Source organism: Pseudomonadales bacterium (assembly GCA_041395665.1).
Taxonomy (GTDB): Bacteria; Pseudomonadota; Gammaproteobacteria; order Pseudomonadales; family UBA7239; genus UBA7239.
In genome coordinates this window covers 1-57,671 of the sequence record JAWLAB010000007.1, presented here as the reverse complement: position 1 = coordinate 57,671, position 57,671 = coordinate 1, and the positions used below count along the sequence as shown (strand labels likewise).

Genomic DNA, 57,671 nt, shown 5'->3' with positions numbered 1-57,671 from the left:
GCAGCATACGCGGAATCTGATTTGATTTAAGCTCGTTCTGCTGGCGATACAAATTAATCTGTTCGTTCAGCCCCTGTACTTTTATTCCCTCCTTTTCAGAAATTCCACCAATCAACTCTTGATACGCATCAATTCCGGATTGGGTAAACAAGCTCATAAAAAAAGACGGCTTAAATACTTCCGAAACATCCCGAATACCGAGCTTTAAAAGAATTGAGTCATCTACTGAAAATCTAAGAGACTGATATTTTTCACTAATTTCACCAAATACCATGCAGTTAGAAAAATGTTTAGACAGGTTTTCATTCATCAATCTGTATGAAATTGCTGTACTCTGATCCTCAGCTGAGTACATATTTTTTCTATTTTCATAGAACCCCTTAAAATATGTTGTAAACCGCGAAAATGAACCTATGGCATCAAGTTGCTCCTGCTTTATTTTTTCATCGACTACAGTTTGCTCAACAAACTTCGGCAGCCTTTGAGTAATCATCTCTTTTTCAAAAAGCTCATTGCTATCAACAAAGCATCTAACCAAACATTTTCGTAAGCCCGTCTGGATATCTATCCATTCTTTTTTGGATTTTTTATCTTTAGAATCAGCACGGACTGCCTTATATGCCTCATAAGCTTTATTTAGTTTATCGTCGTCAACATATAGCTCGCCTTTTTCATTACACGGATTACCAAGGCAGTCATCAATATACTTTTTATGGTATTTATCCATAACATCCTTGACGATTTTGTAATCCTCAGCCCGCTTCTGATCTCTATCCACTACATCTCGTAAATAGGTAGATTTGAAACCCTCAAGGTAATCCGCCGTTTCACCGACTGGCTTTAACTCAAAGCGCAGTGTTTTTGATAGTGAGTATTGGCGGGTAAATTGATTTAGCATATTTATATCTCCGTTTATACAAATCTTTGAGCAGTCTACGGCAATAAAAGCTCACCAGATGAGCCTAATAGCCCTGATCTACCTTGGCGGCAGATAATTGCCTTTGCTGATAACTTTTCTTCCTGTTTTATCCTCAAGCTCTTGGCGAGCATTGCGCGCAACACCACCGCCGGCTTTTGCTGCCTGCGTGTTGTCTTGCAGGCCTTCGGCTTGCGTGCTTTCTGCAATTTGTCGGGTAGATAGCTCGGCCAATGCTGTAAAAATCAATTCTGCTTCACTCATGTGATCGCGCAAATTTTGATCTTTCAACCCCTTCATCTGCTTGTGCGCTTTTACTCCAACACCAGCCCATTCCTGATGGATGATGTTGGTCAGGATGGCAAACTCTTCGCCTGGCTTAATGCCGTGCTCTGCCCAGTAATCCGTCAACTTGTGGCGGGTTTCTTGACCCGTCATCCGCTGCTGAATCCACTTTTCACTGCGGCCATGCTTCTGCCATGTTTCACGCGCACGAGCCAGCGACAAAGCTGGATCTGCCATTTCTTGCATGCGCTCGTAGCCCACCTTGGCCAACCAGAGCTTGATGGGTTCTGCGCGAGGGCTGGGTACCGACTGCACCAACCTCAGCAGAGTCTCGGCTGTGGCCACATCGGTCTGCCGCTGCTTGCCATCTGGAGCCTCCATTTTCAACTGGTTACAATTTGTAACCAGTTCACTTCCCTCTGATTTCAAACGATTTTTTAACACTTTCCAGTAATTTCGAGCTGTCTGGTAATCCGGCTGTTGCGTCAGTACCTGCACGATGTCCACTACTGAGAACCACCAGGCCTCAGTGTCCTCGTCGTACACGCGCCGGATATCCGAGCCTTCAAACGCTGATATTTCTGTTTTCATGTTGCTTCCTCCCTGTTAGTGATGCTTCCAAATAGTGCTTTCATATAACTGGTGTGGCACTTCAAAACCCCGCCCGCAACTGCTCCATCACCGCTTTTGTCTCCGGTCTTACGCCACGCCAGAGGTAAAAACTCTCGGCGGCCTGTTCTACCAACATTCCCAAGCCGTCGGCAACTTGCGCTCCATTGCGTTCTGCCCACTGCAAAAACACGGTGAGTTGCGCGCCGTACATCATGTCGTAACAACAGGCGTTGGGGTTAAGGATGGCGGGGTCGAGATCGGGCATTTCGCCGCCCAAGCTGGCGGAAGTACCGTTGATAACAATATCGAAAGGGCGCGCGTGAATTTGTAAACTGCTAGCGCGCAATAGTTTAGCCTCTTGCGCGGATTTTTCTGCGGTGAAATCTTTTACCAACTCTTCTGCTTTTGCCAGTGTGCGATTGACGATGACGATGCGCGAAGGTTGTTCTGCCAACAATGGCGCGATTACACCACGCACTGCGCCGCCCGCGCCGAGCAATAACACGCGTTTGTTGCGTATCGTCCAACCAAGATTTTGTGTGATGTCGCGCAGCAGTCCTGCACCATCGGTGTTGTCGCCAAAAATAGTTCCATCCGGCATTTTTTTCAGCGTATTGACTGCACCCGCTGCCTGCGCGCGCTCACTCAAAGTATCCGCCAATTCATACGCTTCTAATTTAAACGGCACGGTGATATTGAGGCCGCTACCGCCTTCCGCAAAAAACTGTTTGGCAGTGGCGACAAACTGATTCGTTTCCACCAATTGACGATCGTACGCGATATCTTGCTGCGTCTGTTGCGCAAACGCCGCATGAATAAAAGGCGATTTACTGTGTGCGATAGGATTGCCAAATACCGCGTAACGATCAGTCATTATTTTTCCTTTTTTACACCCAGTCGCGACGCACGATGTAATCGCTATAGAGCTTGGCTTCTGGCGATCCCGCTTCCGGCTGCCAGTTGTAATGCCAGCTAACCAGCGGCGGCAGCGACATCAAAATGGATTCAGTGCGACCTCCGGTTTGCAAGCCGAACAGCGTGCCGCGATCGTACACCAAGTTGTATTCCACATAACGGCCGCGACGATACAACTGAAAATCGCGCTCGCGTTCGCCGTACGCCATGTTTTTGCAGCGCGCGACGATTGGGCGATAAGCTTCGATGTAACTGTCGCCCACGGCGCGCAAAAAGGCGAAGGATTTTTCAAAGCCCCATGCATTCAAATCATCAAAAAATAAACCACCCACGCCGCGCTGCTCGTTGCGATGTTTGAGGAAGAAATATTCATCGCACCAGCGTTTGTAATCCGCGTAAACATTATCGCCAAACGGTTCGCACGCCGCTTTTGCGGTGCGATGCCAATGCACGCAATCTTCATCAAAACCGTAATAGGGCGTGAGGTCATAACCGCCGCCAAACCACCACACATCGGGCTCACCGTCTTTGCGCGCAATAAAGAAACGCACATTAGCGTGCGATGTTGGCACGAGTGGATTTTTAGGATGAATCACCAGCGACACACCCATCGCTTCAAACGCGCGACCTGCTAATTCAGGGCGATGCGCGGTAGCAGAAGCAGGCATAGAATCGCCTTGCACATGCGAAAAATTGACGCCGCCTTTTTCAAACACTGCGCCATCGGTAATCACGCGTGTGATGCCGCCACCGCCACCACCTTCACGCTGCCACGCATCTTCGACAAAATGCGCATGACCATCTTCCTGCTCCAAGCCTGCACAAATACGATTTTGCACATCGAGCAAATAATTTTTTACCGCAGCTACATCAACAGTCATCTCATATTCTCCGATTCATTAAGCCATGCGGCAGATTTCGCCTGTCATCACATCGCGAATCTGCGTGGGTTTTTGCAAACCGCCGAGTGCACCAGGCAACACGGCGTTCAATGTGTCACCAAAAGCACAGCGCACATCAAACACGCTGCGCGCCGGTTTTTTTCCCGCACGGTTTGCTGATGTAGAAACCAACGCACCACCAAACTGTTTGCACAGCGCAGCAACCAAAGGATGCGCGCTAACACGCACAGCCAGCGTACCGCGACCGCCGGTAATCCAATCCGGTGCAGCGCCATTATTCGGCACTAACCAAGTATTGGGTCCGGGCCAACTCGCACGCAGTGTTGCCATTTTTTCTTCTGGCAAACCGCGCAAGTAAGGCGACAGTTGTTCTACATCGGCTGCAATAAGTATCACGCCTTTGCGCCAGTCACGTTGTTTTAGCGCAAGCAATTGCGTGACAGCCGCTTCATTGTGTGGATCACAACCCAAACCCCACACTGCTTCGGTGGGATACGCAATCACACCGCCACAGCGCAACACATGGACGGCGCGCTGCAAGTGGAAATGATTGCTGATATTTTTTTGCTCAGGCACCAAAGGCATTTTGTATCCACTCAAATTGCAGCGTAACGTTCTCTGCCGGTCGTGCGGCGACAATATCAAAGCGGCACGGTGCGTTGCGCCACTGAGGGTGCGCCAATAAAAACAATTGCGCGGTTTGCAATAGTTTACGTTGCTTACTCGCTGTGACGCTTTCTATTGGCGAACCAAAGTTATCCGTTTTGCGAAAACGCACTTCGACAAACACTAGCGTTGTGCCCTCGCGCATAATCAAATCAATTTCACCACTGCGACACTGAAAATTCTGAGTGATGGATTGCAAACCCTGCTGCTGTAAAAAAGTTTCTGCTGCGCGCTCGACCACTTCGCCTCGTGCACGCGGAGCCGCTGCACCGCGCGGCATCAAAAACGCCCATCCGCAGTGGCGGGTTGCGGCACCGGCACGCCGTCTTGCATGAGCGCCCACACCAAACTGCGTGTGACGCGGCGATCACTGTTCATACCGAGATAGCCTGTGTTGCCGCTAACGCGCAGCGCCGTATTGCCTGCCAACTGCGGTAGTTGCGTGTAGAGCATTTCGGCGTCTGCACCCATCGCAAATAAACGGCCGTTGGCATCGGTTGGCACGGGGATCTTGGCATCTTGCAGCGGGCCGACATTCACCAACCATGGAGAAAGGCAAACACGCAGACCGTTGGCGCGCGCATCGATTCTGCCGTCCAGCACTTCTGCCGTGGCGTACACCGGAATATCTTTGCCACCGTTGCGCTGCAGCGCGTCCATCACCGCCGAGGCATCACTGCCACTGCCGCTGAAATACACCATGTCGGGCAGCGTTTTGCCCGCACGCATCTGGCCGCTCGCCAAATCAATACCGAGCGCATCTGCAATCGCTGCGCTGTAATTGCCGGTACCTGCTGCGTAGCGCACTGACACCACGCTGCCACCTGTCTGCTGCCACGGCTGCGCGAACGCCTGTAGCAAACGCGCTCCGCGTTCACCTTGTGGGGCAATCACTAAGGCTCGGCGCTTTTGGTTGGCGAACGCCGCTGCCGCCACCTGTGCCACATCGTCATCTGGGTTCAAGCTGAACTGATACAGCTGCTGCGGTGCAGCCTGTGCCGCATGGTTCAATGCCAGCGTCGGCACGGGCAGAGTCGTTTGGTTCGCCAGCGTTTGTACCTGCTCTCTTTGCAGCGGCCCAATAATCAACTGTGCGCCTTGTGTCACCGCCTGCTGGTAAATATTCAAAATATCTGGCGAAGCACTGGTATCCAGCAAATCCACTTGCACGCTGGCACCACCACCGCTCATTTTTTGGTAGTGCATGCTCATAAAACCATCACGGAACGCCTGACCCGCCGCTGCCCATTTACCCGTCAATGGCAACAACAGGGCGATGTGTTGTGACGGGTTGCCCGCAGCCGCTGGAGACAACTCAGTGGGCATATGGCGATTGGCGGGGTGATCGGCATAACTACTGCGCCAACGCTGAATATCGGTTGCGAGGCGGTCGGGGCTACCAGCATCCTCTCGCTGAATGTGGGCAAGCGCTAACCAGCCTGTGAGCAGCTTGTCTTGCTTGGGATTGCTGCTATCAGCACTCTCTAAAAACTGGAGGTCTTCCATCGACATCGATTTCAGCAGCGACCAGATTTGCGCCGACAGATCCGCCTGCCCCGCTTCTGGCGTAAAGAGGCTTTGAGCGATGCGCTCATTCAGTGCATCCAAATTTTTCCCCTGCCGCCCGTACAAACGCGCGCGCAGACCGTGCAGCGTGGCAGCTTGCATACCACTTAAACCTTGGTTGAGCGCGGGGTCGAGCAGCACGCGACTCGCTCCCTCCCAATTGCGCTGATTCATCGCCCAATCACCGTATTGCAAGCTGTATTCCACACGCTGTTCTGGCGTCAATGACTCAGGCTTCAACTCATTGAAGACGCGCGCCATGCGCAAGTAATCACCCTGTTGTTGATAGTAGGCAGAGGCTTGCAGCAGCAGCGTTTCGCGCTCAGGCGACTGTGCCGTTTCCGCGCGTTTAAGCAACTCGTAGACAAAATTGGTGTTGATCGCCGGTGCAGAGCCTTCGGTAAAAGCAGCTTGTGAAGACTGATCTGTGGCTACTGGTATATCGCTTTGCGGGGCAGCACAGCTCGCCAAGCCGAGCACGGCTAACAGCATCAACACAACCGCGCCACGCGCGCGCAAACGACAAGGTAGAATGAAAGACATCGTTGAATTCCGGTTTATGGCATGTCCACAGCAACCCTGTATTTGGTCGCAACGCCTATAGGCAATCTGGCTGACATAGTACCCCGCGCCCTTAGCGTTCTCCAATCGGTGGATGCAATTGCGGTGGAAGATTCGCGCCACAGCGGCAAGCTGTTACAGCAATTCAACATCAGCAAGCCGCTGATTCCCTATCACGATCACAACGAGCGCGAAGCCGCCGAGCGCCTGCTGCATTTACTGCAACAGCAAAAATCCGTTGCGTTAATTTCTGATGCTGGCACACCTGCCATCGCCGATCCTGGCTATCGCTTGGTGCGCTTGGCGCATCAACACGGCATTCGCGTGGAAAGTGTACCGGGGCCTTGTGCGGCAATTACGGCACTCGCCGGTTCTGGTCTGCCATCGGATCGTTTTTTGTTTTGTGGTTTTCTTCCTGCGAAACAGCAAGCGCGTTGCACAGCACTGCAAGAATTGGTGCAAGAAACCAGCACGCTGATTTTTTACGAAGCGCCGCACCGTTTAGCCGACACCGTGCAAGATTTGTTGACAATATTTGGCGGTGGGCGCGAAATTTGTTTGGCGCGTGAGTTATCGAAACAATATGAAACACTGTGGTTGACGACGCTGGCAGAACTCACGCAGGCGATTGCCGAAAAACGCGTCGAGGAGCGCGGCGAAATTGTGTTGGTAGTTGCAGGCAACACGCAGAAAAAATCTGACAGCGGCGAAGACGAGCGCATCTTAAAAATTCTGTTAGCAGAACTGCCTACCAAGCAAGCCAGTGCGTTAACTTCCGCCATCACTGGCACGGCTAAACGCGAGTTGTACCAAAAAGCGCTAGCACTAAAAGAAGATGACGATAGCAATGCGTAAATTGTGGCTGTTAATTTTTTTATTACTTGCTGTACCACTGCAAGCAGAAAATACCAAACCCAATGTGTTACTAATTTTGCTGGATGATGCCGGCTACAGCGATATCGCCGGTTTTGGTCGCAACGATGCACCCACACCCAACATTCGACAAATAGCCAACGAAGGCGTGCGCTTTACGCGCCACTACGCCGACAGCACCTGCAAGCCCGCGCGCTTGGCATTGATGACAGGGCGAGAATCCGCACGCGTGGCGCAGAGCCCCGATTTTCGCGGTATGTCATCCGATATCGTCACACTAGCTGATGCATTAAAAACAGCGGGCTATCGCACTGCACACATCGGCAAATGGCATTTGGGCGATGCGGTGCGCGATTCGTGGCCCGACAAACAAGGTTTTGATGAGTGGTTTGGTTTTCTCAATCAATTTCAATTAAAAGGCCCCGACGCTGAGGGCAACTTCACCAAACGCCCCACTTACATTGATCCTTGGCTGCAGAGCAATCACACACCCCTGCAACAATACAAAGGCAATCTGGAAAATATTTTGTCTGAACGCGTTGTTGCAGCTATCAAAGAATCACAAATTAAAAACAGGCAAAAAAACACGCCGTGGTTTATTAACTATTGGCTATTTGCGCCGCATCACCCCAGCACTGCCTCGGATGATTTTTTGAAGAAATTTCCCAACACACCAGAAGGAAAATATCGCGCTTTGTTGGCGCAAGCCGATGCAGAAATCGGCAAGGCCATTCAAGCCCTGCGCGACACCAAGCAACTGGATAACACTTTGATTGTAATTGCTTCCGACAACGGCGGCACCAATCACATGACGAATAATAATTTTCCTTATGCGGGTGTAAAAGGCGAGTTTTTAGAGGGCAGTTTGCGCACACCGTTGATTATTCGTTGGCCCGATAAACGCAGTGCAGGTAAAGCGATCGACGACATTGTTGCCATCCAAGATATTTATCCCACTGTGCTAGCTGCCGTCGGTATTACGCCAACAACAAAGCTGGATGGAGAAAACTTACAGCCGCTACTCGACAACAAACAGTTAGCACCGCGCACACTGGTGTTTGAAATCGGCAGCCTCGGTTTATTCAACCACAGCGTTCTTACACCTAATGGCGTTCTTGGCGCACAGGAAAATATTTATGCGCAGTGGCGCAAGAAAAAGACGGAATTGCCTGTGCAATACCATGTACTTACAAAAAATGGACAGGCGCGTATTGCAGGCGATGACTTACGCCGCGCACCTGGCTATGGCGCCTTTAGTTTTGTAATCGGCGCAAACTTTCCATCTGCTGTACCCAAAGATTTTTCCTATCTGGCGTGGCAAGCCGGTCTCTGGTCTCTGGCTTACAACAGTGACAATACTTTTTCTATGCAAATTGGCAATGAAACAATGCGCAGCAAGCCATGGAAAAGCAGTGACACAAAATCCTGCACAGCAATCAGCCTCGTCACTTTTTATACGCGCTCACGCCTGAATCCAACACGCAATAGCGCCCATGTATCGCTCTATGTCAATGGAGAAAATATTATGGCGTGGCAACAAAATAATCCTGCAGAAATTAGCGGTAATTTTTCTACGGACACATGGATAGGGCGTGACGATCAAGAGCAACACACATGGACAGGCTATCTCTCAAAGCCACTATTCTTTAATGCTGCACTGGTCGATGATGTTCAAGCTTCTTTTGATCGTCGTGTTGATGCCGAAAAACTTGTCTGTGCTACCACTGAGCAATAAAACACTGTGCCCCTTATCATCCCGCAAAAGTTTCGCCGCAACTCGCACATGGTAAAAAATGCGGGCTATGACGAATCCGCAAAAGAAATCATCGAGTTGATGGCGCAGCGTTTAGGGCTGAGTGATTTTGGCAACAGCCATATTCTCGATGTCGGTTGCGGTACGCGCTTTTCTGCTTACATGATCAACCATGGTGTACCAGTTAAAAGTTATACCGGCGTTGATGTCAACGCAGAAATTATTGATTTTCTTCAAACGGAAGCAACACCGCTTGATTCAAGATTTCGCTACACACATTGGCCGGTGCAGAACGCGCTTTACAACCCAGATGGCGCACCGCTGGCTCTGCAAGACACTCTTCCTGTTGCAGAATTCTTTGATGTGATCTGGCTGTTTTCAGTTTTTACGCATCTCAACCCAGAAGATGCGTCCAACATGCTGCGTATTCTGCGCAAACACATCACAGACAATGGCAAGCTTATTTTTACTTGTCGCATCAACAATGCCGTTGATGGCTTTGTCGATCGCATTCCTGAGCAGCCGTTGCTACGCGCTGTTTTTTCTCAATCCCTTATGGAAAAAATGATTATAGAAAATGGTTGGCATATCGAGCATTTTTACCAAAATGACCCGCGTGATTTTATACGCAACTACTACATCTGCTCGCCGGCTTTCTAGGTCTTCAAGGCAGATCATCTTCCTCTAACGGCTCCTCATTTTCTTCTGACAGAGTCACAATTGGCTCCGCTGGTATATGTTCAACACCCAGCGAAAGACCGATATAGTCTTGTACGCCACTTTCGGCCTCGGCCTGCGTGTTAAACGGCCCCACATCAACACGTTCACGCGTCATGAAGTACCACCCATCACCACTGAAGAAAGTGCGAGAACGACGCTCCGGTGGCACGCCACTCTCTCCTTTGCGTCGTTGACTTCTGTGTCTCTTATCACTCATCGGCCTTTGCCTCACTGCTTCTCATTGTGTTCATCCTGAAGATGGTTGCCATATACACCCAAAGATTGCCTAGCACAATGCCCCCACCTACAATGCTGCCTCTATCAAATATATAAGTAGAGCCGCACTGTGCTATTTAATTCCTACGAATTTATTCTGCTCTTTCTTCCGATCACGCTCAGCATCTATTACTTAACCAGCCGCATACTGGGGCAGCGCACCGCAATCGCATGGCTAGCTCTATGCTCAATATTTTTCTACGGTTGGTGGAATCCGGCTTATGTTGGATTGATGGCTGCATCCATTCTGTGTAACTACGGCTTTGGCTTGGTGCTGGCTGGACGCCATCGCTCTCGCTTTGTTTTATCACTCAGCGTCGCACTGAACTTACTGCTGCTTTGCTATTACAAGTACACCGATTTTTTTATTACCAATATCAATGAGCTAGCCGGTGTCGATTGGGCGTTACACCACATTATTCTTCCACTCGGCATTTCTTTTTTTACTTTTACGCAGATCGCTTATTTGGTGGATGTCTATCGCGGCGAAGTAAAGGAATATCGCATTGTCGATTATTTTCTATTCGTCACTTATTTTCCGCATTTAATTGCGGGTCCCATCATTCACCACAAAGAAATGATGCCGCAGTTTATGCGTCCAGCAACGGAACAAATTAATGCACGCAACATCACAGCGGGTTTAGTTTTATTCACCATTGGATTGGCGAAAAAAATCCTCATCGCTGATCGCGTCATGGTTTATGTCGGGCCGGTATTTTTAGCGGCAGAGCAAGGCGCAACCCTCACCTTTTTTGAGGCATGGAGTGGCGCACTGGCTTACACCATCCAGCTGTATTTTGATTTCAGCGGCTATGTCGATATGGCGCTGGGTATCTCTCTACTCTTTGGTATTCGCCTACCGCTCAACTTTGACTCACCATATAAAGCCACCAACATCATCGATTTTTGGCGGCGCTGGCATATGACACTGTCGCGTTTTCTGCGCGACTACCTCTACATTGGTTTAGGCGGCAACCGCAAAGGCAAAGCTCGCCGTTACATCAACTTAATGCTCACGATGTTGCTGGGTGGTCTTTGGCACGGCGCGGGATGGGGCTTCGTTATTTGGGGTGGTCTACACGGTCTTTATCTCTGTATAAACCATGCTTGGCGAGCCATTTGGGGGCAGCGGGCAGCGATACTACCAAAACCATTAGGCACTCTTTTCTCAGGAACGATTACCTTTTTGGCAGTTGTTGTCGCTTGGGTATTTTTCCGTGCAGAAACCGAGCATGGAGCGCTGCGCATACTAGAAGGCATGGCGGGCATGAACGGTGCCACCTTACCGTTGAAATATGCCGATGATTGGGGCGCGCTGAGCGTTTGGCTGACACAACAAGGCATTGTGTTCGATGACAGCTTATTTAAGGGCGGCAAGCAATTGTGGCAACTGATATGGCCTCTGCTCATTATTTGGTTCTTGCCCAATTCTCAAACTTTTTTACGCAACTACGATGTTTGCACCAATCCTTCAGATCAAACATCGCGCATTGCGTTCAAACCGAGCTGGCTATCACTGTCTATTGTGCTGATTGTGTTGATTTACAGTTTCCTGCGTTTATCACAGGTGAGCGAATTCCTTTACTTTAGATTCTAACTACCTCTCTATTAACGCTGTGTCGAGTTTTTTATGTTGAGTTTTGCCATTAAAGAAAAAACCTTCAACTTTTTTGTTGCTGGTGTGTTTATTTTTACTGTGCTGGGTGTTGCGCTGTTTAACTATAGTGTTAATGCCTACGGCGCATTTGAAATGAAAGTTATCCCTGGCTACAACGATGCTCGCTTTATTCAAAACACAAGAATCTATAAAACTTTTTTGATTCGACAGAGACACGCTGATGGCTTAATGCTTGGCAGCTCTCGTATAGAAGGCGGCATTCAACCACTTCCCGCTGCGTGGCAATCCTTAGAAGCTTATAACATGGGAATGTCTGGCGCTTCACTCCATGAAATGCTTCGCAACCTACAGCATGCCAATACGATCACACCTTTAAAACAAGTACTGATTGGCTTGGATTTTTTTATGTTCTCTGCTTTTAAAGAACCGATCGGTGACTTTTCAGAAAACTATTTTGTTGTCGATAAAGACGGGCAACCACAATCAAAACTCCATGTAGTACGAACTTATACCAATCTTTTGTTATCTGCTGATGCGTTAAAGAAAAGTAGAAGCACAGTCAAAGATAGCAAAAAACATTCTGTATCTTCGCACGAGGAAAATGGTGTAACGGCAATTCCAGCACGTGTTGCTGCCGTCCATGACAATGCCTTGCTGTACAGAGTGTTTGACTCCTTCGGAAGAAATTACTTTCGCAAAAATGGCTTTTGGCTCAATGGTCCCGATGCAACGTTTGTTTCTGTTGATGGTAATGGCCACTCTCCGTATGACGACTATCGAGAACTACTGGATTACATTTACCGCAATCACATTAAAACCAGTTTTATGATTCCACCTGTCCATGAATATTTGCTGTTTGGGTTGGATGGCATTGGCTTATGGCCGGCTTACACACATTGGAAAAAAGAAATCACCATCATCAATGAACAAATGGCTGCGCAATACAATCAACCGCCCTTACCTTTATGGGATTTTGCTCTCGTCAATGACATTACACGCGAATGGCTGCCAGAAGACCCTCGACTAACCGCACCCAAAAAAGGTATGCATTGGTTTTGGGACCCTGCGCACGCCACGACAACATTCGGCGATGAAATGCAAAAGCGTATATTTATTAGCGGCGAAGAAGATATTGGGAAAAAACTCGTCAGTGCTACAGTCGACCAGCATTTACAACAGCAAACGGCTGCATTGCATCAAGCACAAAAAGAGGATGCTGCGGTTTGGGAAACCATCAAGAAAAAACTACAATCACTCAATGTGTGGCAACACATTCCCGCACAAGATCACTGACCGCGCATAAACCATTTATCAAGTTCAGCCAAACTCACCTGCACCCAAGTGGGACGGCCGTGATTGCACTGGCCACTGCGCTCGGTGATTTCCATATCGCGCAATAGCGCGTTCATTTCTGGCAGTGTCATGCGGCGATTGGCGCGCACCGATCCGTGACAGGCCATGGTCGACAACACTTCATTCACCGATTCACGAATGCGCGTTGTGCTGCCGTACTGTAAAAAATCCGACAAAATATCGCGCAGCAATTGCTCGCTATTGCCTTGCATCAACAACACCGGTACTTGCCGTATCAATAGCGCTTCCGGCCCCACACGGTCCACTTGCATACCCAATGCGGAAAAAAAGTCGCACTGTTCTTCTGCGCAATCGGCTTCGCGTTCACTCACCGCAATTTGCTGCGGCACCAACAAAGGCTGACAGACAATTTGTTGCGCGTCGTACGCCAACTTCAAGCGCTCATAAGTGATGCGTTCGTGCGCAGCATGCGCATCCACCAACACCAAGCCCTGCGCATTTTCCGCCAAAATATAAATACCTTTTAATTGTGCGATGGCATAACCCAGTGGCGGAATTTCTGTTTCCATTTCCGGTGATGCATCGCTGACAGCGCGATCCAACTGCGCAGCAGAAACACTTTGTGGTGTATACAGCGCAGCGTACTGCGGCAGGGTTTGTCGCACATGGCTGTAGCCAGAAAAACTTTGCGCGACCGGAATCTGTTCAGGCAGTGACATACGGCTTTGATACGGCTGCGGCGCAGCGGATAAAGCATTAGGTGATTCGGCAACGACGGTTTCCATTGCATTGTCTGGGCGCAATTCAGCCAATGCGCGCGCCAGTGAGCGAAAAACAAAATCGTGTATGCGCCGCGAATCGCGAAAGCGCACTTCGTGTTTTGTCGGATGCACATTGACATCGACGCTAGCGGGATCAATCGTCAAATACAACACATAGGCGGGATGGCGACTGTAGTGCAGCACATCTTGAAACGCGAGGCGTATTGCATGCGTGATTAACTTGTCGCGTATCGCGCGGCCGTTAACATAAAAATATTGCAAATCGGACTGACTGCGTGAAAACGCCGGTTGCGCGAGCCAGCCGGACAACTGCAAATCATCGTGCTGCACATCGACGCGAAAAGCGTGTTGCATAAACGCAGAGCCGCACAGCGTGGCCACGCGGCGCTCTTGTTCCTGCAAAGACAGCGCTTCGCGTAATTGCTGAACACTGCGCTGATTGTGTCGCCAATGAAAGGCGACATCGAAACGAGACAATGCCAATTTTTTTAAAGTTTCATCGATGCGCTGAAATTCGGTTTTTTCACTGCGCAAAAATTTTCGTCTTGCAGGTGTGTTAAAAAATAAATCATGCACTTCTACGGTAGTGCCGCATTGATGCGCCGCTGGCAATACTTCTGCCACCATTTCTTGCCCTTCGGCGCGCGCCTGCCAACCTGCTGCGTCATTGCTTGTATTTGAGGTCAGCGTTAAACGCGACACCGAAGCCATACTCGCCAGCGCTTCGCCACGAAAACCCAAAGTCGCCACGGCTTCTAAATCATCCAACTCCACAATTTTGCTGGTGGCGTGGCGCGATAACGCGAGTGGCATATCTTCTTGCTCGATACCGCAGCCATCGTCGCGCACACGGATCACTTTGACGCCGCCCTGCTCAATATCCACTTCAATGCGTTTTGCGCCGGCATCAATACTGTTTTCCAACAATTCTTTAACGATGGATGCGGGACGCTCAACCACTTCACCGGCAGCAATTTGGTTGGCAAGGCGTTGACTGAGTTGATGAATACGAGGCAAGTGTGGAATCTCTGCAAATAAATAAAAACTTACTGTGGAATGCGTAGTGTCTGACCAACCAATACATTCTGATTTTTTAAACGGTTATAGCTACTGACTTCACTCATACTGACTTTGTAGCGTGCAGCAATACTGCTCAGTGTTTCACCTTTTTTTACCGTATGCGTTATTGCAGGTTTTCGTTTTGCTGGCTGGTGCGTCGCAGGTTTAAGAACCGCTATTTTCTTTTTCTTACCCTGTGTGGCTGGTGCAGCTCTCTTTGCATTAACCAGCTGCTCAATCTCATCTGCAGATTCTATTTTTTTAACGGCTTTCTCTGTTTTCTTCACAGAGTCACGCCGAACCGCTTCACTATCGTCATTATGAATCGGCGCTTTAATCGGCGTTTTATCCATACTGGCTTTTACTTTACCGCCGCGTGCTGCTGCCAGCGCAGTATCCATCGGTGGCTTCGTGCGAAAGTGACTATCAACACCTGTAAAAATAGCCTGTACCATTTGTGCACGATAAGAAGGCGTTGATAATTTCCTTGCTTCTTCTGCGTTAGTGATAAACCCCGTTTCAATCAACAGCGAAGGAATATCTGGATTTTTTAACACCACAAAACCTGCCTGCTCCACAAAACCGCGATGCATCTTAGCAACGCGTTTCATTTGTTTTAGCACCTTTCCACCCATATCCAAACTGGTTGCCACCGTGGCTGTCATTGACAAATCCAATAACACGCCCTGTAAGACAGGGTCTTTATCGCCCAAATTCACACCACCAACTAAGTCTGCATCATTTTCGGTTTGCGCCAACCAACGCGCAGCTTCTGAAGTAGCACCGCGCTGTGATAAAGCAAATACACCTGCACCCTGTGCACTGGGGTCTTTAAAAGCATCCGCATGAATTGAAATAAATAAATCCGCACCTTTGTTGCGCGCAATCTGTGTACGCCCACGCAAACTGACATAGTAATCACCGGAACGCGTCAGCACGGCAGAATAGCCTGGCGTACTATCAATTTTTTTAGCCAACTCACGCGCAATGGTCAGCGTTAAATTTTTCTCAAAAATACCCTTTGCGCTGCGCGCCCCTGGATCCTCACCGCCGTGCCCTGCATCAACCGCAATCACAATATCGCGCATACCACTGGCGGCAGGTTTTATTGTTTTTACTTCACTAACACTGTTCTCATCAAATAAGTCCAACACCAAACGATCACCGTATTGGTTATTAGAGGGCAATAAAAAACTTTTGGGCTTAACCTTCGCCGACAAATCTAAAATCAAGCGCAACCCTTCACCTGTTTTTTCTACGCGCAAAGAAGAAACAGGGGTATTTTTTAGATTCGGTTTTTTCTCATCGGCAGAGAAAGTTGCCTTAGGCAACATGATAATGATGCGCTGCACGCTACTTTGTTCGCCCGGCATATCGAGTAAGCGATGATCCATTGGCCCCGACAAATCAAACACTAAACGCGTGTTATCTGGTGCGCGCCAAATACGAATATTTTGTACATCCGCTGCAAATGTCGCGCTAGACCACAACAGAAAACCAGACAGTAAGTACAAAAATTTTTGTGAGATTGTTTTTTTCATGGTGCGATCAAATGCGCTGCGGCAATGCATCGAGCCATCCTTGAGCGCGCATTGATAGAGCGTGTAGTGTCATGATGCGGCCAGCATCTGCGGTTGGCGTGAGGGTAATCGACAAGTCGGGAGCGGGCAATAAACCCTCCGCCTTTTCTGGCCATTCAATCAAACAAATACTTTGTGGAGAAAAATATTCTCGAATACCCATCAATTCGAGCTCTTCAGGATCATTCACGCGATAAAGATCAAAGTGGTACACCGACACATCCTGCAATGTGTATGGTTCTACTAAAGTATAAGTCGGGCTTTTTACTGCGCCGCGATGACCCAAAGCCTGCAGCCACCCGCGTGAAAGTGTCGTTTTACCTGCGCCTAGCGTGCCATGCAGCCACACCACCGTTCCTGCCGAGCAAACAGCGGCTAGAGCAGCTCCCGCGCGCAATGTGGCCTGCTCGTTAGGCAAATGCCATTGCAGACTTTTTTTGTTTACCGCCATCACTCCAGCCAATGACAACGCATTTACGCCGTACGCAAATATTCGCTGTACGCCTGCTCCAACACGCTAATATCTGGAATTAATACCGTTTCACCGGTAGCGACAATATTCATCGCCGCCATTTCTGCGGCACCCAATTCAATATTGGTGACTTCCGTCAAATCCTGTGGCAGCACGCGCAGCAAGCGCGGAATGCCTTGCAATAAAATGGCAAGAAAAGGCACTTTTTCGTCTAAGCCGGTGTTATTTAGCACGGCTATACGCGGCACTTCATCGTCATCTATTGCTGCTTGGTTGTTGAGCAATTCAAACGACAGCAAAGGCACGCTAATCCGCCGCCATTGAATAGAGCCCAATAACCATGCAGGCGCATTTGCAGCACGCTCGGGAGCACTGTAATTGACGATTTCTGCTACCGATACACCCGGCAGCAACAGCTGCTTTTCATGCACAGGCAGCAACATACTGGGAATATCGCGCACATTGGCGGCTGTCGTGGCTTCTTTTTCAGCGGCTTGTGTCTCTGTTGTACTCATGGTCTCTACCGTTTAATTGCTATCGTTTGCTGGCTCGCACCCAAGCAGCCATTTTTTCTGCTAACTGCACCGGTGTACCAGAAAAGTCTGGCACACCCACAGCAAGCTCCGTGGCCTCTGGCATTGCCCAATTTACACAGCTGTCGCGACTCTGCGTCCACACCTGCCCACCACAACGGTGCATAATGCGACAGGCGGCGGCGGCATCATCACACATACCGCTGAATACTATCACGCCACCGGTGTGCCCAAAGTGCATCGCTGTGGAAGCGACAACCTGATCAAGATTGGGCTGAAATTGCCCCACCCAACCCGTATCGCGCACATTGAAACTGCCGTTGCGCGTGACATTGGTTGTGTGTTCAGGTGAGATCACCGCGACGGCATTTTCGCGCAGTAAATCACCATGGCACACCGCATAAGCTTCGTAGTGGCTGTTGCGCCCCATCACTTGCGTCAACAGCCCCTGAAAATCGCGCTCAATGTGGTTGGCGTAAATAAAAGCTACACCGAGATCCGGCGGGATGGTGTCCAAGAACTGTTTCACCGCCACCGGCCCACCGATTGAACCCACCAGCACCCATACGCGACGAGGTAGGCGAGGCGCATCTTGTCGGGTGCGGTTGATCAAACCAACGAGGCCGTTTAGTTTTTCGCTGAGGCGGCGCTGCCAATTGGCAAATTCCGGGCTGACATGATTGGGGATCTTGCCCTCGCACAAAATCATCGGGACACGGATGCTGCCCAACAAGACATCGAGCGGCTCTGGGCGGATGGCCTCCAAGGCTTCCATATCCAAGTTAATCACCCAAGCATCAACTTCAGCTTCTGCAACACGCCCTGCGCTGCGCTCAAAATCTAAAGCCAGCGCGATTTCTTGCCCTGCTGCTGCAATTGCCGCCCGCAAAGTCGGCACTTGCGCGGGGTCATCAACCACCACCCCGATACGCAGGGCATTTGCCATGGCTATCAGCCACCTTGCTCAAAGCGCGCCATGCGTTTTGCCAGCCGCTCACCCACCAAATCATTGATGTTCAGCAATAACTCGTCTTCAACATACGGTTTACCCATGTAGCGCTCAACCCCCATGCCCATAGCGCGCTCGCGGTGCTTATCGCCGGTACGCGAGGTAATCATGATGATCGGGATATCCTGCATACGCGGGCTATTCTTCATCGAGCTGGCTACTTCAAAGCCGTCCATACGCGGCATTTCGATATCCAACAACAAGACATCGGGCAGGCGATCCTGCATTTGTAGCAGCGCGTCGGCGCCGTCTTTCGCCAGCATGACAGTAAAGCCCTCGCGTTCAAGTAAGCGCGAGGTAACTTTACGCACCGTCACCGAGTCGTCGCACACCATAACCGTGATGTTTTCATCAAGAACGGGCGTTGTATCTACACCGGCAAGATAAGCAGCGCCTTCCTGTGCCATGTTAGCGCGCACAAGCGCCAGTAAATCAAGAATGACGACCACGCTACCGTCGCCCAACAAGGTCGCTCCCGACAACCCAGGTACGGCGGCAAATTGTGTACCCAAGGCTTTTACAACAATTTCACGGCTGCCAATCAATTGATCGACATGCAAAGCCACGGTGTGTTCAGCACTGCGCACCAACAATACTGGCTCCGGCAGAGTAGACATCTCGATATTGGGGCGCATTTTGGTTTGTAGCAGCGCACCGAGATAACGCACTTCGTAGTCACGACCCGCGTATTCAAAACGCGCTTCACTGTCTTCGTAGTAGCTTTCTAACTCGTAAGGGCTGACGCGCACGATACCCTCAATAGAAGTTAGCGGAATCGCAAAAGTGTCTTCGCCCACACGCACCATGAATGCGCGGTTTACCGAAACGGTGAACGGTAGGCGCACAACAAATTCGGTACCTTTGCCCACAGCAGAGGAGATCGTCATCGATCCACCCATCGCTTTGATTTCGCTGTTGACGACATCCATGCCAACACCGCGACCCGAAATTTGCGTCACTTTTTCTGCGGTACTGAAACCGGCTTGCAAAATAAATTGCAGCACTTCGTTATCTGTAATCGGTGATTCCTGCGTCAGCAAGCCGCGCTCAATGGCTTTTTTACGCACAGCATCAACATTGATACCGCCGCCGTCATCGCGCAGTGAAATCAAAATATCGCCGCCGTCGCGCCCCATGCTCAAAACAATTCTGCCCTGTTTTGATTTGCCTGCAGCCAAGCGTTTTTCTGGTGTTTCTACACCGTGGTCACAGGCATTGCGCAACATGTGTTCCAAAGGCGCAACCATACGCTCCAGCATGGTTCTATCCAGCTCGCCTTGCACATTCTCTAAATCAAACGCGATATCTTTTTTCAACTCACCAGCTACTTGCCGCACGATACGGCGCAACCGTGGTTCCAAACGCGAGAATGGAACCATGCGCGAACGCATCAAACCTTCTTGCAAACCCGTATTGATACGCGCTTGCTGCACCAACAGTGTTTCTGTGTCGCGCAGTTTATTGGTCAAGGAGCTGCGAATATCCAACAAATCAGATGCTGATTCCGACAACGAACTGGTCAACTGCTGTACGGTGGAATAACGATCCATTTCCAGTGGATCAAAGTCATCACTGCGCTCTTGAATTTCCGTCATGCGCGATTGAATTTGCGCATCGGTTTCCGCTTCCAGACGACGCAACTGATCTTGTAAACGCGTAATCGTCGCATCCATTTCTTCTGCGGTGCGCTCGATGTCGATCATCTGCTGTTCAACACGCGCACGGCTGATAGAAGTTTCACCGGCAAGGTTTACCAAGTTCTCCAACAAGTCGGCAGAAACTTTGATCATTTCCTGCTGTGCTTGCGCGGATTTTGCTTCCGCAGCGGCATGCGTTGTTTTCTTACCCGCAATAGCATCTTCCAAGCCGCGCGGCAAAACGGTGCCGCGAAACGGAATGATAGTAGCGGTTTGCGTATCGAGTTTTTTGTCCAGTACAGCTTGTGCAACATCAACAGACTGCTCAACAACAGTCGTCGCAGCAGCTGGCACTTCAATCGTCTGCGTAGTAACTGACACTGTGGCGGCAGGTACAACAGGCTCACCCGCAACAATGCGTTGTACCTGTGCGATGCCTTTGATCATTTTCTGATAATAATCATCGATCGTTGCAAATAACGCATCGTCAGCTGCACCAGACAATTGCTCTAACTGTGTTTCTAAATCGTGCGCTAATTCACCCAAGGCCATAATGCCTGTCATGCGCGCACCACCTTTGAAGGTGTGCAAAATACGCTTCAGTGCATCGCAGAATGTTTTATCTTCTGGTGCATTACGCCACGCATCAATTTGTGTTTCTAAATCTTCAATGAGTTCGCCTGCTTCTTCCAAGAACAGCGTAAACATTTCAGGATCTGCATCCTCACTAATACCGAGATCCATTATTTCAACAACAGGTGCAGCAACAGCAGGCTCAATAATTTCTTGCGGCACTTCTTCAATTTCTGCAGCAATTTCTGTAGAAATTTCTTCTACTGTGTCATCAACCGCTGGCGTTTCTGTGATGGACGCTTCAACAACAGGCTCATCAATAATCGGTGTTTCAGTGACAGCATCAATTACCGGCATTGAAACAACAATTTCAGAAACAACAGGCTCAGAAGCAACTGGCATTACCGCTACTGCAGGCTGTGGTGTTTCACCCGCTGCTATTGCACGACCCTGCTGCACACCAGCAAGAATCGCGTCTTGGCATTGCAAAATTTGTGCGAATAACGCTTGATCGGCATCACCAGTGAAAAACTCCAGCTGTGTTTCTAAATCATGCGCTAACGAACCCAAACCAGTGAGGCCTGCCATGCGCGCGCCGCCTTTCAGCGTGTGTAAATTTCTGCGCAGAGCATCCGCAAAACTGCCATCTTCTGGTGCAGACTGCCAATCACCAATAATTTGTTCTAGCTCTTCAACCAGTTCATCCGCTTCTTCCAAGAAAATACCGAGTAGCTCTGTATCAATATCATCACTGTATTCAAGAATGCCTGTGGCAGCTGTCTCGACCACCGCTTCAGTAACGGCTTCATCCTGCTCCACTTCAACCGGCACCACTTCAACCAATGGTTCAGCCATAGCTTCAACAAGATTGTCGCTAACAGGCTCAATGCTTTCGTGCGGTGCTTCTTCAATAACTGCAGCAACTTCTTCTGCAGCTTCCTCCACAAACTCTGTCTCTACCGCTTCTTCTACCAATGTTTCGATGACTGGCTCTTCTTCGATAGATACTTCAACAACAGGCTCAACCGATGCGGTCGATTCAGCCGCTACAACTTCTGCATCACTCTCTACCAAAGAGGCAAAGTTCAATGCAGTCGCATCACCGCCGCGCCATGCATGCACCATCGCCACACCACGGAACAAACGGTCCTGACAGGTATTGAGCAACGCAAATAAATTTTCATCGGCATCGCCGGTGAAAAACTCCAGCTGCGTTTCTAAATCATGCGCCCAAGTACCCAATTGCATCAGACCACACATGCGCGCGCCACCTTTGAAGGTGTGCAAGGAACGCCGCACGGCATCCGCCATACTGCTTTGCGGTTCTTCACTCCACTGATGAATTTCTCCATCGAGCTGTTCAAGAATTTCATCCGCTTCTTCAAGGAAGATATCGAGTAATTCAGCATCCAATGATTCGAGCAGTGCCACATCTTCGGCGGAAGAATTTGCCAAAGGTACAGACGCGGCAGCAGGCGCAACTTCTGTATCAGTGGTCGACAATGATTCTTCTTCAACCAATTCATCCAGTACTGCTGGCTCATCAACAACGGCAGCCACATTCTCACTGACTGGCACTTCAGCAAATTCCGTTGCACAGAATTGTGCAATGCTTTCTTCCATGGCGATGTCTTGCTCCAACGCTTCACTAGCTGCCATTCGATCCATGAAATCAATTAAATGATTGTGTGCAGTAACCGCTAAAGATTCCCACGCAGAAAATGCAACGCTACTTTCTACTGCATGCGTATACGCCGGCACGATTGCGCGCGCCAGTGAGGCGATAGGTGAAAGCCCCGCTTCATCGGCGCCTGCTGCCATTTCTTGCAACTCAAACAAAATGCGATCCAAGCCGCTGCGATCACCGTGTTCACGCCATTGCGCCAATCGCGGCACCACATCCATCAACGCGTCCATATCATTCAGCAAGAAATGGTTGAAGCGCGCTGGATCCACTGTAGCCAATGTAGGTACTTCTTGTTTAGCCGTCGCTTCAACTTCACCACCGCCCGTCAATGAAGCACGCAAAGCTTCTGTGCGCTCCAGCAGTGATGCGCAGTGTGGCAAAATTACTTTTTTGTGATGATCGATAAGTTGCAGTCCATAGCGAATTTCTGCCACAACTTCTGCCAGCAAATTGGAAAAACTTTCATCGACACTAATTTGATAAGCACGCAATTCTTTAACTAATTTTTCAAACGGTGTTGCTAATTCAGCAATTGGTGTTACTTCTGCCATGTGCGCACTGCCTTTCAGTGTATGCAAAGCGCGTTGCAATGGGTCAGAAGTTTCAACTGGCAACGGCGCGCGCTCGCGCGCATAGGCCAACCATTCATCCGCTACTTCAAGATGTGTTTCTGCTTCGCTGGCGAAAATTTCCCACAAGACTGGATCAAAATCAGCATCCATGTCTTCTGCGGTATTCACCGATATTTCTGTCGCTGTTTCTTCTGCGATTGTCTCTGCTGCCACTTCGCTTGGTAATTCTTCTTCTGGTTCGAGTGCTGCCACTTCGACAATCGGCTCCGGTGTTTCCATCACAGGCGCAGCAATATCACTGGTGACTACTGGCGCATCCAGCGAAGGCATCGCTTGACCGCTGGCAATCGCCGATGCCGCTTTACTTAATCTCTCTGATAACGCAGGTTGCGGATCAACTTTCAACTGACTAAATGCTTCGATCATGGACGGTATTTTTTCTACCACCGCATCGATCACCGTACACATATCTTTGCTGGGCTGGATGGAACCATCAATGATTCGGTTCAGCATATTTTCAACAGACCACGACAGCTCACCCAGCTCTAAGGCCTTCGCCATACGGCCGCTGCCTTTCAATGTATGAAAAGCGCGACGAAACTCCGTCAGCGATGAATTATCACTAAAATCTTCGCGCCACTTGGGGTAATACTCTTGGATGGCTTCTAATACTTCATTGGCTTCTTCAATAAAGATTTCTGCAATTTCTTCGTCGTAATCCTCCACAACCAATGGCGCATCAATTGACTCAGGTTTGGTCGAATTTTCTGCTACAGCCGCAGAAACTGTAGGAGCTTGCTCAACAACTGGTGAAGGCTCTAGCTCTACAGCTAACTCAGAAGTCTCCTCCAACAGAATGGGCGCTTCTGTTTCTGTTTCTGTTTCTGTTTCTGTTTCTGTTTCTGTTTCTGTTTCTGTTTCTGTTTCTGTTTCTGTTTCTGTTTCTGTTTCTGTTTCTGTTTCTGTTTCTGTTTCTGTTTCTGTTTCTGTTTCTAACTTATTCTCACTCAAAGTATCCGCCAAAACAGGTACTTCATCTGATGCAGCATCAGCATTCAGCGCTTCAATAACTGGCGCTTCTTCGAGGTACATTTGCGGTGTACGGATATGTGTAGCAACAGCGTAGCCCAAAGTAGCGACACTACTTTCCGCCATTGCTAAAGTGTTGTCCTGCTCCTCAACAACATCTTCGTCGAGACACTCGAGGTAATACTCAATACTGGCAATTGCATCGGCGAGCGCATCCATCGCTGTGAATTCTGGCTTACTACTACTGCCAATCAATTTTTCACGAATATAACGATCACAAGCACCGAGAACACGCGCCGCGCGCCGCTGTCCAACAATTTCCAAACCACCGCGTACGCCTTGCAGATACTCTGGTAGTTGCGTCAAATGGCTGCCATCCCACTGCGAGCCGATGTAATCAGTAATTGCTTCTTTTATTTGCTCCAATCCGTTGCGACATTCGTGCAATACAGTGTCATGCGCAGAAACCACCGTACTCTGCATATTGTGTGGTGCGCCATCAGTCGCCACTTGCGTGCCGCTGTTGAACCGCGAGTTCAAACTAATTTCCACTTCCATCAAGCGGGAAGCTAAATCTAGCAGTGCATCTGCAGAAACCAACTCGCCTTTATCAATATATTTCTGCAAATCGCGGATCATGGTTTCAACGGTTTTACGCAATTCACCGAGACCCAAGACCGCCAAGGTGTCACTGGCTTGCTTAAAAATAACTACCGCTGGTGCCAGCGCCGTATTGTTATTTTCTTGGCCGCTGACATAGTTGTCGAAAATTTCTTTCGCTCGATGAAATTCTTCATTCAGCGCGACAACCACTGCGCGAACCGCTTCTGGGTCAACCACGCCGAAATCACCGTCTGCATCACTGGCAGCAACACCAGGCAAGGCACGATCTAAACGATAATTCTGACGCACAGATAAAATTTCTGGTGTAGACGCTTGGCTGCGCGCAATGTAGTACAGAAGATTTTTTAACAGTTCTTCAGACACCGGCTCGTCAAGGCTCGCAATACCTTTATTCGCCATATGACGAATTTCTTTATCCACCTCACGCAATAGACTGTTCAGCGTTACGCTGCCAGAAATCGTATCGCTTTCGATGCCTTCCACTAGCGCCAAGCCGATATCCCACAAAGCAACGCGCACTGTCCCTTGACAGACCTTGCGAAAATTCTCAAAAACTTTTCTCAGCGCAGGTAGGTGCTCGTCATAATCACGATCACGCATGATATTGACCATAACGGCCTCATACATGTGACGCAATTTTTTCATCACCTCGTGGTATTTTTCATCATCAAACCTTACACGCGGCCCGTTTGCCTGGTGCGCTGCACGCAGATCTGGCGCAAATAACTGTGACTCTGTAAATAAATTTTCACCGCGAATGGCGCGTAAGTCATTCAACAACCCCATCAAAGCAGCAGGATCATCTGAACGCAACTTTTTAACGCGCTCTAAATAAATTGGCAGCTGCAATATGGCGCGCATCAATACTTCATGGGCGTCTTTTGTGTTGGTAACAGTTTTATCCAACAGTGCCTGCGTCAACTTCTCCATTTCTTCTGCCAGCAGCGCGCCGCCATGCAGCTCAACCATCTGCAGAATATTAAACACTTGATGTAAATGGTTCAGGCAAAAACGAATGCGCGTTGCATCATCTGTGTTGGCAACATAGGCCTCCAACGCACTCGCTGCTTCGTTGAGTGTTTCGCCGATCTCACCTGCCACCCAATCGAGCGCGGTAAAATTTCTTTTCTCGGCCATAGCCTAACTCCTGTTCTTGCTGATCTTTTTATCTGTCAGCGCATCAAAACTATTTCACGCAGATGTATGCCTGTACACCATCATCCGCTACCGGCTGTAAGAGAGGGTGTTCCCACTCCACAATTTCACCTAAACCAATAATTAAAATCCCGCCTTTTTTTAGACGCTCGGCGAGGTTATTCAAGATTTTTCTTCTGCGCCAACGACGAAAATAAATCAGCATGTTGTTGCAGGAAATAATATCCATTTTGACCATCGGCATACGCTTTAACTCAATCACATTACCATTAGTAAAACAAACGCGTTCACGCATTTCTGAAGAAATTTGACAGCGCAGTTGGTCGTAATCAGAAAAATGTCTTTCGCGCAGATGCGGCGGCACCATGTCCAATTTTCGTTTGGAATAAATCCCTTGCCGCGCGAAAGTTTGCGCCGGCATAGAAATATCCATACCTGTTACACCCCAGTAATTTTCTAAACCTGCCGAAGTGAAACATTCATCCAACACCATAGCCAGTGTGTATGGCTCTTCGCCAGTTGCACAGCCAACACTCCACACATCGAAAGATGCATTGATTTGACCATCGGCAATACGCTGGTTGATGTAATTGTGTAGAAAATCAAAAGTAGATTGATGGCGAAAAAAACTCGTTTCTTTAATCACTAATCGATCAATGAGTGTTGACCATTCCACCACGCTGCCAACACCTTCGTGCAAGCTGCGGAAATATTCAGCAAAGCTGATATTGCCCAATTCGCGCACGCGGATCGTCAACTGTGATTGCAAAAAAGTTTTTTGCTGTGGCACCAAGTGAATACCCGTGCGCTCTTCTAGCAGCTTGCGCCAACTGGAAAATTCTTCCTCACTCAACTCGTTCTGCGCTTGCACAGCCCAGCTGCCAGCGCCGGTATCTTTTTTGCGCGCAGCAATAGGAGAAGGAGGATTGGTTGGCGGCTGTGCAATGCTCATGGCGGACACTGAACCACTAGAAGCGGTGCGCAATACTGAATCCACATTCGAGGTCATTCAGCATGACGCACCAGCCAGCCCTTAAGCGAAGGACAAGCGTTCATCCTCGGCACCAGCGCCACGACCACCCGCCACTTCGTCAGGCAGTTTGAAGCCCTGTACGGAGTCACGCAGGTCGACGGCCATTTCTGCCAAGTGCCCGATCGCGCGCGCGGTGGCGTTGGTACCCGCTGAAGTCTGCGAGGTGATCTCTTGGATAACATTCATCGTGTTGGAAATGTGACCAGCGGATGATGCCTGCTGACGCGCAGCGTTGGAGATGTTTTGGATCAATTCCGCGAGCGTGGTCGATACGTTTTCGATTTCTTCCAGTGCCACACCCGCGTCTTGCGCCAAGCGTGCACCGCGCACTACCTCGGCCGTGGTTTGTTCCATCGACGCTACCGCTTCGTTGGTATCCGTTTGGATGGTTTTTACCAGCGCTTCAATCTGTTTAGTTGCCGCAGAAGAACGCTCCGCAAGTCGCTGAACCTCATCCGCTACCACCGCGAAGCCTCGACCCGCGTCACCCGCCATCGATGCCTGAATCGCGGCGTTAAGTGCGAGGATGTTGGTTTGGTCAGCGATGTCGTTGATCAAAGATACGATGTCACCGATTTCCTGTGACGATTCACCGAGACGCTTGATACGCTTCGAAGTTTCTTGGATCTGGTCGCGGATGTTGTCCATGCCCTGGATGGTGTTCTGTACCACTTCTGCGCCTTTGTTGGCGATCGATACCGACCGCTCCGCTACCGCCGCTGATTCCGCCGCGTTCGCGGATACTTGGTCGATGGTGACCGCCATTTCGTTAACGGCCGCTGAAGCGCCGGCAATTTCTTGCGCTTGGTGATCAGAGGCTTCCGCCAGATGCAGTGCTGTGCCCTGTGTTTCCTGCGCCGCTGACGATACGCGAACCGCCGTGTCATTGATGCGCGATACCAGTACACGGAGGTTGTCGATGGTGAAATTGATCGAGTCCGCGATGGCGCCTGTGAAATCCTCCGACACCGTTGCAGTCGTGGTTAAGTCGCCATCTGCCAAATCCGCCAGTTCATCCAATAAACGCAAAATAGCAGTTTGGTTTCTTTCGTTTTCAGATTCTTGCACATGCAAACGGCTGCTACCGGAACGCAGCAAAATAGTCGCGATGGCTACCATGACCAAAACAGCCAAAGCAGCAGAAATCAAAAAGATAGTGTTCCAGCGTTTAGCCGCTGGCAAACCATTTGCCGCATCGTTCAGGTTAGAAAGCTCTTGCAGCAACGCCGCGGTATCTGACTGCATAGCATGGCTAGACGCTTGGCTGCTTTCCAAAAACACCTGTTTAGATGCTGCGAGACTGCTTGCCGACTCAGAAATCACTTTAAACAATGCCGCCACTTCGTTCAGTGATTGCGTAACGCTGGTTTGATAAGCACGCTGCAATGAAGCATTCAGGTGCTGGCCAAACTTTGCCGAGTCTTGTGCCAGCTGATTTGCCGCCGCTTCAGAGTCATCGCCACCGGCATTGAGCTTGTCGATATTGCGTGCGATACGCTCAGCCAACCATGCTTGTGCCTGCGCATCAGCAATATCTTGTGCCATAGCACCACCTTGCACCATGCGCTCAACAACCGCGCCATACTGCTCTTGAATTTGCGGAATGGTTTGCTTCAAACGCTCACTAATATCACGCACCTGCAGCAAAATTTCTTTGTTTTTATAAACGGTTTCGCCGTCCAGCTTTAAGCGACTCCACGCATCGCGTGCGGCAGGCTGATCGCCAATCGCCGCCATGATGCTTTTGTTCATAGGGCCATCCAGCTCACCCCACAACTGATTCATGTCGCTGAGTGTCTCATTGGCTTCTTCAAAGCTCAATTCAGCACCGCCCATGGCCAAACGCATCGCCTCAACAAAGCGGTAGTTGGCTGAACGCAAATCGTCACTGCTTTTCAAAAACCGCTGAACGCCGGTATTGGTTGACTGAATCTTGAATGCGGACAGCCCCAGCGCGACCAGCGACAATAGCAAGAAGATTGATAACACTGACAACACCGGATTTGACCGCAAGTTGCCGACTACGTTGGTTTTTTTGCTCATAGTTAAACTCCAACCCCTTGTATGACTTTTGCCCTGTTTGATTGATCCTGAACTGCTTTTTTCTATCTCTTATTCTCGTCTTACTACACATCATTCAATTAGCTCGCTTGAGCCACCTGAAAGAATTTCTCATCTTGTACCAATAACCACGGGCTAAACACCGTCCAACCATGGCCACTGGATTCCTGAAAACTGCCCTGTAGGTACGGCACCATGGCCGCGTAATCTATGCCTGCCATCTCACGCACATAGCTATCCACAGGAAAATGCTGCATACCCAAAATACCGTCCACCACTAAACCGACATAGATATCGCCGCTTTCGATCACGAGAATTCGACGATTACGGCGAGCAGATTCCAGTTTGCCTCCTAAAAAAACTGCCAGATCGACCAAAGGCAGCAAACGGCCGCGCACGTTGGCAAGACCTCGCACCCAACTCTGCACGCCAGGCAGCTCGGTATACGGCGGCAACTCAAGCATCTCGGTAACTTCACCCATGGGGGTGACAAACTTTTGGCCAAACAAAGTGAAACCAATGCCGCTCCAATGCGGTTTTATGTCCTGTTGTGCGGGCAAACCTTTGGCGGTACGACGCACAACCGCTGCCACATCCAAAAGTTTGTTAAACGCCTGTGTTGACCCGCTCATCCCTACTGTTCTCTCTTAAATTAGAAAAGTATTGCGCCACCCATCACCTGGCGCACGGAATCCACTAATTTCTTTTCATCCACCGGTTTAACGAGATAGCCTCGTGCCCCTTGGCGTTTACCCCACAGCTTGTCTGTCTGCTGATCCTTGGTGGTCACGATAATCACTGGGATATGCGTTGTCTCCGGCGCCTGCGTCAGCTGTCGCGTGGCCTGAAAACCGTTGAGCCCAGGCATCACCACATCCATCAACACCAAGTCCGGCAAGTGCTTCTTCGCAGCAGCCACACCATCCATGCCGTTATCGGCTTTAATCACTTCAAAGCCATTTTTTTGCAGTGCTGATTCCATTTTGTAAGTTTCAGTTGGCGAATCATCGACAATCAGTACTTTAGCCATGCACTTCCTCACTTAATTTCTAACGCAATACCACTCAAAACCCTTGGCGATGATGCCGATTACTCGGCAACCGGCGCACTGAGATGCGTGTGCTGCTCGATGGCAGCCAGCAGTTCGTTTTTGCTGAACGGCTTGGTGAGGTATTGATCGGATCCAACAATGCGACCTTTGGCTTTGTCGAATAGGCCGTCTTTGGATGACAGCATAATCACCGGCGTAGATTTGAATTCACTGTTATTTTTGATCAGCGCACAGGTTTGATACCCGTCGAGGCGAGGCATCATGATGTCGACAAAAATCAAATCAGGGCGGGTATCGGCGATCTTCGCCAACGCATCAAAACCATCCGTAGCCGTTACCACTTTACAGCCTGCTTTCTCCAGCAGCGTTTCAGCGGTGCGCCGAATCGTCTTACTGTCATCAATGATCATGATGATGAGGTCTTCAAACTTCTCTGCCATGCTCTAGCCCTTGCATTATTGTTTGGCGACAACAGCAGGCTCCTGCCCTGCGCCAACTACTTTTATTGGATTCTTGTACTGTGAAGCGCCCGTTGACACCCCAAGCACGGTTCTTAGCAAACCGTTGCGAGCATTTCTAACACAGTTTCCCACGCCAATCCACAAACTCGCGTCATATGACCCGCCTACTTTTATCGCATTGCATCACAAACACAGGCAAACGCAGGTTCAGTCCACTCTGTAGGTTTGCTAAAGTGTTGCCACCTTTTCCCTTCTCAAACACAGACAAACACAGCGCAACCATGCCAAAAACACCACGACAAACACTGGCTGTCATCATGGATCCTATTCACGGCATCCAGTATAAAAAAGACACCACCCTCGCCATGCTCTGGGCTGCGCAAGCGGCGGGCTTTTCCCTGTTCTATATGGAGCTAGGAGATTTGTTGTTAAAAGATCAGCGTGCGCACGGCATGTTGCGTCCACTGGAAGTACATCACGACGAAAAACATTGGTTCACTTTGCAAACGGGCAGCATCAGGCCATTGGCAGAAATGGATATTATTTTGATGCGCAAAGATCCTCCATTTGATATGGATTACATCTACGCCACCTATCTTTTGGAGCGCGCCGCTGATGAAGGTGTTTTAGTCAGCAATCACCCAAGCAGTTTGCGCAACTGCAATGAAAAATTATTCGCCACGCAATTTTCACAATGCACGCCGCCACTCTTGGTAAGCAGTCGCACTGATGCATTGCGTGAATTCCAACAAACACATGGCGATATCGTATTGAAACCGTTAGACGGTATGGGCGGTCGCTCGGTATTCCGCGTTAAAAATCACGATCAAAATTTAGGTGTAATTATCGAAACGCTGACCAATAACGGCAAGCAACCTATCATGGCACAAAGTTTTTTGCCAGAAATCATCCATGGCGATAAACGCATTTTGATGATCGACGGCGAACCGGTTTCACATTGTTTGGCGCGTATTCCTTCCAGCGGTGAACATCGCGGCAACTTAGCCGCTGGCGGTCGCGGCGAAGTGCGGCCACTCTCTGAGCGCGACAAATTTATTGCCGCACAAGTGGCTCCAGAATTAAAACGCCACCAGTTACATTTTGTTGGCTTAGATGTTATTGGTAACTATTTAACTGAAATCAATGTCACCAGCCCCACTTGCTTACGAGAAATTGCAGCAGAAACAGGCGAAGACATTGCCGCACGCTACATTCTTAGCTTGCAACAAAAACTTTCTCAGGCGAATACATGACAAAAAATCGCCGCAAGCAACGCCAACTTGATGCAAGCAGTCTTGAAATCAATACAAGCCACAGCACAACCATCAGCACGCGCGATAAATTAGTTTTCACTGCCTTTGTTGCACTCATGGTACATATTGTTATCGTGCTCGGCATTAGTTTTTCTGCCTACGGTCGCTTTCATGCGCGCCCGACCATTGAAGTGACGCTAGCGCAGCACATCGACAAAAAAACACCCGATAAAGCGGATTACCTTGCGCAATATAATCAAGAAGCCAGCGGCACACTCGACCGCAAAGCAGAATTAACCACAGACCGGCGGGCAGATTTTGCCGACACAGCTATTCGCGAAGTCACACCTGACAAACCCAAACAAAAAGCCATCACGCAACCACAAAAAAATGAGCAAGTCATCACTACTCGCCGCGAAACGAGCAACAAAATCACCCAAGACAAAAAAAGAAAAAAAGATGAGATAGCGACCAACAAGCCGGGGGAAGATGACGAAGACACCATCTCCAATAGTGAAATTGCTAGCTTGCAAGCTAAACTAGCACAACAACGACAGGCCTACGCCAAGCGCCCGCGCGTCAAAACACTCACTTCCGTTGCCACGCGCGCCAGCGTTGATGCTGAATACTTAAATTTGTGGCAAGAAAAAATTGAACTGATCGGCAACTTGAATTACCCGCAAGAAGCGCGCCGCAAAAAAATTTATGGGCAACTGCGTTTAGTAGTTTCACTGTTACCAGACGGATCCATCCACAATATCGAAATTCTACAATCTTCCAACAAACGCATTTTGGATGATGCCGCTATTCGCATTGTGCGCATGGCCGCACCTTTTGCACCATTTCCACCCGAACTAAAAAAAGATGTCGATCGATTGGAAATTATTCGCACTTGGAAGTTTGAGAAAGGCGATAAGTTGACGAGCGAGTAACCAACAGAGATTGCCCATTGTATGAAACTTCTTTCTGCCAACACTCAAGAACAACGATTACTGGAAAAATATTTTCCATTCTTAATTATTTTTTCCGCATGGGTAATCGTGCGTAGTTATGTGTATTACAACAATTGGCCTTATTTTCTAGAAGACAACGCCGACTACTCTTCGTTTTACATGTGGTACCTTCCCACCGATATCATTCAGCATCGATTTTTTGATGCCATGGTATATCTGCGTGGCGAGCCGCCGCTGCCGCAATTTATTCTTGGTTTATTGATGAAAGGTTTTGGTTGGCCTTTTGTTATTCCTGTTGATTCTTTTTTCTTATCCGTACTGACGCTCCTCACTGCATGGATGATGCGCGCCATTCTAATTCGCTACCGATTCTCGTCAGCATTTTCTACTACACTCGCAGCAGCGTGGTGCGTGTACCCAGCCAACCTCAGCGTGGAAGTGTACGCATTCCCCACCGCGCTCTATGAAGCGCTGCCCAGTTTTATTTTCATCTTGTCGCTATGGCTGTGCCTCCGCTGTTTTTCTCATCCTAAAATGCCCAGCGTCTGGCTTTTTGGTGTAGCTGGCATCCTGCTATCGATGTCGCGTTCCACTTTGTCGTGGATATTTATCCTGCCGATTGTTATTTCTTTCTTACTACCAGGAAACAAACTGCGGATTGTGGCCGGCTGTCTCGCAATTATTTTTCAATTGCTATGGTCAGTAAAAAATTACGCTGTTTATGGGCAGTTTCATTTAGAAACTTCATCCGATGTAGGGCAAAATATTTTTAGCGCTATACTCAATACAGGCCATATCGATGATTTTTTAGAATACAGCAAACAAAAACATCCCAACGATACATTTATCCTGTATGGCATTCCGTGTTTATTGACCTATGACGAAAACTGCTTAAAACAACAATTACCTGATGTTCAGCACTTGGATGATGCGTTAAGAGAAAAGTTGCAAAGCACAGAGCCTTTGTACGGTGAAACCTATTACCAGTCTGCACTATCTCAAAAAGTAAAACCCCTCTATGCTGATTATTTACTACACAACCCCATAGCCGCATTTAATATCTTTCGGCAGTCATACCTACTATTTTGGGGAGATATTTACTGGAGAATTGGCTATATCAAAGGATTGGATACCGACCGCATAATGCTCGGCGTTAATGCCGCCTTTGAGAAATACAAGTGGCTCAATATTCTCGGCATCCATCTGATTGGTATTCCTGTTTTTCTATTTATTATCTACTGCGTTTTAAGAAAGAAAACCAATAATCAGCAAGTGGCTTTTCTCTATGCTTTTTTAGGTTATTTATATGTGGCCGCTATTTCTTCACTGGGTGAATACACCGAAAATACTCGCTACCGTGTTGATGTCGAAGCACTGGTTTGGCTGCTACCATTTATGGCATGGCGCTGTATGCGATCTGCTTTTTTACAACACACTCTTGCACAAAGCCCGTTCGACAAATGAGCGCGCTAACCATCCTTGCCTTTGATTACGGCTTGCGCCATATCGGTGTCGCCGTTGGGCAATCATTGATTAGCAGTAGCAATCCCGCCGATATCGTGCGTGCACGCGACGGCGTGCCGGATTGGCAGCACATTGCCAAATTGATTGCAGAATGGCAGCCAAATGTTTTGATTGTGGGTTTACCACTCAACATGGATGGCACGGACAGCGCAATGACAGCACGCGCCAGAAAATTTTCGCGTCAGCTACAAGAGAGATACAAAATGTCAGTGGAATTGGTTGACGAGAGGCTGACCAGTTTCGCCGCCAAACAATCGCGCAAAGAAAATGATCGCAGTATTGATTTTGGTAATGATACGGTGGATGCCGAGGCGGCTTGCATCATCCTGCAAGATTACTACCGCCGCCTCGCTGAACCATCCCAGCCATAGTTATTGCTGAAATTGGCTGCGGTCGTAGCTGTTCTCAGACATCATCCATTGATTAAGCTGCAACACATTGTCTTCTGTCAGCGTACCCGCTGTTTGTAGAAGGCGCAGCGTATCTAAAATGAACTGGTAACGCGCGGTGGAATACAACATTTTTACGCGATACAAGTTTTGTTCGGCATTCAATAAATCAACAATATTGCGCGTACCAACTTCGTAGCCCGCTTGTGTGGCATCCAATGCGCTCTGTGCAGAAACAATCGCCTGTTTCTGCGCCGAGACGCGTTGAATATCCGTTTTCACCGCCAAGTGATAAGAGCGGGCACCTTGCACGATCGAACGCTGGCTATCGGTCAACTGTTCTTCAGCGGCAATTTGTTGTTGGTACGCCTGACGACGCGCAGCGCTCACACCGCCACCGCTATACAAAGGAATACGCAAATTGATTGCAACCGTGTTGCCATTCATGTCGTCATTCAGCGTGCCAAAACCATTACCATAATTAACATCGCCATCGCTGTTACTGTGTTGAAAAGAACCGTACAGCGTAGGCAAATGCGCAGAGCGACGCGCTTTGGTGTTAGCGCGTGATGCATCAACGGCCAAATTAGCAACGCTTAAATTTGGGTTATTCGCCAGCGCCAATTTTTCCCATTCGGCTTGCGCTTCTGGCTCTAACATTTTGATAGGCAAGTTATCCGCCAATGGCGAAATTTTTTCTAAACGCTGTCCGGTTAATTGTTCAACCGCTTCAAAAGCAATACCGATATTGCCTTGTGCGCTCAGCGTTTCAACATGCGCACTATCAAAAGTGGCTTGCGACTCATGCACATCGGTGATTGCAATCAAACCGACATCAAAACGCTGTTTGGCTTGATCCAATTGACGCGCAATCGCTTTTTCTTGCGCCAAAGCTGTTTGATAAGTATCAATCGCGTGCAACACACCAATATAGGTATCGACAACACGCACCATGAATGCCATTTCATCGGCGCGGTATTGTGCGTCAGCTTGTTCGCCAATTTTTTTACCTTTTTTGTAGTCGTACCACTGCTCCATATTGAACAGCGTTTGCGTCACCGTGAAGTTGCTACTGGTTGTGTTGGTGCGAATATTGTCACAACCACCCTGCGTGCCAGTGCCACCAATACCGCTGCCTACACCACCCATGCCCGTACCGGAACAGCGATAGCCTTGCATGTCATTTTTTGAGCGCGATTTACTGGCGTTCAAAGCCGCCTGCGGCAACAACTGCGCTTTGTAAATATTGCCCGTCTCACGCCCTGCTGCTGCTTGCGCCGCTTGTGATTTCAGCAGTGCATCATTTTGTTTGGCCAGCTGAAAAACTTCTTCCAGTGATTCAGCGTGCAGCCCGCCGCTCACAGACAAACACAAACCAGCGAGGAGACTGGTTGGTAACAGTTTTTTTCGCAAAGTGGTTGCGCGCGGGTTATGCCACATAAGAAATCCAAATATTCGCTGCAGGAAGGTCGTGAAGTCTAACAAATGGCCGTACTACTTGGGGCTGGCGGGTGTTAAGGAATAACCGTGAGACAAAGAAGCCGATAGACACGCCGCGCGGTGCTACACTGCCCATCCATTGCTCGGGGTGCCACTACGGCTGAGAGATACCCGTCCACCTGATCCGGATAATGCCGGCGTAGGAAAGCAGATCATGTCCCGTTTCATCGCCCATCACGAACACGCCCACCACAACACACTGCCACGCGTGCTGAGCATCGCCGGCTCTGACACCGGTGGCGGTGCGGGTATTCAGGCTGACATCAAAACCCTCGGCGCTTGCGGTGCTTACGCCCTCACGGCGATTACTGCACTCACCGCGCAGAGTGATCAAGGTGTGCAGGCTGTGTGGCCTGTGATGCCAGAACAATTGCTGCTGCAAATTGAATGCGCGTTATCGTTTCAACCTGCTGCTATCAAGCTGGGGATGCTCGGCACGGGCGCGCTGGCTCAGGTGGTCGCCGACTGCCTGACTGCTTATCCTCATATCCCTGTGATTGCCGACACCGTCATTTGCGCCAGCAGCGGCGCGGCGTTACTGGATGAAGAGGGTATCGACATCCTGCGTGATGTCTTACTGCCGCGCGCCTGCATCGTGACACCCAATCGCCATGAAGCGCGGCTGTTATTCGGCAGCGATGACGATAAAACCCTGCATTCGTGGGTATTGAAGCACCGCGTGCCAATATTGCTGACAGGCGGCGACAGTGTGCTGCACGCCGTCGGTGATCCTCAATTTTGCACCGATACCCTGATCACCACCGAATATATCGAGCACCTCACTGCACTCTATGTGGAAACACCCAATCAGCACGGTACCGGCTGCACCTTGAGCGCCGCGCTGGCTGGCTTTATCGCCCACGGCTTTTCGCTGCCAGAAGCCGTGAACTACGCGCGCCAGTTTGTGCAGCAAGCACTGCAAGCGGGCGCTACCCAACACTGGCCTGACAACGGGCCGCTGCACCATTTCTTTGCTTTTGGCACTAACGATCCTTCGGAGACTGCACCATGACACCACCCATCGCCGCCGAAAAAATGTTATCGGATACCGCGCAAGTCGATTCCGCCTCCGTGGCGCCACTGCCCGGCTCGCGAAAAATTTATATCGAGGGCAGCCGCGCCGATATTCGTGTGCCCATGCGCGAGATCACCCTCACCGACACACAACTCGCTAACGGCGTAGAAAAAAATGCCGCCATTCGTGTGTACGACACCTCCGGTCCTTACACCGATCCCGCTGTGCAAATTGATGTGCGCCAAGGTCTGCCTGATGTGCGCAGCGCGTGGATTTTGGAGCGCGACGATACCGAATTGCTGCAAGGCTCCAGCTCGACTTACACCAACGAGCGCTTGAGTGACAGCAATCTTGCGCATTTGCGTTTTCGACATTTGCGCGTGCCGCGCCGCGCCAAAGCGGGGAAAAATGTGTCGCAGATGCACTACGCCAAGCAGGGCATCATCACGCCAGAAATGGAATACATCGCGATTCGCGAAAACATGAAACGCGCGCAACTCGCAGAAGCGGGCGTATTGGATTATCAACACGCCGGTGAATCTTTCGGCGCGGCGATTCCCAAAGAAATTACGCCAGAATTTGTGCGCGATGAAATTGCACGCGGTCGCGCCATCATTCCCGCCAACATCAACCATGTGGAATTAGAGCCGATGATTATCGGTCGAAATTTTTTGGTGAAAATTAACGGCAATATCGGCAACTCGGCGCTCGGCTCTTCCATCGAAGAAGAAGTAGCAAAGTTAACTTGGGGAATCCGCTGGGGCGCGGACACCATGATGGATTTGTCCACTGGAAAAAATATTCACGAAACACGCGAATGGATCATTCGTAACTCGCCCGTACCCGTTGGCACCGTGCCGATTTATCAAGCATTGGAAAAAGTGGACGGCATAGCCGAAAACTTAACGTGGGAAATTTTCCGCGACACTTTGATTGAACAGGCCGAACAGGGCGTGGATTATTTTACGATTCATGCCGGTGTGTTGTTGCGCTATGTGCCACTCACCGCCAATCGCATGACAGGCATTGTGTCGCGCGGCGGTTCGATCATGGCGAAGTGGTGTCTCGCGCATCACAAAGAAAATTTTCTTTACACGCATTTCGAAGAAATCTGCGAAATCATGAAAGCCTACGATGTGAGTTTTTCACTCGGCGATGGCTTGCGTCCAGGCTCAGTAGCCGACGCTAATGACGCAGCACAATTTGGCGAATTAGAAACGCTGGGCGAGCTGACGCAAATTGCGTGGAAGCACGATGTGCAAGTGATGATCGAAGGCCCTGGCCATGTGCCGATGCACATGGTGAAAGAAAACATGGACAAGCAATTAAAACATTGTGACGAAGCGCCGTTTTACACACTGGGCCCACTCGTCACCGATATTGCGCCGGGCTACGATCACATCACCTCCGGCATCGGCGCAGCAATGATCGGCTGGTTTGGTTGCGCGATGCTGTGTTATGTCACGCCCAAAGAACATTTGGGTTTGCCCAACAAAGAAGATGTCAAAACTGGCATCATCACTTACAAAATTGCCGCGCACGCTGCTGATTTAGCGAAAGGTCACCCCGGCGCGCAATTGCGTGATAACGCACTATCGAAAGCGCGTTTTGAATTTCGCTGGGAAGATCAATTCAATCTCGGTTTAGATCCAGATACAGCACGCAGTTTTCACGATGAAACGCTGCCGAAAGAATCTGCAAAAGTCGCGCATTTTTGTTCGATGTGCGGCCCCAAATTTTGCTCGATGAAAATCACACAAGATGTGCGCGACTATGCGGCCTCACAAGGTTTTGATGTGAAAGGCGCAGACGCCGTGCGTATGCTGGATGTCGAGAGTGAAATGGCTGAAAAATCGCGCGAATTCCGCGAAACCGGCAGTGCGATTTATCACAAAGTCTGACATGGATAGCCCGTTCCACAAAAACGATATCGCAATCGAAAAAACAGAAACTGCGTTCAGCGGTTTCTTTCGCGTGCTGCGCTATCGCTTAAAACACAAATTATTTTCTGGCGGATGGAGTACACCCATCACGCGCGAATTGTTTGTGCGCGGCGATTCTGTCGGCGTGTTGTTGTATGACGCGCAACACGATCGCGTAGCGTTGGCGCAACAATTTCGCATCGGTTGTCTCGACAATGAGCAGGGCGCATGGGTGTGGGAAGTGGTCGCTGGCATGATGAAAGCGGGCGAGCATGCAGCGGATGTTGCCGTGCGCGAAGTCGCCGAAGAAACGGGGTTGTCGATTGATGCGGAGGGATTAATTCCTATCGTGCGCTACTACAGCAGCCCCGGCGGTACCGATGAACGCCTGCAACTGTTTTGTGCGCTGTGCGCGCTGCCGTATGAGCTCGACAGCATTCACGGCTTGCCGGAAGAAGGCGAGGATATTCGCGTGCGTTGCTTTGCCGTTGAAACCGTTTTTAATGCTATGCTCGCTGGAACAATCAATAACGCCGCAAGCATCATCGCCCTGCAATGGTTGCAGCTACACAGAGATGCATTGCGACAACAGGCGGTCGAGGATGATTTACCAGTTTGACAAAGCAGCACCGATACACCTGCTCCAAATCACAGACTGTCACATACACAACGAGCGCGAGCGCCTGCTCTCTGGTGTCAACACCTACAACAGCCTCAGCCAAGTGATCGACGGCGTTGTCGCCCATGAAACCGCAGACCTCGCGCTAATTACGGGCGATTTAACACACGAAGGCGACGAACGCGCTTACCGTTTGCTGCAAGAACAGTTAACGCGTTTGCCGATGCCGTTTTTTTGGTTGCCCGGCAATCACGACCATCTCGCACCGATGGCGAGTACCGCGCATCGCGAGCAACAAAATACCAAAAAAATTGTCGCGCAAAACTGGTTAATTTTATTGCTGGATAGCCATGTGGAAGGCGAAGTCGGCGGTTTGATTGCGCAAAGTGAACTGACTTGGTTGGCGACAACACTGCGCGAACACGCCGATAAATACATCGCTATTTTTATGCACCACCCACTGGTGCCGGTGGGCTGTGAATGGCTGGATCCGCAGCGCATTGCCAACGCCGAACAACTACTCACACTGTTCGACAACACGCCGCAGTTACGCTTTGTTTGTAACGGCCATGTGCACCAAGAGTTTTTGCAGCTGCGCCAGCACTATCAATTGTTGTCCACGCCTTCGACTTGCATTCAATTCAAACAAAATAGTGCAGACTATGCAGAAGATGATTTTCCACCTGGCTATCGCCGTTTTATTTTGCAAGCCGATGGCAGTTTTGAAACTGCTGTGGTGCGCGTGGGCAGCTTGGTGCGTGACCCAAACGCGCCGCGCGGCTACGACGAATTTAATTAATGCGCGCTTATGTCTCACTCCATTGTCTATATCCACGGCTTTAACAGCTCGCCGCAATCGCACAAAGCACAACAATTTCGTCAGTGGGTTTCTAACCATCATCCTGAAATCACACTGCATATCCCTGCACTGAGCCCTTTTCCATTAATCGCAATGCAGCAGCTGGAAAATTTGGCGGCCCGCGCACCGCAGAGCACGGGCTTTATCGGCAGTTCGCTGGGCGGTTTTTACGCGGCTTGGTTGGCAGAAAAATTTCAGGCGCGCGCAGTGTTGATCAATCCTGCTATCACGCCGTTTGATTCTCTGTCGCAGTATTTGGGTGAAAACAAAAACCATCACACGCAAGACAGCTATGTGCTGACACAACAACATGTGGATGATTTGCGCTCAATGTATGTAGCGGAGCCTTCGCACCCAGAACGCTTCTTGCTCATGGTGCAAACAGGAGATGAAATACTCAATTTTCGCGAGGCGACTACACATTTTTCTCGCAGCCCTGCGGTGATTGAATATGGCGGCGATCACGCTTTTCAAAATGCTGAAAAACATTTCGTACACATGCTGCGCTTTTTAACTCAGTAAAAAACCTTTTAAACCGCATCGTATTGTGCGTAGTACGCGGCCAAATACTCCTCAAATGTTCTCTTAGACCCTTCTTGCTCCAGTTCCAGCTGTTGCTTTATCGAAGAATCCGCCATATCCGCATAGTATTGATACTGCATAGGCGACAGCGAATGTTCAGTAAAATAATTCGCGTGCTGCTCGGCTAAATCTTCAATACATTGTGCAAAAGATTTTTGCTGTACGCGCATGTCTTTGAGCAACCGCGCCGAGGTTGTCAATTCACTGCTCTGCAATTTTTCTTTTTGGCTTGCAACACTGCGGCTATAAGTATCTACACCGTAGGCTTGATCAAGCAACTGCGCACAGCTAGACATTTCATCCATCAGCGACAAACCCCACGCAGCAACACTGCGCAAATCATTACCGTCATCCAGCAGCAATGCGGTATCGCGTCCGCGTTCCACAATTGCCGTTTGATTACGCGCTAACCGCACATATTCTTCTTCATCAGTGAGTGGGCTGTCGCTCAACACACACCACAATAAAAACGCTTCGATAAAAGCAGCAGCGGAAGCATCTATTCCCAAAGGCAAATACGGATCGAGATCCATACAACGCACTTCGATATATTCCACACCGCGCTCATGCAGCGCACGAATCGGTGTTTCGCCAGAATCGGTTACACGCTTGGGGCGAATTGTGCTGTAAAACTCGTTCTCAATTTGTAATAAATTGGTACTGAGCTGTCGATAATTTCCTTCTGCATCACGCACACCAATTTTTTCGTAGGGCGCGTACGGCGTGATTAAGCCTTTTTTTAAGGTTTGGATATAACTGGGCAGGCCGTTGTAACACACCATCAATTTTGCTTGCGCATTGCTTTGATAACCCAAGCCTCCCATGCGCAGTGAAGTAGCATGAGGCAGATGCAAACTATCACTGCGCCCATTAAAAGTTTGCAGCTGATGCTCTCGTCCTTGCACAAAACTGGCACACAAAGCGGGGGACGCACCGAACAAATACAACAACAACCACAAATGACGGCGGAAGTTGCGAATTAAATCAAAATAACGACGCGTTTTAAAATCTTGCAGCGACGCTTTATCGCCAGATTGTTCTTGCAGCGCTCGCCAAAAATCATCAGGGAACGAGACATTGTAGTGAATACCGGCAATCGCCTGCATGCTTCTGCCGTAGCGATAACCCAAGCCAGAACGGTAAATGGTTTTCATGCGCGCGGCGTGTGTGCTGCCGTATTGTGCAAGCGGAATACTGTCATCCGCACCCAAACAACAAGGCATACTCGCCGGCCAAATTTTTTCATTTTGCTGGCGCAACACGCTGTCGGTGTAGGCGTGAATATCGTGCAAACGACCCAAAGCTTTATCGATGCTTTCGCAAACCGGTGTAATAAATTCCAGCAGCGCTTCGGAAAAGTCGGTGGTGATCAACGGATGTTTTAATGCCGAGCCTAAAGCTTGTGGGTGTGGCGTTTGCGCTAACTGGCTATTCGCATCAATGCGCAAACTTTCTTTTTCGATGCCGCGCCGTATGCCACACAATAAATTGTGTTGTGCGTTTTGTTGTAGAAAAGATAGGCGTTGCTCGAAGACACTCATTCTTCTGCCAAACCTTGCTCGGCGGCGCTCTCCTCTACCACAACATTTTCTTCAGATATTTCTTCGACTTCATCCTCAGCAAGTTCGCTCTCTGCTGCGTTGGCTTCCGGTTCATCAAAAGTCACCGGCGCGGTGCGGCGCGCAGGTTCCGCATCACCTAACAAGGGAATATCTTTTTCGTTGACAGGGCACTGCAACAACACCATGCGCTGGTCAATATCGCGCGCATTACTTTCAATCAAATGATTAAGCGCAATATCACGATGCGGTGAACGCCACACAGCCGCCGGTTCATTTTCATCCAGCCACTGTGCTTGTTTACCCAAAAATAAACCATTCTGGTTGCTGATAATAAAAACATCTTTCATAGAGGAATGCCTAAAACCACCATACTAAGGGAAACGAATCCCACCAATTTCTTCATATTGATTATCTGTATTGTTCCACCATAACACGCGATATTGTGATGGCGGCAACTGTTTTTTCAAGACCACGATCGGCCAATATTGTTTTGTCTGCTGATCGATATTTTTTGCTGAGAGTGAAAGACTATATGCCTGCGCACCGCAAAACAAAAACTCAGCCGAGTCAGAAACAGGAACACTGAGACGCAACTCCACAGCCAAGGCGCGCGCTTTTTTACTGTAAGCCTGCACCTGTGTCTGCGCTGTTTTGTTGCTGCTGCGCTCACAATCGCTAGTTGCAGCGGATTCCAAATGAGCAGGCTTATAGCGCGCATCAATCGCTTCGTAAGGATTGTAGTAACCGCTGTAATAGGCATTAAACAAACGCAGGTCTTGATTGTGCGGATAAAACGGCATTTGTGATCGCCCCATGCCGCCGTCAATTAACCAGTTGTAGTGTGAAACTTTAATGTTATTGCGCTCCTCAGCAATATCATCCAACACCAACCACGACAAACCTTGAAACACTGCACACGCAGCCAACAGCACAACACGCAAGTAACGCCAGCTGTAAACCTGCAAGCAACTGCCACACAACAACACCAACAGCAACGAAGAATACAATCGATAGCGATAAGTTAAACCTGCCACTTCGCCAAACGCACGGCCGCGACCAATTGCCACTAACGCCAATGAAACCAAAATGAATAAGAGTATCGCGATAAAAAATATATCCGTTCTTACGGCAGTTGATCGGCCATTGCGCAGAAAAATGCACAGCATGACACCACCAAAAATAGCAGCAGGAATCCACAGTTTTAAATCAAAAACCGTCGCGCCGATGACAACAAACCACGACAGTACCGCTTGTGTAATCTCACCCAAAGCAGTAACCGGCTTGCCGTAACTCGGCTTGATGTATTCCTGCAAATTGGCAGGATCGGTGTAAAGCACATAGCGCCATAAATGATCCGCAGCAAAAGGATTTTCATACCAAAAATACAGCACTGCACTTACAAAAAATGCCAGCAGCCACGCGGCTAACTGGCGATAATTTTGTGGTATTCCATTGCTATAAGCAGCCAACCAGCTCGCAGAAATCAATGCCGGCAAAACCAACAAACCATTAAATTGACTGAGTATCGCCAACAGCGACCAGCACAGTGGCATTGTGATGGCATCACGATTGCGTGCAAGACAGCGCGCCGCCAATAAAGCGAACAAAATCACAATCTGATTGGAAATGGCTGTCATCGCCCAAAAGCTGGCATTCCAATAATAGAGATTGAAAAAAAATCCAACGGCGATTGCTGCCGCATACCACCAACCCACAATCGCTTTCAGCCAATCTGCCAATACCCAGCAACACGCCAGCAGAATGACATTGCCCAGCAACATGTAATGAAAAAAATTGATTTCTTTGAACAGCGCGTAATCAAGCAAATACAGGAAATGATTGATGACCGTGATGTGTTCGTGGTTAGGCAGCGCGATAACCGCAAACCATTCCTGCCACTGTGTGCGCGATAAAAAGATTTCTATAAACCAGAGCACATCGACAAAATCATCGGCCTGCCCTGCATTCAGGGCGAAGTAAAAAAACACACTCCAGTAATAGGCTAGCACTGCCATAATTATTGCTGCGCAGAAAGTCTTTTCCGCCGCAGTAATTTTGAGAGCGTGAGAAAAATTAGTCTGTCGCGTCGTCATGGCGACGCTCAACAAAACGCGAGAAGAAAATACCCGCCTCAAACAACAGACACATAGGCACGGCCAACATCAACTGCGACAAGGCGTCTGGCGGTGTCAACACGGCGGCGATAACAAAACAAGCCACAACTATCCACGGCCTTTTTTCTTTGAGTGCGGCAGACGATGTAACGCCCATCAACACCAACAACACCGTCGCGACCGGAATTTCAAAAGTGCAGCCGAATGCGACAAACATGCCGAGCACGACATCCAAGTAACGAGAAATATCCGGCGCATAAGTCACACCCTCCGGCAATATTTTGCTCATAAAGCCAAACATCACCGGAAACACCAGATAGTAAGCAAACGCGACGCCGGCATAAAACAGCGCAACACTAGAAACCAATAACGGCATGGCAATACGCTTTTCTCGCTGATAAAGCCCAGGTGCGATAAATGCCCACACTTGGTACAGCAAAAACGGCACGCAGAGAAAAATGGCTGCCACAAAAGCCAACTTGAAAGGCGCAGTAAACGGCGCGATTACTTCTGTCGCCAACATACCGGTATCACTCGGCAAATAGTGCAGCAGCGGCTCTGACAAATAATGGAATAAATTTTTGGCAAAAAATGCCAAACCAATAAACACCAACAGAATGACACCAATACACCACAGCAAGCGCTGTCGCAGCTCCAATAAATGCGTGATCAGCGGCTGCTGTTCCTGTGCAACAACTTCATCATCTTGCATGGGCGGCTCAACAGGCATTTAATTTTTCTCTGTGTCGACAGGAGGCGCTGCAGGCAATTTTTCTTCTGGCATCACGATGTCATTCACGGCGCGCGCTATTGCTTGCGGCGATTCGTTCAAACTTTTCATCACGGATTCATTGTGCAATTGACGACGAATTTCATCAGCACCTAATTCGCGCTCCACTTCACGGCGCGTGTCCGCCAGTACGCGTTTGATACGGCCTATCCATAAACCAGCCGTGCGTGCCGCTTGCGGCAGTCGCTCTGGCCCAAACACAATCAGCGCGACTAAAGCAGTCAACACTAACTCAGAAAAACCAACATCAAACACTGCGCACTACCGCTTAGTTGGATTGATCTTTTTTATCATCAGGCAATTGTTTGGTTTCTTGCTGCGATGGAGATTCTTCCTCCTCATTCATGGCTTTTTTAAAGCCTTTAATAGATGCACCTAAATCTTTGCCAAGATTTTTTAATTTTCCCGTACCAAAAATCAAAATCACAATCGCCAATACAATCAGCCAATGAATTGGACTACCCAAACCCATAACCTTACCTCGCTGCTTTTTCGTCTAAGCCCGACAAATCAAACCGTCGTGCCAACTCATTCAATACATCCTGCGCGGATAAACCTTGATGCGACAGCATCACCAGCGTGTGAAACCACAAATCAGCCGTTTCGCACACTAATTTATTTCCTTCGCCGCCGTGCTGCATATCTTTTGCTGCCATCAGCGTTTCACCGCACTCTTCAGCCACTTTCTTTAAAATTTGATCCAAGCCTTTGGCGTGCAAACTGGCAACATAGGATTTTTCAGTGTCGCCCGCTTGTTTGCGCGCTTCTAACACTGCGGTCAATTGTTTCAATACATCTTGCATATCATGCGCCGTAAATGTGTGAAGGATCTTTCAACACCGGATCCACTGTTTGCCACTCGCCATTTTTTAATACGCGATAAAAGCAGGATTCTCGCCCTGTATGACAGGCAATACCGCCCTGCTGTTCCACTTGCAGCACGATGACATCGGCATCGCAGTCCAAACGAATTTCATGCACACGCTGCACATGGCCGGACTCCTCGCCTTTGTGCCACAGTTTTTGTCGCGAGCGCGACCAGTACACCACTTCACCGCGCTGCGCGGTTTCAGCCAACGCTGCACGGTTCATCCACGCCACCATCAACACGCGACCAGTTTTGTGATCTTGGGCGATGGCGGGTACTAGACCATCGGCATCCCACTTGATGCTATCCATCCAAGTCATAGAGGGTCTCCGCTCAATCTACTGGCGGCCATTGTAATGCCGTTCACACATAACAGCCGAGATAAGTATTACCAACATTCTTTAATGCTGCTCAGATTCCTGCAGCTGCGCCTTGAATAACTGAGGATATGCATTGATTGCCGCAATAAACTGCCGCTCATACTCGTCAATATTTGATAGGGTCAGCTGATGCTTGTCAGAAGCGATTGACTCCAGAATATATCCATTGATTTTTTTATCAAAATGAAAGAAATCTGCATAGTTCGCCAGATTTGTGGTTATCCAATCTTCATTATCAAATGCAAAAACTCTCACATTATTACAGCGCTGTACTTTCTCTACGATGTAGCGCCGCATATATATTTGCTTATATAAAAAGTCAACATCTAAGGTTGTTGCATAAAAATATCGCGTTGTTGGAGAGAAAACAATATCAACTTTTATATCTGAATTACAAATAGGCATAACAATATCCAGTAGATGCTTATCAACATTTGGATAAAGGCGCCTTGAATATTCTTCTTTTTTCTGCGGAGAAAAAGAGGAATCAAAGTTTAGCTTGCCAAGCATTTCTTTCTTTTTTTCAACAGGAGAAAAGACATCGAATCTTCCTGCATTAAGAAGCCCCTGATACCAAGGGCCATTATTGATAATGTCGTACGAAAACTCTGAGTAATTGCCGAAGACCTCCTTAATGCTTGAATACACATTTGAGCTATTAAAAAAGTAAGGCGAGTCGTTATAAAGTTTTTTATCGTACAAATAGTATGGAAAATCTAAATCTTTTCCAACTTCTGAACCAATCGCGTAAAAATAATGTACATCCCAAAATATATGCTTAACATTTTTTGCTTTGTTTAATACGCTTTCAGCAATGCTAGATTGCATTTTCGGAACGCCACCATTAACAGAAAGATTCATCACTCTCCCCCACGACGGCAACTTACTTTCAAATAGATGTTGATCATAATTTGCCGCCACCGATGAACCGAGCACGACCGCTGAATACTTTTCTTCTGGGTTAGATAAAACTGTATTTACCCATCCAGCATGCTGGTACCACTGATTGCTTCCGTAACCAGTCTGCTTCAAAAAGCTAGGGTGATACACCTGAAAAGGATCTACCCAGTAAACCAACAACGCAGGCCCCAGAACAAAGCCACTCAAGATCATTAACACAACTAGAATGCTTGCCTTTTTTTCTTTCATGATAAGCACCTAGAAATTGAAATAGATGAACGCAGAAATTCTGGATGACATATACAGCATAAGGAACAAAGGAACGCCAAAAACCACGGCAACTTTTACACAGAATGTCAGACTACAATCTTTAGCCGATCTTTCTGCCAACTCATTGGCATTGGGCGCAAATACAGCCAATGCCGTAGCTGCCAATAGCCAAAATAAGGCAGAAATAGGCAAAAGATGCGGGAATGCACTTGAAGAAAAAAATGCGGGCGTCATCCCAATGAAGTAATTTATTGCCAAGGCAAATGGCTCTGACAATACAGCAGTATCAATGTCCACCATCCCTCGCAACATGCGCAAACTATCGTCAAGCGTTTTAGCTCGAAAAAATACCCACGCGATATGAACGAACATAAAAGTTAATACCCAAGCTATGAGCTTTGGCATTCGCAAACCCATTGCGCGCCACACACGATGTCCCGCAACACCTAACCCATGGATAGCACCCCAAATAACAAAATTCCAACTAGCGCCGTGCCACAGCCCACCCAAAAGAAATGTAATGAATACATTGATACCTGTATGTATTGATCCATTGCGATTTCCGCCTAATGGTATGTATAAATAATCCCTCAGCCATCGCGACAAAGTGATGTGCCATCGGCGCCAAAAGTCTTGTATATCCAAAGCCTTGTATGGCGAGTTAAAGTTCTGAGGCAATGCAATATTTAGAATTCGAGAAGCGCCGATAGCCATATCGCTATAGCCAGAGAAATCAAAATAAATCTGCAGCGTATAACTTAAGCTTGCGCCCCACGCATCAAAGAAACCGAGCTGCTGACCACCGTCAAACCCAGCATCCGCCCACACAGACAAGGTATCGGCCAATACCACTTTCTTGAAAAGCCCTATTGAGAAAATATACATACCAATTAGGACATTAGGCCAATGAATATGTTTATTTTCTTTTTTAGAAAATTCTGGCATTAGGTCCGTATGATGCACTAACGGGCCGGCAATTAAGTGCGGGAAATAAGTTACAAAAAGTGTGTAGTGGACAAAATTTCTCTCGCTGACTTTTCTTTGATAGCAGTCAACCAAATAGGCCACTTGAAGAAAGGTAAAAAAACTAATCGCCAATGGCAGCGTTACACTTTGCAAACCAATATCATGACCAACAAAGCCATTAGCAGTAAATAAATAGGATTCCAATAGGCGTAGAAATACAGTGAGGCGACCACTAGCCAAATATTGGCGATCTTCGCGCTGCATCTACTGTTTAGAAAAAAATAGCCAATGGCTACAACGGGAAAGAAAACAAATATGTAGCCCACAGAATTAAACAGCATGGCTTACCCTTTATTTTTATTGTCATCATTTAGGTTCGCTATTCTAAAGGAGGATTGAGCGGCACCGAGATGCATCTCAGCCATCCCCGCCCTATGTATAATGCGCCCCCTTTTGCCCATCCACCGGTATCCCCTCCCATGTCCTCCGCTCACCCGATCGAAAAGCTGCGCAATGTCGCCATCATTGCCCACGTTGACCACGGCAAGACCACGCTGGTCGATAAGTTGCTGAAACAATCCGGCACACTCGACCGCCGCGCACAAGAAGCTGAGCGGGTGATGGACAGCAACGACCAAGAGCGCGAGCGCGGCATCACCATCCTCGCCAAAAACACCGGCGTAGATTGGAACGGCTACCGCATCAACATCGTGGACACCCCTGGGCACGCCGATTTCGGCGGCGAGGTAGAGCGCGTACTGTCGATGGTGGATTCGGTACTGCTGCTGGTCGATGCCTTCGACGGCCCGATGCCGCAGACCCGTTTTGTGACCAAGAAAGCCTTTGAACACGGCCTGAAGCCGATTGTGGTGATCAATAAAGTCGACCGCCCCGGCGCACGACCGCATTGGGTCATGGATCAAGTCTTTGAATTGTTTGACAAATTGGGCGCAACCGACGAACAACTCGACTTCCCCGTGATCTACGCCTCCGCCCTCAACGGCGTGGCCGGTCTCGAAGTGGACACGCTGGCCGACGACATGAGCCCGCTGTTCCAGATGATCGTGGATCGTGTGCCGCACCCCGATGTCGATCTCGACGGCCCGTTCCAAATGCAAATTTCCGCGCTCGACTACAACTCCTATGTGGGCGTAATCGGCATCGGCCGCATCAAGCGCGGCAAGATCAAACCCGGCTCGCAAGTAAAAATCATCAACATCGACGGCAAAGTGCGCCAAGGCAAACTGCTGCAAGTGATGGGCCACTTGGGCTTGGAGCGCGTGGAAGTGGAAGAAGCCACGGCGGGCGATTTGGTGTGCATCACCGGCCTCGACCAACTCAACATCTCCGACACCATCTGCCAAGTGGATGCGGTGGAAGCCCTGCCCCCGCTGGTGGTGGACGAGCCCACCGTAAGCATGACTTTCCAAGTCAACAACTCACCCTTCGCTGGCAAAGACGGCAAGTTTGTCACCAGCCGCAATATCAAAGAGCGCCTCGAGCGCGAGCTGCTACACAATGTGGCACTGCGCGTGGCAGAAGGCGACAGCCCCGACAAATTTATCGTCTCGGGTCGCGGTGAATTGCATCTTTCTGTGTTGATCGAAAGTATGCGCCGCGAAGGTTTTGAACTCGGTGTCGCGCCCAGAAGTAGTCACCAAAGAAGTGGACGGCGCCATTCACGAACCGTTTGAAGTGGTGGTGATTGATGTGGAAGAACAACATCATGGGCCGATCATGGAAGAAATGGGTCGCCGCAAAGCCGAATTAAAAAATATGGAAATCGACGGCAAAGGTCGCGTGCGTTTGGAAATACCTTGCGCCATCGCGCGGCTTGATCGGTTTCCGCAACAGCCTCACCATGACTTCTGGCTCCGGTAATCGACTTCCGTATTCGATCACTACGGTCCTGCCAAACAGGTGACTTGGGTGGGCGCATCAATGGCGTTTTAGTGTCGATGACACCAGGCAAAACTCTCGCTTACGGTTTGTTCAGTTTGCAAGATCGCGGGCGTTTGTTTATTGATCCCAATGTCGATGTGTACGAAGGCCAATCGTTGGCCTGCATTCGCGCGACAATGATTTGGTGGTCAACCCAACGAAAGCAAAACAGCTCACCAATATCCGCGCCGCCGGCACCGATGAGGTTTTAATTCTTACGCTGCCGATTCACTCACTGGAACAGGCGTTGGAGTTTATTGAGGATGATGAGTTAGTGAAGTCACACCTCAAACTTTATTCGCTTGCGCAAAAAACTGTTAACTGAAAACGAAAGAAAACGCGCAGGCAGCAAGAAAAGTTAATTTTCATTTCAACGCGACTCACTAACAAAAAAACCGATAGCCAACCCTATCGGTTTTTTTATGACTACATCAAAAACGCTTTGACTTTCTCCGCCTGCGCCATGCAGTCTTCATAGCCATGCAGAATCAGTTCTTCGCAGTAAGTTGATTCAAACAGCAAATAGCTAGCGATACCCGCAGCCGCCGCCTTCGAGCGGGCAGCACCGATAGTTTTAAGGAAAACCTGCAACGGCTTTGGCAACTCGCAATATGTTTTGGCAGCACGATTGTCAAAGTGTACGCTGGGGAAATAACCAGCGTATCAACGGCGCGAGCATTTAAATCGTTTTTATTGTTTCCATTACAGTTTGTGCACAAAGTCATTGAACCTGTGCATCATATTGATATCTTCTTCCATCGAATCAACAAACGCGCTGTTCAACATCTGTGCAAAAATCTGAGCCAGCGAAGGCGAAAAAACCTTTTCGATTCCGATTGATTTCTAAATGACCAAGATTTCTTCTGCCACTCACCAATCACGAGAATTTTTCTGCGCCTAAATGCAGTGCGGCACTAAGGGTGATGATTGACGCATCGCACCATCGCCAAAAAATTCGCGGTGAATGTGCACGGTTGGAAATAATGCGGGCAGCGCAGAAGATGCCATCAAATGCTTGTGCGTGATATTTTCACGCAAACCAATACGATGTATACGATGCCAGTTTCTCGATTTGCTCGTGCCCTTGAAAAAAGCTGATACCTGGACCGCTGTGATAACCCATCGCAGTAATACATAACGCGCGCAGATAACCGCGCTCAATCAATTCCGGCAATACTGAAAATCAATATTTTCAAGCAGCAAATGGTACAGCGGCATATTGTCAAACAAGGACAGTGGTCTACCGAAAACGCCACTGCGGAAAAAAGAGAGTAGTAATCTCCAAACTGCTGGCAAGCACCAACGTAGCCGACATGCACCACTTTTTCTGCATGCAACGAGCGCCACACTTGCTCTAATTGCTTAACACCTTGCGTGAAATGATCGGCTTGTGTTGCCAACATTGCGGCATTGATTGCGCCCGCTGAAGTGCCACAAATAATGGGAAACGGATTGGCGCAATTCGCGGGCAAAATTTCGCCGATGGCTTTCATCACGCCCACTTGATACGCCGCGCGCGCGCCGCCGCCCGATAACACCAGCGCGACTTGATGCGGAATATTGCAGGCATCCATGCTCACGGTATTCGCGGCTGCTACTGCGGAATCACTCACGATTGCGTTTCACCTTTCGTTTGCACAACGGTTGTTTTTTTAACAGAGGGCAACGAGCTGCGCCACAGTTCGCCTGCACTAAAACACTGCCACGCCCAACGACACCATTTCATCAACGAAAACACGAGCCACAATGACCACAGCAGCATCACCGCGCGATAAATCCACATCGGTACCGACAACGCCCACGCCGTTGGCAACCCTTGCGTGCTGCGATCTTGATACCACAGTAATTCGCTGAGATTGGATTGATTGCCGACGACTTGCATATCTGGCGATGACAATAAACTCGCGGGAATGGTTCCCACCAAGGTAATCAGCGCCATCACACTCAACACCACCAAACCCACTTGCACCAGTTGTAAATTGCCGCTGCGCCACGCCGTCGTGTTCGCGGTTGCGCGCCGTGCCAGTGCTACAAACCACGCCACCACCAGCAAACTACCTGCCGCGTTCACCGTGCTCATGCCGATGCCGAGCAACAACCACTGCCAAGTCGCCACCGGTGCGGCACGACTGTAGCCGAGCAAAATCGCTACCAAAATCACCACGGCCAACACACCCCAATACAGCAGGGCAGGGCCCATCAAAGGACCGCCCACCGCCAGTAGCCAGCGACCTTCCGGCAAATGTAGGGTCAAGCGAATGTTATTCAACGGCTCGTCGATCTGCGGTTGTGGCGTGGTCATTTTCCAAGCCGCTGTGGTTTCTTGTCGCCAGCTCACACTCAACTGTTGGCTGCCCGGATGCAGTGGCAGTTTGAGCTTGCCGTCGGGCGAGGCTGGGTTGCTCTGCGCCACGCCATCAATCGTCACCTGCTGCACTTGCGCGCCAGCGGGTAGCACAAGTGGAAGCTCGCCGCCCTGACTGCTGCGCACCTGTAGTTGCAGCGTGGCATCTGCCGAACGCGCGCCAGGACGGTAATCCAGATTTGCTGACTCCACTGTGCGCGTGCTGCCCGCAACAGCTGGTGGTCGCGAGATGGTGGCTTGCAAACCTTCACCCGGCCACGGCTGCCACGACGGCAGCGGATTGGCTCGCGCCTCTTGCTTGATGGGGTTCAAGCCGCTGAACGCCGCATGCCAAATCGGCGACACATCCCACTGCCAACGCTCGACCCAAGCCACGCCTTTTTCTGCCGTCAATGTCAGAGAGGGCGTCTGCGGTAAGCGCGAGCTCCATGCAAAATGCTGGGTGTCAGCAGCCATCACAACCGACACGCGACTATCCTTCACCTCTACTCCGGGAGTAAGCACTGCTTCACCTTGCAACAAAGGTATAGAAAGGCTGATAGCGCCTTGTGCTGGCGCTAAACGCTCGACATCCGTCTGCACTTGCCAATCCAAACCCAGCACCAGCGTGCGCGTCACCCGCACAAAAGCGGGAGCGGTATCCGGCAATAAACGCGCGGTGTTTGCGCCATCAGCACCACCTTGCGCGGGTGCGCTGCGCGTGAACTGCACGCTGCCATTGGGAATGCGTCCATCGCTGATGCCCGCCACTTGCCAACCCTCTGCACTGGCACTGGCGTTGTAAACCGTCATAGGGAAAGTCAGTTGCAGTGCATCGCCGCTTAACACACCCTCCAACACCACCTGATGGCTGCCCGCAGACAGCGCCAACCACAACTGCCCTTTGTCATCGCGCCGCAAACGGTTGGTCGCGGCATCATCCACCAGTACAACGCGCGGCTGCCATTGGTTGCGCGCGGCAGGCAGCGGTACGGCAACGGCTTCTTGCGCATCCACTTGCAGGTTGATACGCAGGCTATCGGCACTCACTTGAATCTGCGCGCGATTCACCGACGCACACTGCGGCGCACAATCGGGCAAGCGCGTGAGGCGCTGTTCTAACTCCGTCAGCAGCTCCTTGCTCGGAAACACCGCGCTATTTTCTTGCGCGTTCACGGGTTGACCTTGCAACATCAATACACCCAGTAACAGCATAGGCACGATGGCTTTGCTGCCTCCGAAACGCAAACGGCGCTGTGCAGCAGGAACAATTTCTCGCAGCAGTAGCACTAAAAACAGGAAGGACAGCAGCACCGATACCACGCGCCACAGGATGTGCAACGGCGGCGACAGCCAATACAGACGCAAAGTTTGATCGCGTATCACTGGTCCACTCCAGTGCAAGCGCACAGTTTGCCAACGCCAGTTTGGCTCGCCGGGTCCTGTTTGAATTTTGGCATCTGCGTCATAGCCGCGCTTTAAGTTTTGTTGTGACGGCTCTGCTTTGCTGCGCCGCAGCATGGCATCACTTTCTAGTGCCAATTGCTGCGCGACTGGTGCCGCCGCTGGCACATTGTCCATCGCCTGTTCTGCCACTTTCATCGCCGCACCGACCATGCCTGTATTGGGCGAACCACCTCGCTCAATGGACGCATAACGCCCCAACTCCAACTGCGGGTACACACTGGCACGCAACTGATCGACGGCAAAATCCAGCAGCAACATAGTCAGCGCGACAAAGACCACACCACTGCATACCGACACCACGCGCCGCACACGACCCACAGGCAAAGCACGCAGCAAGCCAACACCAATCAGAGCAATCAACCACAGCAAAACAGGGGCGCTATTGGTTTGATAAGTCAGCAACATCGTCAGTAATGCCACGATACCAGCAGGAACTCCCAGTAAGCGAGTACTTGCTGCTGACACAATCAATACCAAGAAAATTGCCCACAAATCCCAGCGCGACAACCAAGAACCTGTCGCCTTGTCTACGCCTTCGGCGTGCAGCAGCATCCAACCGGGCGGGATGTGCAAAGAGGCCGAGACGCGATTCATGTCACGCTGCCAGCCAGTCACGGGCAGAGCATCGCGCTGCATCAAACGGCTAACGCTGAACAGGTTGAGTGCGCCAGCGCGCAACTCTATACCTGACTCCTTTGCCTGCTCGTCGAGGCGGGTGATCAACTGCGGTTCACCATTCACTTCCACGCGCCCCAATACTTGCTCCGGTGCAGTGGAAAAACGGCTGGCGCGATTCAAACGCCCACTCACAGTGTCGCGGCTTGTGATGCCACCACCATCAAAATCCAGCCACAAGTCGCGCTGCAAACTCAGCGGCTCACCCGCCGTATCTCCCGCTGCCTGCGTATCACCGCGCTGGGTTTCCGTCAGCGTCAATTGCTCGCCTGCCCGCATCAGCCACGCCGGCGACTGCCGCCACTCGGCGGGCATATCGGTCTGCGAAGGATCCATCGCCGATGGCGCCGATGGCGTGACTTGACGCAGACTGCGATCAGCCTGCCACGACCAAATTTCTTCCGCCGGCCACGCCTCATCCATTTTTTTGCTGGAGAAAGTGAGCGGCTGATCAACCGCGCGCGCATGCAGCCTCAGTGCCCATTCGCCAGCGCGCAACTGCACACGCAGGCGACCGTCTGGCTCAATACGGGCGGGCAGCGGTGTGTCGAGTGACAGCGGCGCAAAGCCATCCAACAAAAACTGACCGAGCAGCACTTCGCGGTCGCGACCGGCGACACGCAGACGCAACACGGTTTCCATTTGCAGCGGAATACCGTCCTGCACTTGACGGAACACCTGCACAGCGAGGCTATCAGCGACCGCCTGTTTTGCGCTGCTCTCACCGAACAGCACACTGCCCTGCTCGTCGATGGAAGGCTGATCCACTGGCTTGCCGTTCAGCGTCAAGCTCAGTAAACCACTGTCTTGCGGCAAGCTCAGGCGCGTGGGCATCTCCGCCCAGTGAATTGCCCCTTGCACACGATGCTCACCCGCCGGCAGCCATACCGAAGGCAGCCCGTCATGCTCTAGCACCACCGCGCTGTGTCCATCCACTTGCACCGCTTGCGGCCAGTGTTCTGTATCACCGGGCAACGACACCCAGCCCTCGCTGTAGAGCTGCCAAGTCTGATTAAACGACGCACCCTGCACATCCACCCGCAGCGTTAACTGCCCCGGCCAGCGACAAAAGCGCTCACCCAAATTGGCGTACTGCGGCGGGCAGGTGAGGTCTTTGTGCGCATCCAGCACCCACGCACGCCAAGGTTCAAGCGGAGCGGGGATTGCGGTGGAGGCGGCGTGCACATATGGAGACAAAAAACAAAAGAATGACGCCAATAAAAACCAAAATTTTTTACTGCAAGCATGCTGAATAAAAAATTTCATACGCCCTCCATATCGCGCTTCTATTTTTGTGTTTGTAATTCAGCTGATAAGTAACGCACAAACCATGAGTCTTCTCGCCCCATAAATTGCCAGCCACCAATATAGTTAGCAATACTTTTGCCAGCTACTCTCACATCAGCATGCGTCGTTGCCACTAATACATTGGATATGCCTGAAAATATTCCTGGAAGCAACAACACAATCAAGAGTGCGGCACGCCAATGCAAACCACTTGCCCATAAGTTGTGAAATATTGCCAACACTAACAGCAACATACCAAAGTACACAGCTGACGAAGATCTCACCATAAAATCGTTATACACACCATAATAAACACAAGGTAATATCACGGCTGAAAAGAATATCGCTCCTGAAAAAAACCTCATTTTTTTATCTAGCCAATGACGGTATAGAAAAATAAAAACCGCGTACAGCAGCCAACTCTTCAATAAAAAAATTAGAAAAATAAATTTATCCATTTTAATGATGGGCAGTACACCATACGGCTGATTACCAACAGACACACTGACATAGTAAATACCCAATACGCTCAAGACACTTATGCCAACCATGGTTAGAAAAACATCTTCTCTACGCCAGCCCGTATTAGCCCATTGCCAAACCACCAACACCAATACCATCGGCAGCAAACCGAGCGCAATCATTGGTGCGTAATACGCCAACAGTGCACAAGCCAATAGGCTTGTCATTATTTTCTGTTGATAACAGGCGTGACACAGCAGCCCCACAACAAGCCAGCCCGCTACAATTTGATGTGGCGCCCACATAAGAGAAGCTGACAACGACACAAAATTACCAAACCAAATACCTTGCATCAGTTCTGTCGTCGGCCAGAAATCGAGCATTGTTGGCGTAATCAGCCATGTATGAAACGAATATTGCTCTATATTCTGAGTGTCAAAATATATCAGCACATTGGAATGTTTAACTGACTCAAATAACCATTGCGCAACAACATCCCATCCACCAAATAGAAGCAATCCAAGCGCAGCAATCCAAGTGCGCACATTTGTCAAAATCACCAACATACGCAGCGCAAGCCAACACCCAGCCAGCAACCACAAATGTTGCGCAAACATTGCGACAGGCACGCCAGCAATTTTCCCCACTAAAGCTGGCCACAAGTAATAACCTGCGTATTGCACCAAAATAGAAACATTGCCATCAGGGCGTGTATAACTAACGGGCCAACTGTA

The 57,671-nt window shown here is 49.6% G+C and carries 46 protein-coding genes, 3 pseudogenes and 1 riboswitch (1 of these 50 running past the window's edge); of the genes and pseudogenes, 15 read left to right on the top strand and 34 right to left on the bottom strand.

Annotated elements, in window-relative coordinates; all coding sequences use genetic code 11:
- From cas12a to R3E63_09545, 7 genes are all read right to left on the bottom strand, one after another.
- On the bottom strand, positions 1 to 898 hold the 5' end (the start) of the coding sequence (cas12a, locus tag R3E63_09575; protein MEZ5540171.1) for a type V CRISPR-associated protein Cas12a/Cpf1. Its footprint begins 2,981 nt before the window's first position; 898 of the gene's 3,879 nt are visible here — the first part of the coding sequence; the start codon lies at positions 896 to 898; its stop codon lies beyond the left edge, outside the window.
- Between the two features lie 78 nt (positions 899 to 976).
- Positions 977 to 1,792, bottom strand: a complete 816-nt coding sequence (locus R3E63_09570; protein ID MEZ5540170.1) for a Bro-N domain-containing protein — start codon at positions 1,790 to 1,792, stop codon at positions 977 to 979.
- A 61-nt stretch (positions 1,793 to 1,853) separates the two neighbouring features.
- A complete protein-coding gene (gene aroE / locus R3E63_09565; GenBank protein ID MEZ5540169.1) occupies positions 1,854 to 2,687 on the bottom strand; it encodes a shikimate dehydrogenase in 834 nt (277 codons plus the stop codon).
- A gap of 13 nt (positions 2,688 to 2,700) precedes the next feature.
- The gene (gene hemF / locus R3E63_09560) at positions 2,701 to 3,609 is read right to left on the bottom strand and encodes an oxygen-dependent coproporphyrinogen oxidase (GenBank protein MEZ5540168.1); all 909 of its coding nucleotides are present in this window, start codon (positions 3,607 to 3,609) and stop codon (positions 2,701 to 2,703) included.
- 18 nt (positions 3,610 to 3,627) lie between these two features.
- Entirely contained in the window at positions 3,628 to 4,188 is a 561-nt protein-coding gene (locus R3E63_09555; GenBank protein ID MEZ5540167.1) for a Sua5/YciO/YrdC/YwlC family protein, read from the bottom strand.
- A gap of 10 nt (positions 4,189 to 4,198) precedes the next feature.
- Positions 4,199 to 4,576, bottom strand: coding sequence for a YraN family protein (locus R3E63_09550; GenBank protein ID MEZ5540166.1), 378 nt, complete (start codon positions 4,574 to 4,576; stop codon positions 4,199 to 4,201).
- A complete protein-coding gene (locus R3E63_09545; protein ID MEZ5540165.1) occupies positions 4,576 to 6,405 on the bottom strand; it encodes a penicillin-binding protein activator in 1,830 nt (609 codons plus the stop codon). The genes R3E63_09550 and R3E63_09545 overlap by 1 nt, the downstream gene beginning before the upstream one ends.
- Positions 6,406 to 6,426: 21 nt before the next feature.
- Between R3E63_09545 and rsmI the strand changes: the two genes are divergently transcribed.
- The 3 genes from rsmI to R3E63_09530 are packed head-to-tail and all read left to right on the top strand — an operon-like array spanning position 6,427 to position 9,709.
- Positions 6,427 to 7,278, top strand: a complete 852-nt coding sequence (gene rsmI, locus R3E63_09540; protein MEZ5540164.1) for a 16S rRNA (cytidine(1402)-2'-O)-methyltransferase — start codon at positions 6,427 to 6,429, stop codon at positions 7,276 to 7,278.
- Positions 7,271 to 9,031 (top strand): sulfatase-like hydrolase/transferase, encoded by a 1,761-nt coding sequence (locus R3E63_09535; GenBank protein ID MEZ5540163.1) that lies wholly within the window; start codon positions 7,271 to 7,273, stop codon positions 9,029 to 9,031. The genes rsmI and R3E63_09535 overlap by 8 nt, the downstream gene beginning before the upstream one ends.
- A 6-nt stretch (positions 9,032 to 9,037) precedes the next feature.
- Entirely contained in the window at positions 9,038 to 9,709 is a 672-nt protein-coding gene (locus tag R3E63_09530; protein ID MEZ5540162.1) for a class I SAM-dependent methyltransferase, read from the top strand.
- A 4-nt stretch (positions 9,710 to 9,713) separates the two neighbouring features.
- Here the strand turns inward: R3E63_09530 and R3E63_09525 are convergent, their stop codons facing one another.
- Positions 9,714 to 9,986: a DUF6316 family protein gene (locus tag R3E63_09525; GenBank protein ID MEZ5540161.1), complete on the bottom strand. Its 273-nt coding sequence runs from the start codon at positions 9,984 to 9,986 to the stop codon at positions 9,714 to 9,716.
- A 129-nt stretch (positions 9,987 to 10,115) separates the two neighbouring features.
- On the opposite strand from R3E63_09525, the gene R3E63_09520 reads away from it, so the two are divergent.
- Together R3E63_09520 and R3E63_09515 are read left to right on the top strand one after the other, a co-directional pair.
- Positions 10,116 to 11,642: an MBOAT family O-acyltransferase gene (locus R3E63_09520; GenBank protein MEZ5540160.1), complete on the top strand. Its 1,527-nt coding sequence runs from the start codon at positions 10,116 to 10,118 to the stop codon at positions 11,640 to 11,642.
- A 33-nt stretch (positions 11,643 to 11,675) separates the two neighbouring features.
- Positions 11,676 to 12,956 carry a hypothetical protein gene (locus tag R3E63_09515; protein ID MEZ5540159.1) on the top strand — a complete coding sequence of 427 codons (1,281 nt, stop codon included), beginning with the start codon at positions 11,676 to 11,678 and terminating at the stop codon, positions 12,954 to 12,956.
- On the opposite strand, the gene mutL is transcribed toward R3E63_09515, so the two are convergent.
- The 11 genes from mutL to pilG all read right to left on the bottom strand — a co-directional run bounded on the left by mutL (position 12,950) and on the right by pilG (position 30,274).
- Positions 12,950 to 14,785: a DNA mismatch repair endonuclease MutL gene (gene mutL, locus R3E63_09510; protein MEZ5540158.1), complete on the bottom strand. Its 1,836-nt coding sequence runs from the start codon at positions 14,783 to 14,785 to the stop codon at positions 12,950 to 12,952. The two genes, R3E63_09515 and mutL, sit on opposite strands and share 7 nt — an antisense overlap.
- A 20-nt stretch (positions 14,786 to 14,805) precedes the next feature.
- Complete coding sequence (locus tag R3E63_09505; protein MEZ5540157.1) at positions 14,806 to 16,389, bottom strand: N-acetylmuramoyl-L-alanine amidase; 1,584 nt, start codon at positions 16,387 to 16,389, stop codon at positions 14,806 to 14,808.
- Positions 16,367 to 16,849, bottom strand: coding sequence for a tRNA (adenosine(37)-N6)-threonylcarbamoyltransferase complex ATPase subunit type 1 TsaE (gene tsaE / locus R3E63_09500; protein ID MEZ5540156.1), 483 nt, complete (start codon positions 16,847 to 16,849; stop codon positions 16,367 to 16,369). Before tsaE ends, R3E63_09505 begins: the two co-directional genes overlap by 23 nt.
- A gap of 23 nt (positions 16,850 to 16,872) precedes the next feature.
- Positions 16,873 to 17,385: a chemotaxis protein CheW gene (locus R3E63_09495; protein MEZ5540155.1), complete on the bottom strand. Its 513-nt coding sequence runs from the start codon at positions 17,383 to 17,385 to the stop codon at positions 16,873 to 16,875.
- Between the two features lie 19 nt (positions 17,386 to 17,404).
- The gene (locus tag R3E63_09490) at positions 17,405 to 18,349 is read right to left on the bottom strand and encodes a chemotaxis protein CheB (GenBank protein MEZ5540154.1); all 945 of its coding nucleotides are present in this window, start codon (positions 18,347 to 18,349) and stop codon (positions 17,405 to 17,407) included.
- 5 nt (positions 18,350 to 18,354) lie between these two features.
- Complete coding sequence (locus R3E63_09485) at positions 18,355 to 25,671, bottom strand: Hpt domain-containing protein (protein ID MEZ5540153.1); 7,317 nt, start codon at positions 25,669 to 25,671, stop codon at positions 18,355 to 18,357.
- 49 nt (positions 25,672 to 25,720) lie between these two features.
- Positions 25,721 to 26,641 (bottom strand): CheR family methyltransferase, encoded by a 921-nt coding sequence (locus R3E63_09480; GenBank protein MEZ5540152.1) that lies wholly within the window; start codon positions 26,639 to 26,641, stop codon positions 25,721 to 25,723.
- An 81-nt stretch (positions 26,642 to 26,722) separates the two neighbouring features.
- Positions 26,723 to 28,765 carry a methyl-accepting chemotaxis protein gene (locus R3E63_09475; protein ID MEZ5540151.1) on the bottom strand — a complete coding sequence of 681 codons (2,043 nt, stop codon included), beginning with the start codon at positions 28,763 to 28,765 and terminating at the stop codon, positions 26,723 to 26,725.
- Between the two features lie 98 nt (positions 28,766 to 28,863).
- Positions 28,864 to 29,415, bottom strand: a complete 552-nt coding sequence (locus R3E63_09470; protein ID MEZ5540150.1) for a chemotaxis protein CheW — start codon at positions 29,413 to 29,415, stop codon at positions 28,864 to 28,866.
- A 20-nt stretch (positions 29,416 to 29,435) separates the two neighbouring features.
- Complete coding sequence (locus R3E63_09465) at positions 29,436 to 29,813, bottom strand: response regulator (protein ID MEZ5540149.1); 378 nt, start codon at positions 29,811 to 29,813, stop codon at positions 29,436 to 29,438.
- A gap of 59 nt (positions 29,814 to 29,872) precedes the next feature.
- Positions 29,873 to 30,274: a twitching motility response regulator PilG gene (gene pilG, locus R3E63_09460; GenBank protein ID MEZ5540148.1), complete on the bottom strand. Its 402-nt coding sequence runs from the start codon at positions 30,272 to 30,274 to the stop codon at positions 29,873 to 29,875.
- Between the two features lie 302 nt (positions 30,275 to 30,576).
- On the opposite strand from pilG, the gene gshB reads away from it, so the two are divergent.
- Genes gshB through ruvX form a run of 4 tightly spaced genes read left to right on the top strand, consistent with a single transcriptional unit; the run spans position 30,577 to position 34,396 of the window.
- Positions 30,577 to 31,548, top strand: a complete 972-nt coding sequence (gshB, locus tag R3E63_09455) for a glutathione synthase (protein MEZ5540147.1) — start codon at positions 30,577 to 30,579, stop codon at positions 31,546 to 31,548.
- On the top strand, positions 31,545 to 32,480 hold the full coding sequence (locus R3E63_09450; GenBank protein ID MEZ5540146.1) for an energy transducer TonB: 936 nt from the start codon (positions 31,545 to 31,547) through the stop codon (positions 32,478 to 32,480). The genes gshB and R3E63_09450 overlap by 4 nt, the downstream gene beginning before the upstream one ends.
- 21 nt (positions 32,481 to 32,501) lie before the next feature.
- On the top strand, positions 32,502 to 33,965 hold the full coding sequence (locus tag R3E63_09445) for a hypothetical protein (protein MEZ5540145.1): 1,464 nt from the start codon (positions 32,502 to 32,504) through the stop codon (positions 33,963 to 33,965).
- Positions 33,962 to 34,396, top strand: a complete 435-nt coding sequence (ruvX, locus tag R3E63_09440) for a Holliday junction resolvase RuvX (GenBank protein MEZ5540144.1) — start codon at positions 33,962 to 33,964, stop codon at positions 34,394 to 34,396. Before R3E63_09445 ends, ruvX begins: the two co-directional genes overlap by 4 nt.
- On the opposite strand, the gene R3E63_09435 is transcribed toward ruvX, so the two are convergent.
- The gene (locus R3E63_09435; GenBank protein MEZ5540143.1) at positions 34,397 to 35,854 is read right to left on the bottom strand and encodes a TolC family outer membrane protein; all 1,458 of its coding nucleotides are present in this window, start codon (positions 35,852 to 35,854) and stop codon (positions 34,397 to 34,399) included.
- Positions 35,855 to 35,988: 134 nt separating this feature from the next.
- Positions 35,989 to 36,077: riboswitch (TPP riboswitch) on the top strand.
- On the opposite strand from R3E63_09435, the gene thiD reads away from it, so the two are divergent.
- From thiD to R3E63_09410, 5 genes are all read left to right on the top strand, one after another.
- A complete protein-coding gene (gene thiD, locus R3E63_09430) occupies positions 36,069 to 36,926 on the top strand; it encodes a bifunctional hydroxymethylpyrimidine kinase/phosphomethylpyrimidine kinase (GenBank protein ID MEZ5540142.1) in 858 nt (285 codons plus the stop codon). (Overlaps the previous riboswitch by 9 nt.)
- Positions 36,923 to 38,830: a phosphomethylpyrimidine synthase ThiC gene (thiC, locus tag R3E63_09425; GenBank protein ID MEZ5540141.1), complete on the top strand. Its 1,908-nt coding sequence runs from the start codon at positions 36,923 to 36,925 to the stop codon at positions 38,828 to 38,830. The genes thiD and thiC overlap by 4 nt, the downstream gene beginning before the upstream one ends.
- 1 nt (position 38,831) lies before the next feature.
- On the top strand, positions 38,832 to 39,470 hold the full coding sequence (locus R3E63_09420) for an NUDIX domain-containing protein (GenBank protein ID MEZ5540140.1): 639 nt from the start codon (positions 38,832 to 38,834) through the stop codon (positions 39,468 to 39,470).
- The gene (locus R3E63_09415; GenBank protein ID MEZ5540139.1) at positions 39,454 to 40,269 is read left to right on the top strand and encodes a metallophosphoesterase; all 816 of its coding nucleotides are present in this window, start codon (positions 39,454 to 39,456) and stop codon (positions 40,267 to 40,269) included. Before R3E63_09420 ends, R3E63_09415 begins: the two co-directional genes overlap by 17 nt.
- Positions 40,270 to 40,278: 9 nt before the next feature.
- On the top strand, positions 40,279 to 40,851 hold the full coding sequence (locus R3E63_09410) for a YqiA/YcfP family alpha/beta fold hydrolase (GenBank protein MEZ5540138.1): 573 nt from the start codon (positions 40,279 to 40,281) through the stop codon (positions 40,849 to 40,851).
- A gap of 8 nt (positions 40,852 to 40,859) precedes the next feature.
- Here R3E63_09410 and gshA read toward each other — a convergent pair whose 3' ends face one another.
- The 10 genes and pseudogenes from gshA to R3E63_09360 all read right to left on the bottom strand — a co-directional run bounded on the left by gshA (position 40,860) and on the right by R3E63_09360 (position 49,025).
- Positions 40,860 to 42,452, bottom strand: coding sequence for a glutamate--cysteine ligase (gene gshA / locus R3E63_09405; protein ID MEZ5540137.1), 1,593 nt, complete (start codon positions 42,450 to 42,452; stop codon positions 40,860 to 40,862).
- The gene (locus R3E63_09400) at positions 42,449 to 42,820 is read right to left on the bottom strand and encodes a hypothetical protein (GenBank protein ID MEZ5540136.1); all 372 of its coding nucleotides are present in this window, start codon (positions 42,818 to 42,820) and stop codon (positions 42,449 to 42,451) included. The genes gshA and R3E63_09400 overlap by 4 nt, the downstream gene beginning before the upstream one ends.
- 24 nt (positions 42,821 to 42,844) lie before the next feature.
- Complete coding sequence (locus tag R3E63_09395) at positions 42,845 to 44,488, bottom strand: hypothetical protein (GenBank protein ID MEZ5540135.1); 1,644 nt, start codon at positions 44,486 to 44,488, stop codon at positions 42,845 to 42,847.
- A 58-nt stretch (positions 44,489 to 44,546) separates the two neighbouring features.
- A complete protein-coding gene (gene tatC, locus R3E63_09390; protein ID MEZ5540134.1) occupies positions 44,547 to 45,317 on the bottom strand; it encodes a twin-arginine translocase subunit TatC in 771 nt (256 codons plus the stop codon).
- A gap of 93 nt (positions 45,318 to 45,410) precedes the next feature.
- Positions 45,411 to 45,632: pseudogene (gene tatB, locus R3E63_09385) on the bottom strand (Sec-independent protein translocase protein TatB).
- Between the two features lie 58 nt (positions 45,633 to 45,690).
- Positions 45,691 to 45,849: pseudogene (locus R3E63_09380) on the bottom strand (Sec-independent protein translocase subunit TatA).
- 4 nt (positions 45,850 to 45,853) lie between these two features.
- Positions 45,854 to 46,180, bottom strand: coding sequence for a phosphoribosyl-ATP diphosphatase (locus R3E63_09375; GenBank protein MEZ5540133.1), 327 nt, complete (start codon positions 46,178 to 46,180; stop codon positions 45,854 to 45,856).
- 1 nt (position 46,181) lies between these two features.
- Positions 46,182 to 46,565, bottom strand: a complete 384-nt coding sequence (gene hisI / locus R3E63_09370; GenBank protein MEZ5540132.1) for a phosphoribosyl-AMP cyclohydrolase — start codon at positions 46,563 to 46,565, stop codon at positions 46,182 to 46,184.
- Between the two features lie 81 nt (positions 46,566 to 46,646).
- Entirely contained in the window at positions 46,647 to 47,774 is a 1,128-nt protein-coding gene (locus R3E63_09365; protein MEZ5540131.1) for a hypothetical protein, read from the bottom strand.
- A gap of 9 nt (positions 47,775 to 47,783) precedes the next feature.
- Complete coding sequence (locus R3E63_09360; protein ID MEZ5540130.1) at positions 47,784 to 49,025, bottom strand: MBOAT family O-acyltransferase; 1,242 nt, start codon at positions 49,023 to 49,025, stop codon at positions 47,784 to 47,786.
- A gap of 215 nt (positions 49,026 to 49,240) precedes the next feature.
- Between R3E63_09360 and typA the strand changes: the two are divergent.
- A pseudogene (gene typA, locus R3E63_09355) lies at positions 49,241 to 51,064 on the top strand (translational GTPase TypA).
- Positions 51,065 to 51,599: 535 nt separating this feature from the next.
- Here the strand turns inward: typA and R3E63_09350 are convergent.
- The 4 genes from R3E63_09350 to R3E63_09335 all read right to left on the bottom strand — a co-directional run.
- Positions 51,600 to 51,740 carry a hypothetical protein gene (locus R3E63_09350; GenBank protein ID MEZ5540129.1) on the bottom strand — a complete coding sequence of 47 codons (141 nt, stop codon included), beginning with the start codon at positions 51,738 to 51,740 and terminating at the stop codon, positions 51,600 to 51,602.
- A 119-nt stretch (positions 51,741 to 51,859) separates the two neighbouring features.
- A complete protein-coding gene (locus tag R3E63_09345) occupies positions 51,860 to 52,315 on the bottom strand; it encodes a patatin-like phospholipase family protein (GenBank protein ID MEZ5540128.1) in 456 nt (151 codons plus the stop codon).
- Positions 52,312 to 56,454: a hypothetical protein gene (locus R3E63_09340; GenBank protein MEZ5540127.1), complete on the bottom strand. Its 4,143-nt coding sequence runs from the start codon at positions 56,452 to 56,454 to the stop codon at positions 52,312 to 52,314. The genes R3E63_09345 and R3E63_09340 overlap by 4 nt, the downstream gene beginning before the upstream one ends.
- A gap of 20 nt (positions 56,455 to 56,474) precedes the next feature.
- A partial coding sequence (locus R3E63_09335) for a hypothetical protein (protein MEZ5540126.1) occupies positions 56,475 to 57,671 on the bottom strand: 1,197 nt, incomplete at its 5' end.

Coding starts and splice junctions, on each gene's coding strand:
- R3E63_09570 (MEZ5540170.1), bottom strand. CDS start 1,792: ATGAAAACAGAAATATCAGCGTTTGAAGGCTCGGATATCCGGCGCGTG.
- aroE (MEZ5540169.1), bottom strand. CDS start 2,687: ATGACTGATCGTTACGCGGTATTTGGCAATCCTATCGCACACAGTAAA.
- hemF (MEZ5540168.1), bottom strand. CDS start 3,609: ATGACTGTTGATGTAGCTGCGGTAAAAAATTATTTGCTCGATGTGCAA.
- R3E63_09550 (MEZ5540166.1), bottom strand. CDS start 4,576: ATGCCGCGCGGTGCAGCGGCTCCGCGTGCACGAGGCGAAGTGGTCGAG.
- R3E63_09545 (MEZ5540165.1), bottom strand. CDS start 6,405: ATGTCTTTCATTCTACCTTGTCGTTTGCGCGCGCGTGGCGCGGTTGTG.
- rsmI (MEZ5540164.1), top strand. CDS start 6,427: ATGTCCACAGCAACCCTGTATTTGGTCGCAACGCCTATAGGCAATCTG.
- R3E63_09535 (MEZ5540163.1), top strand. CDS start 7,271: ATGCGTAAATTGTGGCTGTTAATTTTTTTATTACTTGCTGTACCACTG.
- R3E63_09525 (MEZ5540161.1), bottom strand. CDS start 9,986: ATGAGTGATAAGAGACACAGAAGTCAACGACGCAAAGGAGAGAGTGGC.
- R3E63_09515 (MEZ5540159.1), top strand. CDS start 11,676: ATGTTGAGTTTTGCCATTAAAGAAAAAACCTTCAACTTTTTTGTTGCT.
- R3E63_09505 (MEZ5540157.1), bottom strand. CDS start 16,389: ATGCATTGCCGCAGCGCATTTGATCGCACCATGAAAAAAACAATCTCA.
- tsaE (MEZ5540156.1), bottom strand. CDS start 16,849: ATGGCGGTAAACAAAAAAAGTCTGCAATGGCATTTGCCTAACGAGCAG.
- R3E63_09495 (MEZ5540155.1), bottom strand. CDS start 17,385: ATGAGTACAACAGAGACACAAGCCGCTGAAAAAGAAGCCACGACAGCC.
- R3E63_09490 (MEZ5540154.1), bottom strand. CDS start 18,349: ATGGCAAATGCCCTGCGTATCGGGGTGGTGGTTGATGACCCCGCGCAA.
- R3E63_09485 (MEZ5540153.1), bottom strand. CDS start 25,671: ATGGCCGAGAAAAGAAATTTTACCGCGCTCGATTGGGTGGCAGGTGAG.
- R3E63_09480 (MEZ5540152.1), bottom strand. CDS start 26,641: ATGAGCATTGCACAGCCGCCAACCAATCCTCCTTCTCCTATTGCTGCG.
- R3E63_09475 (MEZ5540151.1), bottom strand. CDS start 28,765: ATGAGCAAAAAAACCAACGTAGTCGGCAACTTGCGGTCAAATCCGGTG.
- R3E63_09470 (MEZ5540150.1), bottom strand. CDS start 29,415: ATGAGCGGGTCAACACAGGCGTTTAACAAACTTTTGGATGTGGCAGCG.
- R3E63_09465 (MEZ5540149.1), bottom strand. CDS start 29,813: ATGGCTAAAGTACTGATTGTCGATGATTCGCCAACTGAAACTTACAAA.
- pilG (MEZ5540148.1), bottom strand. CDS start 30,274: ATGGCAGAGAAGTTTGAAGACCTCATCATCATGATCATTGATGACAGT.
- gshB (MEZ5540147.1), top strand. CDS start 30,577: ATGCCAAAAACACCACGACAAACACTGGCTGTCATCATGGATCCTATT.
- R3E63_09450 (MEZ5540146.1), top strand. CDS start 31,545: ATGACAAAAAATCGCCGCAAGCAACGCCAACTTGATGCAAGCAGTCTT.
- R3E63_09445 (MEZ5540145.1), top strand. CDS start 32,502: ATGAAACTTCTTTCTGCCAACACTCAAGAACAACGATTACTGGAAAAA.
- ruvX (MEZ5540144.1), top strand. CDS start 33,962: ATGAGCGCGCTAACCATCCTTGCCTTTGATTACGGCTTGCGCCATATC.
- R3E63_09435 (MEZ5540143.1), bottom strand. CDS start 35,854: ATGTGGCATAACCCGCGCGCAACCACTTTGCGAAAAAAACTGTTACCA.
- thiD (MEZ5540142.1), top strand. CDS start 36,069: ATGTCCCGTTTCATCGCCCATCACGAACACGCCCACCACAACACACTG.
- thiC (MEZ5540141.1), top strand. CDS start 36,923: ATGACACCACCCATCGCCGCCGAAAAAATGTTATCGGATACCGCGCAA.
- R3E63_09420 (MEZ5540140.1), top strand. CDS start 38,832: ATGGATAGCCCGTTCCACAAAAACGATATCGCAATCGAAAAAACAGAA.
- R3E63_09415 (MEZ5540139.1), top strand. CDS start 39,454: ATGATTTACCAGTTTGACAAAGCAGCACCGATACACCTGCTCCAAATC.
- R3E63_09410 (MEZ5540138.1), top strand. CDS start 40,279: ATGTCTCACTCCATTGTCTATATCCACGGCTTTAACAGCTCGCCGCAA.
- gshA (MEZ5540137.1), bottom strand. CDS start 42,452: ATGAGTGTCTTCGAGCAACGCCTATCTTTTCTACAACAAAACGCACAA.
- R3E63_09400 (MEZ5540136.1), bottom strand. CDS start 42,820: ATGAAAGATGTTTTTATTATCAGCAACCAGAATGGTTTATTTTTGGGT.
- R3E63_09395 (MEZ5540135.1), bottom strand. CDS start 44,488: ATGGCAGTGCTAGCCTATTACTGGAGTGTGTTTTTTTACTTCGCCCTG.
- tatC (MEZ5540134.1), bottom strand. CDS start 45,317: ATGCCTGTTGAGCCGCCCATGCAAGATGATGAAGTTGTTGCACAGGAA.
- R3E63_09375 (MEZ5540133.1), bottom strand. CDS start 46,180: ATGCAAGATGTATTGAAACAATTGACCGCAGTGTTAGAAGCGCGCAAA.
- hisI (MEZ5540132.1), bottom strand. CDS start 46,565: ATGACTTGGATGGATAGCATCAAGTGGGATGCCGATGGTCTAGTACCC.
- R3E63_09365 (MEZ5540131.1), bottom strand. CDS start 47,774: ATGAAAGAAAAAAAGGCAAGCATTCTAGTTGTGTTAATGATCTTGAGT.
- R3E63_09360 (MEZ5540130.1), bottom strand. CDS start 49,025: ATGCAGCGCGAAGATCGCCAATATTTGGCTAGTGGTCGCCTCACTGTA.
- R3E63_09340 (MEZ5540127.1), bottom strand. CDS start 56,454: ATGAAATTTTTTATTCAGCATGCTTGCAGTAAAAAATTTTGGTTTTTA.